The organism is Ornithinicoccus hortensis, assembly GCF_006716185.1.
In the GTDB taxonomy this organism is placed as follows: domain Bacteria; phylum Actinomycetota; class Actinomycetes; order Actinomycetales; family Dermatophilaceae; genus Ornithinicoccus; species Ornithinicoccus hortensis.
On sequence record NZ_VFOP01000001.1, the window covers coordinates 2,619,616 to 2,675,903 of the forward strand.

At 70.9% G+C, this 56,288-nt stretch carries 50 protein-coding genes and 4 tRNA genes (1 of these 54 running past the window's edge); 32 read left to right on the plus strand and 22 right to left on the minus strand.

All coding sequences use genetic code 11. The features are described 5' to 3' along the window. Positions 1–110 precede the first annotated feature (110 nt). Complete coding sequence (locus FB467_RS12270; protein WP_141785350.1) at positions 111–1,472, plus strand: GntP family permease; 1,362 nt, start codon at positions 111–113, stop codon at positions 1,470–1,472. Between the two features lie 24 nt (positions 1,473–1,496). Here the strand turns inward: FB467_RS12270 and FB467_RS12275 are convergent, their stop codons facing one another. Continuing rightward, the gene (locus FB467_RS12275) at positions 1,497–2,270 is read right to left on the minus strand and encodes an IclR family transcriptional regulator (protein ID WP_211350599.1); all 774 of its coding nucleotides are present in this window, start codon (positions 2,268–2,270) and stop codon (positions 1,497–1,499) included. A 135-nt stretch (positions 2,271–2,405) separates the two neighbouring features. Here FB467_RS12275 and FB467_RS12280 point away from each other — a divergent pair, with 135 nt between their 5' ends. The 5 genes from FB467_RS12280 (at position 2,406) to FB467_RS12300 (ending at position 9,019) form a co-directional block, all read left to right on the plus strand. Then, positions 2,406–3,773, plus strand: coding sequence for an MFS transporter (locus FB467_RS12280; RefSeq protein ID WP_141785351.1), 1,368 nt, complete (start codon positions 2,406–2,408; stop codon positions 3,771–3,773). A 195-nt stretch (positions 3,774–3,968) separates the two neighbouring features. Beyond that, positions 3,969–4,385, plus strand: coding sequence for a PEP-utilizing enzyme (locus FB467_RS12285; protein WP_141785352.1), 417 nt, complete (start codon positions 3,969–3,971; stop codon positions 4,383–4,385). Between the two features lie 15 nt (positions 4,386–4,400). Beyond that, positions 4,401–5,834: a hypothetical protein gene (locus tag FB467_RS12290; RefSeq protein ID WP_141785353.1), complete on the plus strand. Its 1,434-nt coding sequence runs from the start codon at positions 4,401–4,403 to the stop codon at positions 5,832–5,834. A 72-nt stretch (positions 5,835–5,906) separates the two neighbouring features. Beyond that, a complete protein-coding gene (locus FB467_RS12295) occupies positions 5,907–6,524 on the plus strand; it encodes a helix-turn-helix domain-containing protein (protein ID WP_141785354.1) in 618 nt (205 codons plus the stop codon). Positions 6,525–6,526: 2 nt separating this feature from the next. Further along, positions 6,527–9,019, plus strand: coding sequence for a pyruvate, phosphate dikinase (locus tag FB467_RS12300; RefSeq protein ID WP_211350600.1), 2,493 nt, complete (start codon positions 6,527–6,529; stop codon positions 9,017–9,019). A gap of 24 nt (positions 9,020–9,043) precedes the next feature. On the opposite strand, the gene FB467_RS12305 is transcribed toward FB467_RS12300, so the two are convergent. The 3 genes from FB467_RS12305 to FB467_RS12315 are packed head-to-tail and all read right to left on the minus strand — an operon-like array spanning position 9,044 to position 11,772. After that, positions 9,044–9,757 carry a tyrosine-protein phosphatase gene (locus tag FB467_RS12305; RefSeq protein ID WP_141785356.1) on the minus strand — a complete coding sequence of 238 codons (714 nt, stop codon included), beginning with the start codon at positions 9,755–9,757 and terminating at the stop codon, positions 9,044–9,046. 12 nt (positions 9,758–9,769) lie between these two features. Further along, positions 9,770–10,780 (minus strand): HAD family hydrolase, encoded by a 1,011-nt coding sequence (locus FB467_RS12310; protein ID WP_211350601.1) that lies wholly within the window; start codon positions 10,778–10,780, stop codon positions 9,770–9,772. After that, entirely contained in the window at positions 10,780–11,772 is a 993-nt protein-coding gene (locus tag FB467_RS12315; protein WP_141785357.1) for a DUF7064 domain-containing protein, read from the minus strand. The genes FB467_RS12310 and FB467_RS12315 overlap by 1 nt, the downstream gene beginning before the upstream one ends. Positions 11,773–11,999: 227 nt before the next feature. On the opposite strand from FB467_RS12315, the gene FB467_RS12320 reads away from it, so the two are divergent. The 8 genes from FB467_RS12320 (at position 12,000) to FB467_RS12355 (ending at position 20,066) form a co-directional block, all read left to right on the plus strand. Further along, positions 12,000–12,296: a EutN/CcmL family microcompartment protein gene (locus FB467_RS12320; RefSeq protein WP_141785358.1), complete on the plus strand. Its 297-nt coding sequence runs from the start codon at positions 12,000–12,002 to the stop codon at positions 12,294–12,296. Between the two features lie 20 nt (positions 12,297–12,316). After that, a complete protein-coding gene (locus FB467_RS12325; protein ID WP_141785359.1) occupies positions 12,317–12,631 on the plus strand; it encodes a BMC domain-containing protein in 315 nt (104 codons plus the stop codon). Positions 12,632–12,663: 32 nt separating this feature from the next. After that, positions 12,664–14,067 (plus strand): aldehyde dehydrogenase family protein, encoded by a 1,404-nt coding sequence (locus tag FB467_RS12330; RefSeq protein ID WP_141785360.1) that lies wholly within the window; start codon positions 12,664–12,666, stop codon positions 14,065–14,067. Then, complete coding sequence (gene eutJ, locus FB467_RS12335; protein ID WP_211350602.1) at positions 14,060–14,872, plus strand: ethanolamine utilization protein EutJ; 813 nt, start codon at positions 14,060–14,062, stop codon at positions 14,870–14,872. The genes FB467_RS12330 and eutJ overlap by 8 nt, the downstream gene beginning before the upstream one ends. Beyond that, complete coding sequence (locus FB467_RS12340) at positions 14,869–15,495, plus strand: BMC domain-containing protein (protein WP_141785362.1); 627 nt, start codon at positions 14,869–14,871, stop codon at positions 15,493–15,495. The genes eutJ and FB467_RS12340 overlap by 4 nt, the downstream gene beginning before the upstream one ends. Then, the gene (locus FB467_RS12345; protein WP_141785363.1) at positions 15,495–16,736 is read left to right on the plus strand and encodes a malate dehydrogenase; all 1,242 of its coding nucleotides are present in this window, start codon (positions 15,495–15,497) and stop codon (positions 16,734–16,736) included. Before FB467_RS12340 ends, FB467_RS12345 begins: the two co-directional genes overlap by 1 nt. A gap of 23 nt (positions 16,737–16,759) precedes the next feature. Continuing rightward, positions 16,760–17,794, plus strand: coding sequence for an alcohol dehydrogenase catalytic domain-containing protein (locus FB467_RS12350; protein WP_141785364.1), 1,035 nt, complete (start codon positions 16,760–16,762; stop codon positions 17,792–17,794). Between the two features lie 61 nt (positions 17,795–17,855). Then, positions 17,856–20,066, plus strand: coding sequence for a helix-turn-helix domain-containing protein (locus tag FB467_RS12355; protein WP_170230703.1), 2,211 nt, complete (start codon positions 17,856–17,858; stop codon positions 20,064–20,066). Here FB467_RS12355 and FB467_RS12360 read toward each other — a convergent pair. The 3 genes from FB467_RS12360 to FB467_RS12370 form a co-directional block, all read right to left on the minus strand. Beyond that, positions 19,990–20,319: a BMC domain-containing protein gene (locus FB467_RS12360; protein WP_141785366.1), complete on the minus strand. Its 330-nt coding sequence runs from the start codon at positions 20,317–20,319 to the stop codon at positions 19,990–19,992. The two genes, FB467_RS12355 and FB467_RS12360, sit on opposite strands and share 77 nt — an antisense overlap. A 539-nt stretch (positions 20,320–20,858) precedes the next feature. Next, positions 20,859–20,932, minus strand: a tRNA-Val gene (locus tag FB467_RS12365). Between the two features lie 74 nt (positions 20,933–21,006). Further along, positions 21,007–21,909, minus strand: a complete 903-nt coding sequence (locus FB467_RS12370) for an aminotransferase class IV (RefSeq protein WP_141785367.1) — start codon at positions 21,907–21,909, stop codon at positions 21,007–21,009. A 90-nt stretch (positions 21,910–21,999) separates the two neighbouring features. Here FB467_RS12370 and pta point away from each other — a divergent pair, with 90 nt between their 5' ends. After that, positions 22,000–24,066 (plus strand): phosphate acetyltransferase, encoded by a 2,067-nt coding sequence (gene pta, locus FB467_RS12375; protein ID WP_211350603.1) that lies wholly within the window; start codon positions 22,000–22,002, stop codon positions 24,064–24,066. Beyond that, positions 24,063–25,259, plus strand: a complete 1,197-nt coding sequence (locus tag FB467_RS12380; protein WP_141785369.1) for an acetate/propionate family kinase — start codon at positions 24,063–24,065, stop codon at positions 25,257–25,259. The genes pta and FB467_RS12380 overlap by 4 nt, the downstream gene beginning before the upstream one ends. On the opposite strand, the gene FB467_RS12385 is transcribed toward FB467_RS12380, so the two are convergent. Next, positions 25,256–25,459, minus strand: a complete 204-nt coding sequence (locus FB467_RS12385) for a hypothetical protein (protein WP_141785370.1) — start codon at positions 25,457–25,459, stop codon at positions 25,256–25,258. The genes FB467_RS12380 and FB467_RS12385 overlap by 4 nt on opposite strands. A gap of 32 nt (positions 25,460–25,491) precedes the next feature. Here FB467_RS12385 and FB467_RS12390 point away from each other — a divergent pair, with 32 nt between their 5' ends. The 4 genes from FB467_RS12390 (at position 25,492) to aztD (ending at position 29,118) form a co-directional block, all read left to right on the plus strand. Then, the gene (locus FB467_RS12390; RefSeq protein ID WP_141785371.1) at positions 25,492–25,986 is read left to right on the plus strand and encodes a nucleoside deaminase; all 495 of its coding nucleotides are present in this window, start codon (positions 25,492–25,494) and stop codon (positions 25,984–25,986) included. Positions 25,987–26,129: 143 nt separating this feature from the next. After that, positions 26,130–27,077: an RDD family protein gene (locus FB467_RS12395; RefSeq protein ID WP_170230705.1), complete on the plus strand. Its 948-nt coding sequence runs from the start codon at positions 26,130–26,132 to the stop codon at positions 27,075–27,077. Positions 27,078–27,175: 98 nt separating this feature from the next. Continuing rightward, positions 27,176–27,658: an SRPBCC family protein gene (locus tag FB467_RS12400; protein WP_141785373.1), complete on the plus strand. Its 483-nt coding sequence runs from the start codon at positions 27,176–27,178 to the stop codon at positions 27,656–27,658. A 110-nt stretch (positions 27,659–27,768) separates the two neighbouring features. Beyond that, positions 27,769–29,118 (plus strand): zinc metallochaperone AztD, encoded by a 1,350-nt coding sequence (aztD, locus tag FB467_RS12405; protein ID WP_141785374.1) that lies wholly within the window; start codon positions 27,769–27,771, stop codon positions 29,116–29,118. An 83-nt stretch (positions 29,119–29,201) separates the two neighbouring features. Here aztD and FB467_RS12410 read toward each other — a convergent pair whose 3' ends face one another. The 5 genes from FB467_RS12410 to FB467_RS12430 form a co-directional block, all read right to left on the minus strand. Next, the gene (locus FB467_RS12410) at positions 29,202–30,173 is read right to left on the minus strand and encodes a bile acid:sodium symporter family protein (RefSeq protein ID WP_141785375.1); all 972 of its coding nucleotides are present in this window, start codon (positions 30,171–30,173) and stop codon (positions 29,202–29,204) included. A gap of 111 nt (positions 30,174–30,284) precedes the next feature. After that, positions 30,285–31,262 carry a glycine betaine ABC transporter substrate-binding protein gene (locus FB467_RS12415; protein ID WP_141785376.1) on the minus strand — a complete coding sequence of 326 codons (978 nt, stop codon included), beginning with the start codon at positions 31,260–31,262 and terminating at the stop codon, positions 30,285–30,287. A gap of 85 nt (positions 31,263–31,347) precedes the next feature. Next, a complete protein-coding gene (locus FB467_RS12420) occupies positions 31,348–32,316 on the minus strand; it encodes an ABC transporter permease (RefSeq protein WP_141785377.1) in 969 nt (322 codons plus the stop codon). Then, positions 32,313–33,554 carry a quaternary amine ABC transporter ATP-binding protein gene (locus tag FB467_RS12425; protein WP_141785378.1) on the minus strand — a complete coding sequence of 414 codons (1,242 nt, stop codon included), beginning with the start codon at positions 33,552–33,554 and terminating at the stop codon, positions 32,313–32,315. The genes FB467_RS12420 and FB467_RS12425 overlap by 4 nt, the downstream gene beginning before the upstream one ends. A 206-nt stretch (positions 33,555–33,760) precedes the next feature. After that, complete coding sequence (locus tag FB467_RS12430) at positions 33,761–34,711, minus strand: LysR family transcriptional regulator (RefSeq protein ID WP_141785379.1); 951 nt, start codon at positions 34,709–34,711, stop codon at positions 33,761–33,763. A gap of 73 nt (positions 34,712–34,784) precedes the next feature. On the opposite strand from FB467_RS12430, the gene FB467_RS12435 reads away from it, so the two are divergent. The 4 genes from FB467_RS12435 to FB467_RS12450 all read left to right on the plus strand — a co-directional run bounded on the left by FB467_RS12435 (position 34,785) and on the right by FB467_RS12450 (position 40,440). Further along, a complete protein-coding gene (locus tag FB467_RS12435) occupies positions 34,785–36,824 on the plus strand; it encodes an NADH:flavin oxidoreductase (RefSeq protein WP_141785380.1) in 2,040 nt (679 codons plus the stop codon). Positions 36,825–36,844: 20 nt separating this feature from the next. Further along, positions 36,845–38,149: an aromatic ring-hydroxylating oxygenase subunit alpha gene (locus FB467_RS12440; protein WP_194288316.1), complete on the plus strand. Its 1,305-nt coding sequence runs from the start codon at positions 36,845–36,847 to the stop codon at positions 38,147–38,149. Positions 38,150–38,154: 5 nt separating this feature from the next. Next, entirely contained in the window at positions 38,155–39,258 is a 1,104-nt protein-coding gene (locus FB467_RS12445) for an FAD-binding oxidoreductase (protein ID WP_228393210.1), read from the plus strand. 72 nt (positions 39,259–39,330) lie between these two features. After that, positions 39,331–40,440 carry an alcohol dehydrogenase catalytic domain-containing protein gene (locus FB467_RS12450; RefSeq protein ID WP_141785382.1) on the plus strand — a complete coding sequence of 370 codons (1,110 nt, stop codon included), beginning with the start codon at positions 39,331–39,333 and terminating at the stop codon, positions 40,438–40,440. On the opposite strand, the gene FB467_RS12455 is transcribed toward FB467_RS12450, so the two are convergent. After that, the gene (locus FB467_RS12455) at positions 40,421–43,531 is read right to left on the minus strand and encodes an ATP-binding protein (protein ID WP_141785383.1); all 3,111 of its coding nucleotides are present in this window, start codon (positions 43,529–43,531) and stop codon (positions 40,421–40,423) included. The two genes, FB467_RS12450 and FB467_RS12455, sit on opposite strands and share 20 nt — an antisense overlap. Positions 43,532–43,599: 68 nt before the next feature. On the opposite strand from FB467_RS12455, the gene FB467_RS12460 reads away from it, so the two are divergent. Then, entirely contained in the window at positions 43,600–43,959 is a 360-nt protein-coding gene (locus FB467_RS12460) for an ArsC/Spx/MgsR family protein (protein ID WP_141785384.1), read from the plus strand. A 21-nt stretch (positions 43,960–43,980) separates the two neighbouring features. Here FB467_RS12460 and FB467_RS12465 read toward each other — a convergent pair whose 3' ends face one another. Next, positions 43,981–44,346, minus strand: coding sequence for a helix-turn-helix domain-containing protein (locus tag FB467_RS12465; protein WP_211350604.1), 366 nt, complete (start codon positions 44,344–44,346; stop codon positions 43,981–43,983). A gap of 125 nt (positions 44,347–44,471) precedes the next feature. Here FB467_RS12465 and FB467_RS12470 point away from each other — a divergent pair, with 125 nt between their 5' ends. The 5 genes from FB467_RS12470 to FB467_RS12490 all read left to right on the plus strand — a co-directional run bounded on the left by FB467_RS12470 (position 44,472) and on the right by FB467_RS12490 (position 50,437). Then, positions 44,472–46,148, plus strand: a complete 1,677-nt coding sequence (locus tag FB467_RS12470) for a PHA/PHB synthase family protein (protein ID WP_141785385.1) — start codon at positions 44,472–44,474, stop codon at positions 46,146–46,148. A gap of 83 nt (positions 46,149–46,231) precedes the next feature. Then, positions 46,232–46,513 carry a hypothetical protein gene (locus FB467_RS12475; RefSeq protein WP_141785386.1) on the plus strand — a complete coding sequence of 94 codons (282 nt, stop codon included), beginning with the start codon at positions 46,232–46,234 and terminating at the stop codon, positions 46,511–46,513. A 125-nt stretch (positions 46,514–46,638) separates the two neighbouring features. Next, complete coding sequence (locus tag FB467_RS12480) at positions 46,639–48,318, plus strand: DUF3141 domain-containing protein (protein WP_141785387.1); 1,680 nt, start codon at positions 46,639–46,641, stop codon at positions 48,316–48,318. 111 nt (positions 48,319–48,429) lie between these two features. After that, complete coding sequence (gene phbB / locus FB467_RS12485) at positions 48,430–49,173, plus strand: acetoacetyl-CoA reductase (protein ID WP_141785388.1); 744 nt, start codon at positions 48,430–48,432, stop codon at positions 49,171–49,173. Positions 49,174–49,378: 205 nt separating this feature from the next. Further along, complete coding sequence (locus tag FB467_RS12490) at positions 49,379–50,437, plus strand: ankyrin repeat domain-containing protein (protein ID WP_141785389.1); 1,059 nt, start codon at positions 49,379–49,381, stop codon at positions 50,435–50,437. Positions 50,438–50,494: 57 nt separating this feature from the next. Here the strand turns inward: FB467_RS12490 and FB467_RS12495 are convergent, their stop codons facing one another. The 6 genes from FB467_RS12495 to FB467_RS12520 form a co-directional block, all read right to left on the minus strand. After that, complete coding sequence (locus FB467_RS12495) at positions 50,495–50,752, minus strand: type II toxin-antitoxin system RelE family toxin (protein WP_141785390.1); 258 nt, start codon at positions 50,750–50,752, stop codon at positions 50,495–50,497. Then, positions 50,752–51,033 carry a type II toxin-antitoxin system Phd/YefM family antitoxin gene (locus FB467_RS12500; RefSeq protein WP_141785391.1) on the minus strand — a complete coding sequence of 94 codons (282 nt, stop codon included), beginning with the start codon at positions 51,031–51,033 and terminating at the stop codon, positions 50,752–50,754. Before FB467_RS12500 ends, FB467_RS12495 begins: the two co-directional genes overlap by 1 nt. Positions 51,034–51,239: 206 nt before the next feature. After that, positions 51,240–51,314 (minus strand) — tRNA-Val (locus FB467_RS12505). 28 nt (positions 51,315–51,342) lie between these two features. Further along, positions 51,343–51,413 (minus strand) — tRNA-Cys (locus FB467_RS12510). Between the two features lie 27 nt (positions 51,414–51,440). Then, a tRNA-Gly gene (locus tag FB467_RS12515) sits at positions 51,441–51,513 on the minus strand. Positions 51,514–51,619: 106 nt separating this feature from the next. Continuing rightward, positions 51,620–52,609, minus strand: a complete 990-nt coding sequence (locus FB467_RS12520; protein WP_170230707.1) for a YihY/virulence factor BrkB family protein — start codon at positions 52,607–52,609, stop codon at positions 51,620–51,622. A gap of 183 nt (positions 52,610–52,792) precedes the next feature. On the opposite strand from FB467_RS12520, the gene glgX reads away from it, so the two are divergent. Further along, positions 52,793–54,925 (plus strand): glycogen debranching protein GlgX, encoded by a 2,133-nt coding sequence (gene glgX / locus FB467_RS12525; RefSeq protein ID WP_141785393.1) that lies wholly within the window; start codon positions 52,793–52,795, stop codon positions 54,923–54,925. A gap of 4 nt (positions 54,926–54,929) precedes the next feature. Here the strand turns inward: glgX and FB467_RS12530 are convergent, their stop codons facing one another. Continuing rightward, complete coding sequence (locus tag FB467_RS12530) at positions 54,930–55,817, minus strand: PPK2 family polyphosphate kinase (protein ID WP_141785394.1); 888 nt, start codon at positions 55,815–55,817, stop codon at positions 54,930–54,932. 69 nt (positions 55,818–55,886) lie between these two features. Here FB467_RS12530 and FB467_RS12535 point away from each other — a divergent pair, with 69 nt between their 5' ends. Continuing rightward, positions 55,887–56,288 carry the 5' portion of a pyridoxamine 5'-phosphate oxidase family protein gene (locus tag FB467_RS12535; protein WP_141785395.1) on the plus strand. It continues 48 nt past the right edge of the window, so the window shows 402 of its 450 coding nt (coding positions 1–402); the start codon lies at positions 55,887–55,889; its stop codon lies beyond the right edge, outside the window.

Genomic DNA, 56,288 nt, shown 5'->3' on the forward strand with positions numbered 1-56,288 from the left:
GAATCTGCATACTCGGTGGCAACGTCGCCACCCGAGGGCTCGCGCCGGCAGTCCAGCACGGGGTGGTGGAGTCGTCTGCTCGGCTGGAAGTCCTATTCAAAGGAGAAGTCGTGGACACAGTGGTCACCGAGAGCGTGCCCCTCACATTGATCGGATTTGCCGCGGTCATCGTGGTGCTGTTCTTCCTGATTGCCAAGTACCGATGGCACGTCTTCATCGCCCTGTTGCTACCCATCGTCCTCTTCGCCTTCCTTCCCGGGGTGGATCGGGGCGCGTTCGTCGAAGCCTTCACCACCGGATTCGGCGGGACGATTGAGGAGATCGCCGTCGTCATCGTGCTGGGCTCGCTGATCGCCGAGCTGTTGAAGCGGTCGGGTGGCGTGGAACGAATCACAGACTCGATGATCAGGTTTGTGGGTCGACGCCGGATGCCGCTCGCCCTGACCTTGGCGGGGTTCGTCATCGGGATTGCCATCTTCTCCGACGTCGGCTATGTCATCCTCAACCCACTCGTCCACGGGGCTGCCATCGCCAGCGGTAGCACCATGGGCACCATGGCCACCGGACTGGTTGGCGCCATGCAGACAACCCATGCGATGGTGCCTCCCACGCCGGGGCCCTTGGCAGCAGCCGCTCTGGTCGACGCCGACCTGGGCACGGTGATCGTTCTTGGCTCGGCTGTCACGCTGGTGGCCTCGCTTGCCGGTTGGGGTTACGCGATGCTCATCGGTAGCCGGGTGACCTCCCCCCCGTCGAAAGAGTTTCTTGGGGAGTCCTTCGTCGAGAAGGGCCAGCAGCTCCCGCCGCTGGGGATGTCGTATGCCCCCATCGTGGTGCCGCTCATCCTGATCGCCGGCGGCAGCATCGCAAACCTGACCATGGAGGAGGGCACCACGGCTCACCAGCTCCTGACATTCATCAGTTGGCCGGTGTTTGCCCTCGGCGTGGGCGTCGTCATCGCCTACATCCTGTCCATCAGGATGACAGGCAAGAAGGACTCGGCCGACCGACGGGACGCCTGGGTCGAAGAGGCCCTACGCGGCTCCGCCATGATCATCATGGTGACCGGGCTGGGTGGCTCCCTGAGCGAAATCCTGAAGGGCACCCCGGCCGTTGACGTCATCGCCGATGGAGTGGCGAGCACCGGTCTACCCATCATTTTCCTGCCCTTTGTCCTGGGGATCGTCGGCAACATCATCACCGGCTCCACCACTGTTGGCGTCATCACAGCGGCGTCCATCACGGCGCCGCTGCTGGGACAGGTCGACCTCTCCCCCGAGGCAGCGATGCTCGCAGCGGCCGCGGGTTCGATCATCATCAAGTATGTGAACTCCAGCTACTTCTGGGTCTGCACCTCACTGTCCCGGATGCCCCTGCGATCGGCAATGATCTGCTATGGCGGGGTGACCCTCGTCAACGGGGTTGTTGCGATGCTGGGGGTGCTCGCCCTGTGGGGCACCGGCGTCATTTGACCCGCTGAGCCACTCCTCCGGGGCTCAGCGCGCGTGGATGGCAGTGCGTTGCAGGAAACGCGTGGCGTTCAGCGCCGCCATCCGCACGGCCGGACCGTATCGCCCGAGGGCGGCCGGTCCGGCCAGGCCGGTCACCGAGATGGCCGCCAGGACCCGCCCGTGCCGGTCGAAGATCGGGCTCCCGACGCAGGTGACGCCCAGGCGGGTCTCCTCGTGGTCGATCGCCAAACCGTTGGACCGGACCTTGGCGAGCTCCCGGGTGAGCGTCGCCCGGTCGGTTGTCGTCCGCGGGGTCACCGCCCCCAGGGTCTCGGGGAGGATGGCCGCCAGTTCGTCGGCTTCCAGGTGCGCCATGATGGCCTTGCCCATCGCGGTCGCGTGCGCCACGTGCCGGCCCCCGAGCCGGAACGGCAATGGCGGGGCGTTCGGCCCGGGGACGCGGTCGACATACACGATGTCCGCGCCGTCCAGAACCGCGAGGTTGGCCGTATGCCGTGTCGCGTCCCGCAGGTCGTGCAGGTAGGGACTCACCGCTGTGCGCAGCGTCCGCTGCTGCGGCACCTGCAGACCCAGCTCGTAGAGGCGCAGCCCGAGCTGGATGCGGGTCCCGTGCCGCTCCATTAGCCCGACCTCGACCACCTGCTCCACGAGCCGGTAGGCCGTCGACCGGGCGAGCCCGGCGCGACGGGCCAGTTCGGCCACTGTCAGGGACCGGTCCTCCGCGGAGAAGGCCGCCAGGAGGTCGGTCGCCCGTCGCACGATGCCTGGGTTCCCCTGGTCCGTCTTGTCCTGCTCCACCCGGCCACGCTAGCCCCCACGCCAAGGTGTCCGCTCAGCGGGACATTCCACTTGAGAACCGGCCGTGTCCGATGAAAGATCCCTGACGGTCCGTCGGGCGCCGGGCGCCCACCCCCACTCACGAGAGAAGCAGCAATGACAGCCACCGCCATGAGTCCTGAGTCCGCCGGAGTGGAGCGCAGCGCGATGCGCAAGATCACCCGGCGACTCGTGGTGCTGCTCTTCTTCGTCTACATCTTCAACTACCTGGACCGGACCAACATCGGGATCGCCAAGCTCGAGCTGCAGCCGGACATCGGGCTCAGCGAGGCGGCATACGGACTCGGGGCGGGGCTGTTCTTCGTCGGCTATGTGATCTTCGAGGTGCCGAGCAACGTCATCCTGTACAAGGTCGGGGCCCGCCTCTGGATCGCCCGGATCATGGTGTCCTGGGGGCTGGTCGCCATGGCGATGGCCTTCGTCCAGGGGGAGACGAGCTTCTACATCCTGCGTTTCCTGCTGGGGGTCGCCGAGGCCGGCCTCGTGCCCGGGGTGATCCTCTACCTGACCGGCTGGATCCCGTCCGTGCGCCGGGCCCGGGTGATCGCGATGTTCTACCTGGCGGTGCCGCTGTCCACCGTGATCGGTGCCCCGCTGTCCAGCTGGTTGATGGGGTTCGAGCCGTTTGGGCTCACCGGCTGGCGGTTCATGTTCCTGGTCGAGGGCTTCCCCTGCCTGATCCTGGCCGTCCTGGTGCTGCGCTACCTGACCGACCGGCCCGAGCAGGCCGACTGGCTCTCCCCCGCCGAGCGCGACTGGATCGCCACCGCGATGCGGGAGGAGGAGGAGCAGGCCGCCGGGCACAGCCACCGGGTGGGGTCCCTACTCGGGGCGATGAAGGACGTGCGCATCCTCGGGATGTCCGTCGTCTACTTCTCGATGATCATCCCGCTGTATGCGCTGGCCTTCTTCCTGCCCACGATCATCAACCAGATGGGCACCTTCAGCACCCTGCAGGTGGGGCTGCTGACCGCGCTGCCGTATGTCGGCGCCTCGGTCGGCCTGGTCGCGCTGGCGATCCACTCCGACCGGGCCAACGAGCGGGTCTACCACTATGCGGTGCCCGCCGCCGTCGGGACGGCCGGCCTCGTGGTCGCCGCCTTTACCGTGGTGTCCTCCCCCGCCGTGGCGCTGATTGGTTTCACCTTCGGGGCCGTCGGGTGCATCTCGACGCTGCCCTGCTTCTGGTCCGAGGCACCCAAGCTGCTCACCGGGATCGCCGCGGCGGCCGGGATCGCGCTGATCTCCAGCATCGGCAACATCGCGGGCTTCGTGGCGCCCTACATGGTCGCCCTGATCAAGGGCGAGGACGGCGCGGCGTCGGGCACCACGAACGCCATCCTGGTCTGTGCCGCCTTCCTCTGCATCGCGGCGGTCACCATGCTCGCCGTCGGACGCTCGGTCCGGCTCTCCAAGGACCGGGACGCGGCCGCGAGGGTCGCCGACGTGGCGGCCCGGCCGTGACCTCGGTCCCCTGACCCCACGCCCCGCCCGCGGGCGTGGGGTCTCCTCGTGCTATCCACTCCGGACAACCGACCGCGCCCATTTTGTCTAGGCAAGCACTCGGCGACCGCGCGGGGCGCTGGCAGTGTGACGTACACGACACCGGGACCAACGGCGGTAGGTGTGGCCCACCGCCACTCAACAATGGAGGACGGGATGGACGTACTTGCCGAGGGATACAACGCCTTCGAGACGGATAAGTCGCCGGAGGGCACCATCAAGTATCTGGATTCTCCCCAGGACGTGATCGCCCTGCTCCAGTCCGGCAAGCTGAAGGACCACATCCTCCTCGTCCGGGGCGGCACCACCACCTTCCTGGCGCCGGCCCTGAGCATGGGCGCGATCGGCGTCGTCACCATGTCCGGTGCCCCCGAGTCCCACCTCGGGATCTTGTCGCGGGAGTTCCAGACCCCCTGCGTGATGACCGCCCACCTGACCGCCAGCGACTCCCGCTACGTCGTCGGCAACACCCCCGACTCCCACTTCCAAGAGATCATCAACGGTCTCGACGGTGCTGCGGTCCGGCTGGACTGCTCCGATCATGACCTCGGCCGTGTGGTCCGGGTCGGCTGACTGAGGAGGACAACGATGACCATTCAGAAGCAGGGACGCGACAGCCACCGCGACCGGTACGCCCCCGACGACGACGGCCTACGGTTCCAGGACCTCACCTACACCGGCAACTTCGTCGGGATGGAGCCCGTCGTCGACGGGATCAAGGGCGACAAGCAGATGAAGGCCCGCGCCAAGACCAAGATCCTGGAGAAGGTCGGCAAGGAGGAGGTCCTCAAGGACCAGTTCAGCATCGACGAGCTGAACGACCTCAACAACTACCTGGCGTGGAACATCTGGGACGTTCTCGTCATGCGGGCCACGGAGGGCGTCTCCGGCATGATCCCCCGCCAGGAGTACGAGATCCTGGCCTTCATGCACGAGTTCTACCGGTGGCCCGAGATCCTGGCGATGACCACCGACGAGGTCGGCGGCGCGCAGGGCGTGATGGACATCGGGGCCACCGCACGACGGGAGATCGGCACCAAGGTCAACTCGGTCCACGACTGGGCCATCGGAGCGGTCGGGTTCGGTATGGGCCGGTGCGGTCTCCTCGCGCTGGAGGCCATCGAGCCCGATGACTACATCGCCGAGAGCAACACCATCCTGAAGTTCATGCAGCGGATCCTCTGGGGCAAGCGCCAGGACGGCTACCTGTTGAACTCCCAGGACCGGTACCGCTGTCAGATCCACGAGGACGACTTCCTCGCCGACCTGCTCGGGCAGGTGGAGAACTTCGAGCCGGGCGACGAGCGCCACGCCAAGTTCACCCAGTTCAACGCGGCGGCGGAGCTGTTGTCCTTCCTGGACCACTACGACTGCCGGCTGGGCCTGGGCGACACCGGACCGTACGAGTTGCCGGACGGCAAGATCCTGATCCTGCGCGACCTGTTCGTGAACGAGGAGGTCTTCCACTGGAGCGACGTCTGCGACGACGAGAAGCTCCCGCATGCCTACACCCTCGCCCTGGTCATCGACCCCGAGATGCTGGGTCTGCAGGAAATCCGCGTCAACGACATCTCGACGACGTTCACCCGCCCCAAGAACTACATCGGGGCCATCGTGGGTGGTGCCGTCTTCGCCCGGGAGAAGTGGAACACCCCGATGGGGCAGGTCCAGTCCATCCCCATCTCCGAGCTGGACGACCACCTCCCCCGGGTGCAGAACGCCACCTTGAAGCTGTACGCCAAGACGGCCAGGATGCCGCGGCGGGACCTGATCTGGAACGGCCAGTACGTCTACTACGTGGACATGATCCTGCCCTACCTGCGGCTCGGAGGCACCTACGAGAAGGCGTGCACGGACTACCAGCTCTGGGAGATCGACCAGCGCGTGTCGAACTACTACTACGACATCACCAAGCGCGGCTTCGCCAGCGAGACGGTGCCCAACAAGATCTTCTCCGGCGCGGGCTACCTGCCCTTCTCCGACGGGGCCGATCTGCGCCGCTCCAAGTACCGCATCCTCTGAAGTCGCCGCCCAGTTGACACCGTCGGGGGCCCGCCGTGGTGGGCCCCCGACGCCGAGCCCGGGAGACCCTGCATGCCGTCCCTGAAGGAAAAGACCGACTACGACGTCCTCAACGTCGTGGCCCTGAAGAAGATGGCCACCGCCGAGCAGGTCGCGGACGCGACCGGCCTGGAGGAGGCGCGCGTGACGGAGGTGCTGAGCGGCCTCGCCGAGACCGGCCTGGTCACCCTCCTGGGCGAGCAGGCACTCCCGGGCGAGACCGCGGTCCCCACCCTGGAGGACTACGCGGCGACGGCATACGACGCGGCCCGCCAGGACCCGGACATCCTGCTGGCCGCCGACCGGTTCGAGAAGGTCAACAGTGCCTTCCTCGGCGCGATGTCGGACTGGCAGCTCGTCTCCCTGGGTGGGCGGTCGGTGCCCAACGACCACTCCGACGCCGAGTACGACGACAAGGTGATCACCCGGATCAACCGCCTGGTCGAGCGGCTCAACCCGATCCTGCTCGTGCTGGCCGGCCACGACCGCCGGTTCATGTCCTACGAAACCCGGTTCCGCGCGGCCCTGGACGCCGTCGACCGCGGGGACACCGAGCGAGTGTCCTCCCCGACGATCGACTCGGTGCACAACGTCTGGTTCGAGTTCCACGAGGATCTCCTGCGGACGCTGGGTCGAGCGCGACAGGAGTGATGGTGACCGCATACATCCGGACCTTCGCCGACGGTGACCCTGACGACGTCGCCCTGCTGGGAGGCAAGGGCGCGGGCCTGGTCTCGATGATCCAGAACGGTCTGCCGGTCCCGCCCGGTTTCGTCATCACCACCGAGGCCAGTCGGGAGTTCCTCCGGACCGGCACGGTCCCGCCCGAGTGCCTGGAGCAGGCCCGGACAGCCCTGGCCGAGCTCGAGGAGACCACCGGCAAGGTCTTCGGCGCCGGCCCCACGCCGTTGCTGCTCTCGGTGCGTTCGGGTGCGCCGATCTCGATGCCGGGGATGATGGACACCATCCTGAACCTGGGACTGACGCGGACCGCGGCGCAGGCACTGGGCGAGGTCACCGGGAGCACGCGCTTCGTCGCCGACGTCACTCGACGGTTCCACGAGATGTATGCCGACACAGTGCTGGGTGCGCTGGAACCCTCCGAGGAGGTCGCCGAGGCCCTGGACGCCCTCGACCCGTCGGTCGACCCGGGCGAGGCATACGACCGCATCTGGGGCCTGTGTGCCACCGCGCTGGAGGACGAGCTCGCCGAGGAGGTGCCCACCGACGCGGTCGCGCAACTCGAGGGGGCGATCGGCGCGGTGATCCGGTCCTGGAACACCCGGCGGGCACGCACCTATCGCGAGTTCCACCACATCAGCCACGACCTGGGGACCGCGGTCGTGGTCCAGGCGATGGTCTTCGGCAACCTCGGACAGGACTCCGGCTCGGGGGTCGCCTTCACCCGCAACCCCGTGTCCGGGGAGCCCGAGCTCTACGGGGAGTTCCTGACCGCCAGCCAGGGGGAGGACGTGGTCTCCGGGGCCTACACCCCCTCCCGGATCCAGGACATCGAGCACCAACTCCCGGCGCCGTTCGCGGACCTGCGCCGCTACTGTGCCGAGTTGGAGCGGCAGCGGACCGACGTCCTGGACATCGAGTTCACCATCGAGCGCAGCACCCTCTATTTCCTCCAGGTCCGATCCGCCAAGCGGACCCCGGAGGCCGCGGTGCGGATCGCCCTGGACTTCCTGGCCGAGGGACAGCCACCGACCCGTGCGCTGCAGGGACTCACCGCCGCCCAGGTCCGGCAGGTCGCGCGGCCACGCTTCGCCGAGGACGACGTCCGCGCCGCCCGCGACGAGGGACGGCTGGTGACCACGGGCGTGGGGGCGAGCCCCGGCCAGGTCTCCGGTTCGTTGGTGTTCGAGGCGGCCGACGCCCAGCGACTGGCCGAGGACGAGCAACCGGTGATCCTGGCGCGGCCGATCACCAGCCCGGCGGACCTGCACGGCATGATCGCCGCGCGCGGCATCGTCACGGGCAAGGGCGGCGCGACGAGCCACGCGGCCGTCGTGGCCCGGGCTCTGGGCACGGCCTGTGTGGTCGGGTGTGCCGATGCCCGGATCGACCCGGGGGCCGGCACGCTCACCGTGGGTGAGACGGTGCTGCGCTCCGGGGACGAGGTCTCGTTGGACGGCAGCAGCGGGGAACTGTTCGCGGGTCGGTTGGGTGCGGGGACGGAGGGTTCCCACCTCGAGCAGGTCGATGATCTCCTCGCGCGGTGCCGGGAGATGGCGGGCTGTGAGGTGTATGCCCGGGTGACCCTGCCCTCCCACGTCGAGCAGGCCCGGCGCACGGGAGCCACGGGTCTGGTGACCGCGATCGACGATGTGCTCGCGGCCACTGGTCACCTGGACGACCTGGTGAGCGCCCTGATGTCCCGGCGCACCATCGGCGCCGACACGGCCCGACAGTTGGAGGACGCGGTCGCCACGGCGTTGGCGCCGGTCCTGGCCGAGGCGGGCGAGCAGGACGTCAACGTGCGTGCCCTCGACTTCATCGCCGACGAGTCCCGGGAGTTCCTGCAGCAGACTCCCCTGTTGACGGTGCACCCGGCCCTGAGCCTGCCGCTCGGCGTCCCCGAACTGATCCGGGCCCAGCTCGCCGGGCTGGCCAGGGCGGCGGCCGAGGCCGGGCGCACCCTGCCTCCGGTCCTGGCGGTGCGGCACGTCAGCGACGAACGGGAGGCCCGTGCCCTGACCGAGCTGGCGGCCGGGATCAAGGACGGTCGCTCCGTCCGGGTCGGGTCGTATGCGACCAGCGGGCGGGGCCTCGCACACGTGGGCAAGCTCACCGCGAGCACCGACGTCTACTGGGTGGAGCTCAAGCTGCTGTTGGCTGCCTACGTCGGGCTGCCGGCCAGGCTCTTCAACGCGGCCAAGCCGTTGGACGAGTACGTCCAGGCCGGACACCTCGGGCTGGACCCGCGGGTGGAGATCGAGGGACCGATGCGTCAGGCCCTCGAGACCGTGGTGGGCGCCTGCGCTGCCGGCACCCGCCCCGGGGTCCGACTCAGCATGCCCGTCACCGACGACCTGGTGGACAGCCTCTATCGCCTGGGGTTCCGCAGGTTCGCCGTGGACATCGACGAACTGCGCCCCCTGACCTTCGCGCTGGGTAAGGCGGCGGCCCAGCCCGCCTGACCGACCCCGCCACCGGTGGGCGTCCTAGCCGCGCAGGGCGTTCCGGATCATGTCAAGCACCACGTCCGGCACGTTCCGGCTGGCGGCCCACCGGCGGACACCGCCGTACCGGCCGTCGAGGTGCTCGAGCAGTCCGGTGATCGTGGTCGCCCTGGCCTCGTAGAGCTCCGGGTACTGCTCCATGACGGTCCGGTAGCGCGGGAAGGCAGCCAGACGCGCCTTCACGAGGGGCATCGCCGAACCGGACCGCAGGTAGTCCGCGACGATGTCGTCAGCACGGACCTCCGCGCACGCGAGCAGCAGGGCGACCACCAGGCCGGTGCGGTCCTTGCCGGCCGTGCAGTGGACGACCAGGGGGCCCCGGGCCAGCAGGATGCCGGCGGTCTCCAGGGCGAGGGGCACCATCGGGTCCCGTTCAATCAGGTCCAGGTAGGCGTCCAGGAGGAGCCGGCCGGGACGACCGGTCGGGGCGAGTTCGAGCATGGGGATGTTCACGTAGGCCACCGGGTGCGCGGCCAACGGCCCCCGCCCGAACTCGACCGCCTCCGCCCCACCGCGGAGGTCGAGCACCGACCGCACTCCCCAGCCCAGCATCCGCTGGGCATCGTCGGCGCTCAGCTCGCTCAGGCTGTCCGACCGGGCCAACCGGCCCGGCGGGACGGCCCCTCCCCCGGCGCCGACGAGCCCGCCCACGTCGCGGGTGTTGAGGGTGCCCTCCAGCGCCTCCAGGTCGCTCATCGGCCCGGCCCGTCAGCCGAGGACGACGTGGAGGGCCGAGCGGATCTGTGCGGCCACCGCGCCGTGCCGCGGGTCGACGGGTTCCGGGGCCGGCACCGCGCGCTGCCGCGGGGTTTCCACCGCCTCGAGCCGGACCCGTCTGGCCCGGCGCACCGCGCTGGCCGCCTTCGCGGCGGCGACGGCGTCCACCGGCGACGTCGCGTCCGGTGTGGACGTCTTGCCCGAGCAGGCTCCACCACACCGGCAACCGGTGTGATCGCTGCCCGGTGCCGGCTGCTGGGGGCGGAATCCGCTGCAGGTCGCGGTCAGGGCGCAGGCACCCCTCGGGGCGGCCGACGTGTCGCACAGGTGGGCGGTGATCTCCTGCGGCCAGTAGGCCACGAACTCCGCACCGGCCTCCTGCAGTTCCTCGGCCCGGTGCATGCCCCAGGTCACCCCGACCGCCCGGATCCCCGCGGCGCGTGCCTCCCGGACGTCTCCGACGGTGTCCGTCACCAGGACCATCCCCTCCGGGGTGAGGTGCTCCTGGGGACCGCCCTCGTCGTAGGGCCCTTCACACCGCCGCCCGACCGTGACGTCCTCCGCCAACAGCTGCCGGATCGCCTCCTGCTTGCTCTCTACGACGTCCCCACCGAAGACGTGCGAGAAGCAGAAGTTCAGGCCGTGGTCCGCCAGGACCCGTCGGACGACGGCGGTGGCGTTGCTCGAGACCACGGCGAGCGTCGCCGAGGCCGCCAGCCGCCTGGCCACGGCCGCCATCCCCGGGACCACCCGCGGATAGTAGTGCTCCCTCATCCGCTCCAGGAGCAGCCGCTTGACCTCGGCCGCCTGGGCATCGTCCCGGCATACGGCACGGAGCGAGGAGTAGACATTGCCGTCGAACAGGGCGAAGTACTCCTCGGGTGCCGAGATGCCCAGGCCCAGGTCGTCGCTGATCGTCCGGAAGACCTCCCACGAGGCCACCCGGGTCTGCACCAGGGTGCCGTCCAGGTCGAACAGGACAGCCCGAGCAGGGGCGGCCATCAGGAACGTTCCCGCGCGTACAGCCCGGTCAGTTCCTCGAGACCGATGAAGTCCATCGATTCGCCCCACCCCGTCTGGCCCGGCAGCTGCGGGGAGCTCCAGCGGGCCAGCACGTTGTGGCCGACCGTCCCGGGCCATGCCTGCCAGGGGAAGGTGGTCTGCGCCTGCCCGACGAGGTCCAGGGTCCGGCCCGTCTCGTCGGTCACCTGGATCGTGATCTCCTCGGGATAGAACTTGGCCCGACGGGACGTCCCGGAGCCGGCGGTCAGGCCGAGCACCTTGCCGTGGTCCATGACGTACCCGTGGCTCAGCGACAGCGGGGTCTCGGCGTTGCTGCCCAGCTGCGGGTCGAACGAGAAGATGCCGTGCACCGCCAGGTCCTCGGAGAAGTGGGCGTGCATCCAGGACATGACCGAGGACTGTCGTTCCTGCCGGACGCCCCAGGAGTGGTCCATCGTGGACACGCAGTCGATCTGGTGCGTGGTCCCACGGAGCGTCAGCTCCCCGGTGAAGCGGGCCGTCATGTCGAAGTGGCCGGCGTAGGCGTGCCCCCAGGTGAAGCCCTCCCCCTGCTGCGCCGCCGCGGTTAACGGATCCTGCTCCGGGTCGTTGATGTCGAACGGCTCCATGAGGGCGGTGCACCGCACATCCAGCCGGGCCGGACCGGCCTCGTAGCGGATGTCCCACACGGCATTCGGCTCGTGGCACACGACGTGCAGACCGTTCGGCAGGGAGTAGTCCAGCAGGCTGCGCTCCTGCGGGATCGCCACCTGTGCCCAGGCGTCCCAGTAGTCCGCCTCCCAGGGAGCCTGTACCCGCTGGCTGTTAACGGACACGTTGGTGTTGATGACGCCCGTGTTCGTCCGCCACAGGGTGTAGACCCCGATGTTCATGGCTGGCTCCGGGAGGTAGAACCCGAAGTAGTTCGTCTCCCCCCAGAGCGGGTCGTCCGTGGTGGGCTCGTGCAGTTGCGCGTCTTCGGGACGGATCATGGTGGCGGCCTCCGCTCGGTCGCTGGACGTACCCCGGGCGGCCCGACCGATCAGCCCCACGGGTACCGCCTACTCTGCCCAACGCCGGGAAGGGCCCCTAGCCCACCACGGGACAACCGACCCGTCAGCTGTTGTCCGCGCCGGATAGAGCCTGCCGGACCGCAGCGTTTCTACGCTCGGTCGTGATCGGCGGTGGCGACGGGCCCTGCCGGACGGAAGGGGCAACGATGAAGCTGGCGCTGGTCATCGGTCAAGTCGTCTCCACCGTCAAGGAGAGCGGTCTTGCCACGCACCGACTGTTGCTCCTGAGCGACTGGCCCGAGATCCCCGACGGCACCTCACCGAGGCAGTCCTACGTGGCTGTCGACCACGTGGGAGCCGGCGACGGAGAGGTGGTCCTGGTGACCACCGGCAGCGCGGCCCGGATCGGGGGCGACGCCGAGCTCGTCCCCACTGATTGCGCGGTCGTCGGGATCGTCGACAGCGTCAGCCACAGCGGAACCGTCACGTACACCACGTCGTGACCCCACCACAGGAGGAATCAATGGCGACCACAACCCCCAGCTCCGGAGCACGCGGCGCCCTCGGGCTGATCGAGACCAAGGGCCTTGTCGGGGCCGTCGAGGCGGCCGATGCGATGGTGAAGGCCGCGAACGTACACCTGCTCGGGCACAAGGAGATCGGCGGCGGCCTGGTGACCGTCATGGTCCGCGGCGATGTCGGCGCGGTGAAGGCGGCGACCGACGCCGGTGCCGTGGCGGCGGAGAAGGCCGGTCAGGTGGTGTCCGTCCACGTGATCGCCCGTCCGCACGACGAGACCGAGGACATCCTGTCGGCCCTCGTCCGTCCCAAGTCCTGACCTACCTGCCGGCAGACACACCGGGGTGACCGATGACTGAACTGACCGCCGAACTGGACGCGGACCTTCGCGCCCTGGCCGACGTCCGGGCCAAGGCGAAGGCCGCGCGCCAGGCCTTCGCCGCGATCGACGGGGCCGACCAGGAGTTCCTCGACGCCCTCGTCCGCGAGATGGCCCGGGCGGGGACGGCTGCGGCGGAGTCCCTGGCGAGGACCGCGGTCGACGAGACCGGGTATGGCGTGTACGAGGACAAGGTCGTCAAGAACCGCTTCAACAGCGGCTTCGTCGCCGACTGGATGCTGGAGCGACGGGCCGTCGGCGTGCTCTGGTCGGACCCGGAACGCAAGGTCACCGCCATCGGCACCCCGATCGGGGTCCTCGCGGGGATCATCCCGGTCACCAACCCGACGTCCACGGTGCTGTTCAAGAGCCTGGCCGCCGTCAAGGCGGGCAATGCGATCGTGCATGCCCCGCACCCCCGGGCCGCCCGGTGCTCGGCGCAGGCGGCCGAGGTGATGGCGGAGGCGGCCGTGCGTGCCGGGGCCCCGGACGGCCTGATCAGTTGCCTCGAGGCGCCGACCCTGGCCGCGACCCGGGAGTTGATGCAACGCCCCGAGGTCAACCTCGTGCTGGCCACCGGCGGGCCGGGCATGGTCCGCGCCGCCTACTCCTCCGGCAAGCCGACGATCGCGGTGGGAGCGGGGAACGTGCCGGCATACGTCGGGGTGAGCTGTGAGGACCCGGCCGAGGCGGCCGAGATGATCCTCTCCTCCAAGTCCTTCGACAACGGGACGGCGTGCGTGGCCGAACAGTCCGTCGTCGTGGTCGCCAGCGTCGTCGACGCCTTCATCGCGGCCTTCGGGGACAAGGGCGGCTACTGGATGACGCAGGACGAGCAGGACGCCCTGGTGCGGACGCTGTTCGACGAGCGGGGTGCGTTGCGCCCCGAGTCCGTGGGGCAGAGCGCCGCGCGTCTGGCCGAGCTCTCCGGCTTTTCCGTGCCGCAAGGGACTCGGGTCCTGGCCGCCGAGCTGGACCGGGTGGGTGAGGACACCCCGTTGTCCCGGGAGATCCTGGGCCCCGTCCTGTCCATCTACCGCGCGGCCGACCCCGAGGCGGGCTGGCGCCGGTGCCGGGAGATCCTGGCCCTGGGAGGTGAAGGGCACACGGTCGCCGTGCACGCTGCCGAGGCGGCCGAGATCGCGCCCTTCGGCACCCTCCCCGCGGGGCGCATCGTGGTCAACTCACCGGCCCTGTTCGGTGGGATGGGCTACTCCTGCGAGATGGACCCCTCGTTCCAGCTGGGGACCGGCACCTGGAGCGGGTCCATCTGCTCCGACAACGTGACTCCCCTGCACCTGATCAACATCAAGCGGCTCGCGCACGAGGTGCGTCCGTGGCGCTCGGTCTATGACGGGGCACCCGGCCGTGGGTGACCGGTCGGAGGTCGGGCGACTCCTCGCGTCGGCCCGCGCGCACCTCGGGCGGGCGGCCGAGGAGGTGGTGGCTCCGCTGCGCGTCGGGGTGGACCTCGGCACCGCCACCTGCGTGATCGTGGTGCTGGACGCCTCGGGTGACCCCGTCTGGGTGCAGAGCACACCGTGTGCCGCCCTCCAGGACGGCGTGGTGGTCGACTTCGCCGGGGCCGTCGCCGCCGTCACCAGGCTGCGCGAGGAGGCGGAGCGGGCGCTCGGGGTGTCCTTCACCCGGGTCGCCACCGCCTATCCGCCGTGCGTGGGCATCGGGGAGAGCCGCGCCTGTCGCTACGTCTGCGAGCAGGCCGGGTTCACCGACGTCCTCCTGGTGGACGAGGTGACGGCGGCCGGCGACACCCTTGCCCTCCGTGACGCGGTGGTCGTCGATGTCGGCGGTGGGTCGACCGGGGTCGGTGTGTTCCGGGACGGCCGGCTCGTCTCGGTCGATGACCGTCCCGGCGGCGGGCACCACCTGGACCTGATCCTGGCCGGGGCCCTCGGTATGGGGGTCCACGAGGCGGAGAAGCACAAGGTCACCCACGCCCGCGAGTCTCTGCCGCTCCTCGTCCCGGGTATCGAGCGGATCGGGAACTCGATCCGGGCCCTGAGTGCGGACGCCACGGACCTGCCGGTCCACCTGTCGGGCGGCGCACTCATGCTGCCCGGCGCGGACCGCGTCCTGGCCGGCTACCTCGACCGATCCGTCATCAGCTATCCGCACGCACACCTGATCACACCCCTCGGAATCGCCAGGAGCGCCGCATGACCAGCACGGCCACACTGCGTACGTACGCCTACGTCGACCGCATGCAACCCCAGTGCGCCGCCCACATCGCGGCGACCAGCCCGGGAGATGTCCCCCTCGCGGGCATGGCGGAACTGTTCATCGAGATGGCCCCCGGCAACGAGGTCTTCCGCGCCGCGGACATCGCGCTCAAGGCCGCCGGGGTGCGGCCCGCCCTCCAAATCATCGAGCGGGAGTTCGGCCTGTTGGAGATCCACTCGGAGCAACAGGCCGAGGTGTTGGCATCGGGGCAGGCCGTGCTCGACGAGCTGGGGATGTCGGAGGCCGACCGGGTCCGCCCGGTCGTCGCGTCCAGCCAGTTCATCACCAACGTGCACCCCTACCAGGCACAACTCCTGAACAAGTGGCGCAAGGGCAGCCTGTTGATGCCCGGCAGCAGCCTCTTCGTCCTGGAGTGCGCCCCGGCCGCCTACATCGCGCTGGCGGCCAACGAGGCCGAGAAGGCCGCGGACATCACCGTGATCGAGCTCCGGGCGGTCGGACGATTCGGCCGGATGTTCCTGTCGGGCACCGAGAGCGACGTGCAGACGGCGCGGGACGCCGCCGTCGCGGCGCTGGAGGACCTGAGCGGAAGGGATCTGTGATGGCGCTCCGCAGCGTGCGCGACGTCGAGGCAGCCTCCGATGGTGTGCTGCACCTGGCTCCGGGTGACGTCGTCACGCCGTTGGCGCGAGAACGGGCGGCAGACCTCGGGGTGCGGCTGGTCCACGGTGGTGCTGTCTCCGCCCCACCGCCAGCTGCACCCCGGGCAGACCACCCCGGCGGCCCGGCGAAGGGCAGTGGCGGGCTGCAGACCCCGCCGGCACCGGTGGGCACGCCGTCCAACGCGCTCCTCCGCCGCGGCGCGCCCGTGCCCGTCGGTCTCCGCGGATCCGGCTCCCTGCGCGGCGGGCGGGCCCTGGTCGTGGGAGCCGGGCACGTCGGCCAGATCACAGCCCTCCGGCTCGCCGAGGCCGATTCGTTCGACGAGATCGTCCTCGCGGACGTGGCCCCCGGCCTGGCCGCCGGGATCGCGCTGGACCTGACGCATACCTCCGCGCTCGGACACTTCGCCACCACCGTGCGCGGCGTCGAGGCCGTGGCCGACGCCGGCACCTGCGACTACGTCGTCATCACGGCCGGTAAGCCACGCCAGCCGGGGATGAGCCGGAGTGACCTGATCAGCACGAACGCGGAGATCGTCGGAGCAGTTGCCCGCGACGTGGCGCGCACCAGCCCACAGGCGGTCATCGTCGTGGTCACCAACCCCCTGGACGAGATGACGCACCACGCCTGGGTCACCTCCGGGTTCCCGGCCGAGCGGGTGATGGGTATGGCCGGGGTGCTGGACACCGCCCGGTTCCAGGCCCTCGCGGCGCTGGAGGGCGCGGGCCGAGCGGACCGGATCAAGGGCTTTGCCCTCGGCAGCCACGGAGACGAGATGTCGATCCCGCTCTCCCAGTCCACGGTCGGCAACCAGGCGCTGTCCGACCTGGTCCCGGCGGAGCGGGTAGCGGCCGTGGTCGACCGCACCAGGAGTTCCGGCGCGGAGGTCGTGGGCTTGCTCAAGAGCGGCAGCGCCTTCCTGGCGCCCGGGACCAGCGCGGCCCACATGGTGCTGGCGATGAAGCACGAGACCGGGCAGGTGTTGTCGGCCTCGGTCCGGCCCAACGGTGAGTACGGGCTGGAGGGCGTCCACGTCGGTCTGCCCGTGCGTCTCGGACCCGGCGGGGTGGACCAGATCATCGAGCTCCCGCTCAGCACGACGGAAGTCACCGAGCTCCAGGCGGCGGCCGCCCGCATCCGAGATCGACTCGGCGACCTGGAGTCGTCGTCGGCCCGGTAACCAGAGGACGGGAGGGAGTCCCAGTGCAGGCGGTGACCTACGACGGCGCCGGTGGTGTCGTGGTGCGAGACGTGCCGGAGCCCACCATCGATGAACCCACGGACGCGATCGTCGCGGTGCGGTGGGCCTCGGTGTGCGGCACCGACCTGCACCTCCTGGACGACCCGGCCGGGCTGCCCGAGGGTTTTGTCATGGGGCACGAGTTCGTCGGTGAGGTCGTGGAGGTGGGGCGGGGGGTGCACTCCGTCGGCGTCGGTGACCTGGTGGTCGCCGGGGACTACACCGCCTGTGGCTCCTGCTGGTTCTGCCGGCGCGGCGAGCACTGGCACTGCGCGAGCCGGGCGTTCTTCGGCACCGGCACGACCTTCGGGCCGGCGTTGCCCGGCGGGCAGGCCGAGCTGGTGCGCGTCCCCATGGCGGATACCACCCTGCGCCGCATCCCCGCCGGTCTCGATCCCTCACATGCCGTGCTCGTGGGAGATGCGTTGGCCACGGGGTATGCCGCCGCGCGGGTCTGTGCCCCCCTCCCCGGCGACTGCGTGGCCGTGGTCGGTGGGGGCCCCGTGGGGCAACTCACGGCCCTGGTCGCGCAGGCGCTGGGTGCGGGCACCGTGGTGCTGACCGACATGGATGCCACGCGCCGGGGCGTGGCAAGCTCCCTGGGGTCGGTCTCCTGCAGCCCTGCCGAGGCACCGGACGTCATCATCGAACTCACGGATGGGCGTGGGGCGGACTCCGTGGTGGACGCCGTGGGCGGAGCCGCGATCCTCGACGCGGCACTCCCCCTGCTCAGGAAGGGCGGACGCCTGGTGTCCGTGGGAGTCCCCCGCGAGGCCGCGTGGGACCTCCCACTCACGGCCGCGTTCACGGCCGGCATCTCGATCGACTTCGTCGTCGGCAACATGCTGCGGGACGCCGATCCGCTCCTGGCGATGCTCGGCACCGGGCTGCTCGACCCCTCACCCCTGGTGACCACCCGTCTGCCCCTCACCCGTGCCGCCGAGGCCTACTCGGCGGTGCGGAACCGAACTACCCTGAAGCCACTCATCTACCCATGAGTCGTCAGTCCTAGCCCAGGAGCGAGCAACGATGCCGCAGCCCACACCCTCAGTGCACCGCTTGGCCACCGCGAGGTTGTCCGTCCAGGGAGCCGATCCGTACCTGTCCCGGCTGCTGGCGACCATCACGACGGACGGAAGGGCCGCGGCCGGGGCCGTCGCCGAGCATCTGGAGTTCGTCCTCGGCACCGACGTTGCGGTGGTGGAGAAGGACGACGGCGCGTGGCGCCACCTCGGCGGGTCCCTGCCGCTGCCCGAGACTTCAGCCTCGCCCCTGCTTGACGATTCCGTCGTCACCCAGGTGGGAGGCGGCCCCGTGGCGGTGCTGGGTGCCGAGGCCTTTGACCAACCGATGGTGGACACCATCCGACAGGCCTGCGCCTGGGTGGCGCTCCACCTGGCCGCGGATGTTGCGGGGAGCGCGGCGGATGATGCAGCACGGGAAGCGCGGGTGGTGCGGGCGGTCTCCGAGCAGATGCGCTCCGTGGACGACCTGGACCAGGTGCTGCACTCCATCGCGACCCGGACGCTGGACCTGCTCGGCGCTGACATCTGCGGGGTCCTGCTCCGCCACGAGGAGGAGTTGGTGATGACCGCCTGCGTCGGCCACACGATGGCCGACACGGCCTGCCTGCGGATGGCCCGTGGGCAGGGAGTGGCGGGCAAGGTGTTCGAGACGGGGCGTCCGAGCAAGATCGACGACTACCTGGCCGACCACACGATCAGCTCGGACTTCATGTCGTTGGCGGCGCAGGAGGCCACCCGGTCGGCGTTGGCCGTTCCGTTGACCTTGCGGGGTGACCTGATCGGTGTGTTGGAGGTATGGCGACGGCGGGCCTCGGTGTTCACGAGCCAGGAGGTCCAGCGGCTCGTCACCCTGGCCGACTTCGCGTCCATCGCGATCGACAAGGCCCGTCTCTACGACCAGCAGCAGGTGATGCTGCGGGACCTGGCCGAGGCCCGGGTCGAGCTCGAGCACAAGGTCGAGGTCTTCAGCAGGACCGCCAGCGTCCAGGAGGCCGTGGATCGCCTCGTCCTTGGCGGGGCCACCTACGCGGCCATCGCCGCGGCCGTGCACGATGAACTCGGTGGCGTGGTCGCCGTCTACGGTCCGGAGGGTGCCAACGTCGCCCTGCGGCCCCACGGCGCACGGGTGCCGGCCACCTACTCCTGCCGGTCGGGAGCCGGTGCCCACCGGCCCGAGGGCAACGGCTGGGCACACCCGATCGTGGCGGACCAGGAGTATGTCGGCTCGGTCCTGCTCCTGGACAGCCAGGTGCACGACGACGTCGTGGCAGTGGCCGTGAGCCAGGTGGCGATGGCCTGCGCCCTGACCCACCTCCAGCAGCAGGCATCGAGCAGGGCCCGCGACGAGGCCCTGGAGCAGTCCCTCTGGGACCTGCTGCAGGGGCCGATCGAGCACCGGATGGCGGCGCGGAGCCGGGTTCGGCGGCTCGGCATCGACCTCGAGGGTCCGCTCCAGGTGGTGCGGGCACAGATCATCGGGCTTGCCTCCCACGCCTCGAACACCGCGGCCGTGGATCGGATGACCCACGAGATCGTCCGCGCGATCCGTACCTCTCCGGCGACCCCACGGCATACCCTCGTCGGGTTGCGCGGCGACCAGTTGGTAGCGGTAGTCCCCGCTCATGACGCCGCCGGCATCCGGGATCTCATCGGACAGTGGGGTCGCGCGGCGCTCGCCGTGGGTGAGGGCGTCGGTCTCTCCTGGGGCGTGAGCCGGGCCAAGACGGATCCGTTCGCCCTTGCGGCGGCGTCCGACGAGGCGGTGACGGCGCTCACGGCGGCGCTACGTCTGGAGTCGGAGACGGTCGCCCTCTTCGACGAACTCGGGATCGTCCGCCTGCTGCTCGGACGCGACTCCGACCCGGACATGCGTCGCTTCCTCGATGAGGTGACGGGTCCGCTGCTGAGCTACGACCGGGAGCAGGGAGGGGCGCTCGTGGCGACCTTGCGCGCCTACTTCGATGCCAACTGTTCCCCAGAAGGTCGCGGCGGAGCGGCTGTTCATCCACCACAAGACGATGCGCTACCGACTGGAGCGCGTGCGACAACTGACCGGCCTCGACCTGAGCCGCCACGACGACCGGCTCCGGGCGGACATCGCGCTGCGGATTCTGCAGACCAACGAGGTTCCCCCCACGCAGGGATAGGGGCGTCTCCCTGGGGGTTCGTCAGGAGGCTGGGGCGGGACGGGTCGCGAACATGGTCGCGAGCTCGGCTTCGACCGTGGCGTCGGGGCGGGCGATGACCTCGGTCCACACGAGGTCGCCGATAGCCCTCGCCACGGCACCACCGGCGTCGACGGCCGCCTGGACCGCCCCCACATCACCGCGGACCGCCACGGTCACCTGCCCGCTGCGCAGCACCCGGTGCCCCATCAGGACGACGTTGGCCGCCTTGACCATCGCGTCCGCCGCCTCGACAGCGCCCACCAGTCCCCTGGTCTCGACCAGGCCCAGCGCCGCACCCGACCACACCGATCCGTCTGCACCTTCGCCCATGGCTGCACCTTCCTCGTGGTTCGACGTCCACGGTAGGACCGTGCGGGCGTTCAGGCCTCGTCCCTCCGGGAGCATGCCGAGGGTGCAGGTTGTCCCCCGGGATCCGAGTGCCCCTCGACGGCGGTCGTACCCCGGACGGTGCCGGCCCTGCCTCCTGCTTGGAGCTCTACGATCCACTCCTCCAGTGCGAGCCCGGCTTCGGGGTTCACCAGCGCGACGGACTGGATCTGAACGGGACGGTCGGAAGTGTTCTGAAACTCATCGACGCTCACCATCGGATGCTGATCGGCAGCCACGTCAAGACATACGGCCACATTCACGTTCAGGCCCTCGAGCGCTTCCGACTGACCAAACGGGGTGCCCCGGCGCATCCGGCACCGAGTAACGCCACGGCCCCGAGGGATGATCCTCCTGACGCTGGTGCGGTTGCGCCGGGGGCGAGCCGCCGCGCGGGCCTCCGAAGTATGAACTCCTTGCGGCCGGACAGAGCCGCGCGGAAGTGGAGTCGTGTTCCCCTAGGTCAGATGCTTGAGAGTGGGTGGACGTGAAGGGACTCGAACCCCTGACCTCTCGCGTGTGAAGCGAACGCTCTAACCAACTGAGCTACACGTCCATGTTGCGGCAGGTAATGTAACCCGCCGCGGCGCGCCCATCCTAATCGACGGGCTCAGCCGTCGAGCAGCCCGTTCACGGGTCGAGCCGCTCCGCACCCAACCGGGCGAAGATCTCCGCCGCCCGGGCGGTCACCGGGCCGGGCGCCGGGTCGAAGTCCCGGTCGGCCAGGCCCGGTGCCGGCAGGCGCCCGGCCAGGGTCTCGACGTCGGCGGCCACCCGGACGGCGGCGACCGCCTGGACGTCCCGCGTGCTGGAGGTGAGGAACGCCTCGTCGCAGTCGGCCAGGACCGACAGCGGCAGCCGCTCCTCGCGGACCTCGACGCCCTCCTCGCGCAGCCACTCGATGGTCAGCGCCCGGGTGATCCCGGCCAGCGGCCCGGCCTCGAGCGGCGGGGTCGAGACGACGTCGCCGCGGACCACGAAGATGTTGGAGCCGGTCCCCTCGCAGAGTTCACCGGCGGTGTTGGCGAAGATCGCCTCGGTGCCACCCAGCGCCTTGGCCGTCGCGAGGGCGACGACGTTCTCGGCATACGAGGTCGTCTTCAGCCCGACCGTGGCGGCACGTTCGTTGCGCACCCACGGGACCACCGCGATCGTGGTGCTGGCGGCGGCCCGGGGCTGCTCCCCGGCGGTCACGATGTAGGTCATCGGCCCCCCGAGGCGGTCCGATCCGAGCGGCCCCGCTCCCCCGGTGATCGTGTAGCGCAGCCGACCGAAGGCGATCGGGCCGTCGGCCAGCACGGCCTCGATCCCCTCCGCCACTCGGGCGCGGTCCAGCGCTGGCAGGCCCAGGCCCGCCAGGGAGCGGTCCATCCGGTCGTGGTGCCGGGTCAGCGCGAAGACCTCCCCGTCCACGATCTTGGCGGTCTCGAAGACGCCGTCACCTACGGTGACGCCATGGTCGAGGGCGGCGATCGCCGGCCCCTCGTCCACGCGCCGGCCGTCCACCCACACCCTGATCTGGTCTGTGCTCATGGGGCCAGCCTGTCACGACCCGCTGAGCGGCCGGGTGGGCGTCCGTCGCTCGGGTGTCGGCAGGGTGGGCTTGCCGCTAGATTCGGACCCGTGACCACGAGCCTCTACCTGGCCTCCGCGGAGTCCCGCTCCGGCAAATCCGCCGTTGCCCTGGGGATCCTGGCGCAGCTGACCCGCCTCGGTGGCCGGGTCGGGGTGTTCCGGCCGATCGTCCGCGCCGATGTCACCGACCCCCTGCTGGACCTGCTGCTGCCCCACGCCAGCTCCCCGTTGGGTGTCTCCGAGGCGGTGGGCACCACCTATGAGCGGGTGCACGCGGGTGCGGACGCCGCGGTGGGGCTGGTGGTCGACCGGTTCCACGCGTATGCCGAGGCGCACGACACCGTGCTCGTCGTCGGCTCGGACTTCACCGACATCCCGGGGCCGACCGAGTTCTCCGTGAACGCGAGCATCGCGGCCAACATCGGTGCCCCGATGCTGCTGGTCATCCCCGGCATCGAGCGGTCGCCGTCCGAGGTCGTGACGGCCGCGGGCCTGACCGCGCACGAGGCGCGGCTCCGGCACGCCCGGGTGCTGGCGGTCATCGCCAACCGGGTCGCCGCGGAGGACGTGGACGAGGTGCGGGCGGGACTGGCCGAGCAGTTCGGCGACGAGGAGACCTTCGTCCTGCCGACTGACCCGGTCCTGGCCGCGCCGACCGTGCGGGACCTGATGGGCGCCACCGACGGCACCCTGTTGCTGGGCGAGGACCACCTGCTGGACCGGGAGGCGAGGAGCCTGATCGTGGCCGGCATGACGATGCCCAACGTGCTGGAGCGCCTGACCGAGGGCGCCGTCGTGATCTGCCCCAGCGACCGCGAGGAGGTCCTGATCGCCGCGCTCCAGGCGCACGCGGCCAGCACCTTCCCCACCCTCGCGGGTGTCATCCTGAACGGCGGGTTCGAGCTGAGCCCGCAGGTGAAGCGGCTGGTCGACGGTCTCGGGGTGCACCTGCCGGTGGTGACCACCGCCGGGGGCACCTTCGTCACCGCTGCCGCCTGCCACAACGCCCGGCCCCGGATCGGGTCCGGCTCGCTGCGCAAGAAGGAGGCGGCCGTCGGCGCCGTCGAGGCGCACCTCGACGTCGCCTCGCTGCTCCCCCAGGCGGCCGAGCACGCCTCGGGCGTGGTCACGCCGCTGATGTTCGAGCACCAGCTCACCGAGTGGGCCCGGGATGCCGACGCCCACATCGTGCTCCCCGAGGGCGGCGAGGAACGCATCATGCGCGCCGCGGAGATCCTGCTCGGCCGGGGCGTGGCCCGTCTGACGCTGCTGGGCAAGGAGGAGGAGATCCGGTCCCGCGCGGCGAGCCTCGGCATCCGGATCGAGGACGTGCAGGTGCTCGACCCGACGACCGACGAGCGGCGGGAGCGCTTCGCCCGGCGGTATGCCGAGCTGCGGGCCCACAAGGGGATGACCGTCGAGCTCGCCCGGGACACGATGACGGACCCGGCATACTTCGGCACGCTCATGGTGCTGGACGACGAGGCCGACGGCATGGTGTCCGGCTCCATCACCACCACCGCCCACACGATCCGGCCGGCGCTGGAGGTGATCCGCACGGTGGAGGGGGTCTCCGTGGTCTCCTCGGTCTTCTTCATGTGCCTGGCCGACCAGGTCCTGGTCTACGGCGACTGTGCGGTCAACCCCGACCCCACGGCCGAGCAACTGGCCGACATCGCGGTCTCCTCGGCGGCGACCGCCGCGCAGTTCGGGGTGGAGCCGCGCGTGGCGATGCTCTCCTATTCCACCGGAGGCTCCGGCAGCGGGGCCGACGTGGAGAAGGTGCGGGCGGCCACCGATCTGGTCCGGCAGCGGGCGCCCGAGCTGTCGGTCGAGGGTCCGATCCAGTACGACGCGGCCGTCGACGCGGCCGTGGCCGCCACCAAGCTCAAGGGCTCCCTGGTGGCCGGGCGGGCGACCGTCCTGGTCTTCCCGGACCTGAACACCGGCAACAACACCTACAAGGCGGTGCAGCGCAGCGCCCAGGCGGTCGCCGTCGGGCCGGTGCTGCAGGGCCTGAACAAGCCGGTCAACGACCTCTCCCGCGGCGCCACCGTCCGCGACATCGTCAACACCGTGGCCATCACCGCCATCCAGGCCAAGGGGGCCCGATGAGCACCGACCGTCCCGTCCTCGTCATCAACGCCGGCTCCTCCTCGCTGAAGTACCAACTCGTCCGCCCCGGGTCCGGCGCCTCCCTTGCGACCGGGCTGGTCGAGCGGATCGGCCTGGACGGCGGCCGGGTCACGCATGCCGCCCACGGGCAGGAGCATGCGACGCCGGTCGACGTGCCGGACCACCACCGTGCCTTCGAGGTGCTGCGGGCCCAGTTCGCCGAGTACGGCCCGGACCTGGCGCAGGAGCCCCCGGTCGCGGTCGGGCACCGGGTGGTGCACGGCGGATCCCGGTTCGCCTCGACCGTGCTCATCGACGACGAGGTCCTCGAGGCGCTGCGCCGCCTGGTGCCGCTCGCGCCGCTGCACAACCCGGGCAACATCGCCGGGATCGAGGTCGCGCGGGAGGCCTTCCCGGACCTGCCGCAGGTGGCGATCTTCGACACCGCCTTCCACCAGACGATGCCCCCGGCCGCCTACACGTATGCCGTGCCGCGCGCCTGGCGGGAGGAGCACGGGGTCCGGCGGTACGGCTTCCACGGGACCTCCCACGACTACGTGGCCCGGCGCACCGCCGCCCTGCTGGGTCGCCCCGCGGAGGAGGTCGCGGTCGTCGTGCTGCACCTGGGCAACGGGGCCAGCGCCACGGCGGTCCTGGACGGCCGCAGCGTCGACACCACCATGGGGCTCACCCCCCTGGAAGGTCTGGTCATGGGCACCCGGGGCGGTGACCTGGACCCTGGCGTTGGCGGACACCTGGCCCGGGTGGCCGGCGTCGGCATCGAGGACTTCGATCGGGCCCTCAGCAAGGAGTCCGGGCTGCTCGGGCTCACGGGCAGCAGCGACTTCCGGGAGGTCATGGCGAGGCGTGCCGCCGGCGACCCGGACGCCACCCTGGCCTTCGACGTCGTGGTGCACCGGCTGGTGCGCTACCTCGGGGCCCTCGCGCTCGTCATGGGGCGCTTGGACGCCGTGACCTTCACGGCCGGCATCGGGGAGAACAACGCCGAACTGCGGTCGGCCGTGCTGTCCCGGGCGGGCCTGCTCGGCATACGGCTCGACGAGTCCGCCAACGGCGCCGCAGACGGCGAGGCGAGGATCAGCACCGTGGACAGCCCGGTCGCGGCCTTCGTGGTGCCCACCAACGAGGAGTGGGAGATCGCCCGTCAGGCGGCGGCGCTGCTGGAGGGCTAGCGGGTCCCCCGGCGGCGGAAGCCGCCGACCCACAGGGTCAGGGCGATCCCGCAGATCAGCCCGAGGCCGAAGGCGGGCACCAGGTAGTTCATCCGCCACCACAGCATCCGCAGCCCCCACCAGGCGAAGAACAGCACCACCGCCGTGATCAGCACCGTCCACCCCGCGCGACTCACCAGCACCGCTCCGTCCCCGTCCACATGCCGCCAGCCTACGGTGCGATGATGCGGCAATGCCGCACCGTCCGCCCGAGCCCACCGACCTGACCCACCTGCGCCGCTGCGTCGAGCTGGCGCGCGAGGCGCTCGCCGCCGGTGACGAGCCGTTCGGCTCGGTCCTAGTCACCGGGGACGGCGAGGTGGTCTTCGAGGACCACAACCGGGTCGCCGACGGCAACCACACCCGCCACCCGGAGCTGGCCGCCGCACTCTGGGCGGTCGAGCACCTCACCGAGGCGGAACGCTCGGCCGCGACGGTGTACACCTCCGGGGAGCACTGCCCCATGTGTGCCGCCGCGCACGCCTGGGTCGGCCTCGGCACGATCGTGTATGCCGTGTCCTCGGCCCAGCTGACCGCGTGGCAGGAGTCGTGGGGGGCCGCTCCGGGGCCGGTCGCCCCGCTGCCGGTCGAGCAGGTGGCGCCGGGCGTCGAGGTCGTGGGCCCCGCGCCCGAGCTGGAGGAGCAGATGCGCGAGCTGCACCGGTCCCGGTTCGACCGGGACCGGTGAGGCCCGCCGCCCGTCGTCACCTGTCGGGGACGCGGGCCGTCGGCTGAGCGCGATCCCGCGGTCCAGGGCGTTCCGGGTCCTCGCCGCGGCGGGGCCGCCCGCCTATGCTGAGGGACACGCCACGACCCCACAGGCAGGCAGCGATGATCCAGCCGATCGACCGCACCACGGCGCCGGAGCAGCCGCCGCCGATGCTCCTGCCCCGGCTCCTGGCGCGCTTGCTGGACCTGGCCCTGGGCGGCATCCTGTCCACGCTCATCGTCTGGCCGCTGACCTGGGGTGCGGTGACCGACGCCCTCTCCGCGGGGGGCTTCACCTCGCTGCTGGACTTCCTGCGGGCCGGCCCGGGCGACGCGCCGGCGGGTTCGGCGCTGGCCACCGCGCTCGGTGAGCTGCAGCCCGTCGTGCTGGGGGCGCTGCTCCTGCAACTCCTGGTGCTCTGGTGCTACGAGGTCCTCTTCCTCTCGACGACCGGCAGCACCCCCGGCAAGGGGCTGCTCAGGCTGCGGGTCGTCCCGCAGCACCCGATGGACCCAATCCGGGCCTCCGCCAGCGCCGAGCACAGGTCGGCCCACCCCTGGTCCACCCGGGTGCTCCGGACCGGGCTGCGCACCGCCGTCCTGATCGGCCCGCCAGTCCTGGCCGGGATCATGACGGGCGCGGGCTTGCTCGGCGTCCCCGGCGCGACCGAGCTCGCGGAGGTCACGATCGCGCTCACCCTCGTCCTCGGTGTCCTCTGGTTGGCGGGTGGCCGCGGCGCGCACGGGGTGCTCAGCGGGACCGACGTGGTGCCGTTCAGGTGGCAACAGGTCCGGTCGGCGGCCGAGCGGTACGTCCGCTCCGAGGCGGCCGATCCCCGCAACCGTGCGCGGGCGGCCCAGGTCGCGGCCAGGGCGGAGTCGGCCAGCGGCGCGTATGCCGACCGCGCCCGGTCGACGATCGGTCAGTTCCTGGAGCGACACGGCGGGACCGAGGGCCTGCGCGACACCCTCGCCCGACAGCTCGGATCCGGCGAAGCCCGCTCCTGGCTCTCCCGGATCGGTGGGACGGCATCGGAGGACCGCGAGGGACGCCACGACCGCTCCGCCTGAGCGCCGGCGGCGAGCGGTGCCCCATCGCCGCGCGGACTCGATTGGGCCGCAAGCGGAAATCATGGACCGGCGGTCGCCACGGGCATAGCCTGGCAGACATGGCCGAACGGCAGCCCCGAGCCGCCTTCAGGTTCACCACGACCTGGGAGGTGCCCGCTGCACCGGGTCGCGTCTTCCAGACGCTCGCCGACCTGTCCGCCTATCCCGCCTGGTGGCCACAGGTCGAGATCCAGGAGATCCGCCCCGACCAGACCTGCCTCGTCCACGTCCGGGGCCTCCTCCCCCGCCGGATCCAGGTCACGCTGAGCCCGCGCACCGCGGACGAGGTCGTGCACCGGCTGGGGATCTGGGTCTCGGGCGACCTGCAGGGGTGGGCCCAGTGGCTGCTGGGCCCGGGACGGGAACCCGGGACGACCCTGGCCCGCTACCACCACGAGGTGACCCTCAACGCCTCGCGGCTGCGCAGCGTCGCACTCAGCGGCCCCGTGCGCCTCAACCACGCCTGGCTGTTCCGCCAGGGCCACCGCGGCCTGGTCCGGCACCTCGACTCCTCGGTAGCAGGCACCCGCCCCACGCACTGAGCGACGACCGCGCGGACTGGAGGACGACCGCCCAGGCCCCGGCGCCCCCCTACCGCACCCCGAGAGTGCCCGAGTTGACGCGCGCTTCTCGAATGAGAATGATTCTCGCTATGACTAAGAGATCCGTACTCCTGCCCCTGCCCGTCGCCGCCCTCGCGCTCCTGCTCGCCTCCTGCGGAGGTCAGGTGGAAGGGGACGCCGCCGTCGAGGCCACGGCGGGGAGCGGCACGACGGCGGAGGACAACGACGAGGACCACGCCCACGACGATGATCACGACCACGAGGAGAGCCACGACCACGAGGAGGGCCACGACCACGGCGCCGGCCACTCCGACGATGCCCGCAGCACCGCGGAGTCGGCCGGGGCCAGCCCGCGGCTGGGCGTGACCTTCGACGGGGGCGTGCTCGTGCTGGACGCGATGACGCTGGAGGTGCTGGGCGACTTCCCCGCCGACGGATTCCTCCGGCTCAACCCGGCCGGTGACGGGCGGCACTTCCTGGTCACCGAGGGCGACGCCTTCCGGGTGCTGGACGCCGGGGCCTGGAGCGAGCCGCACGGCGACCACGACCACTCCTACACCACCGAGCCGCTCCTGACCGACCAGTCCTTCGCGGGCGACCACCCGGGCCACGTCGTCCACCACGGCGGACGGACGGTGCTGTTCCACGACGGCACCGGGCAGATCGACGTCTTCGATCCCGCCGACCTGAGCAGCACGGCCCTACCGCACCTGGCCGAGTTCGCGACCCCCGAGGCGCACCACGGGGTCGCGGTGGTGCTCTCCGACGACAGCCTGCTGCACACCGTGGGCAACGAGGACTCCCGCAGCGGAGCGGTCGTGCTCGACGCCTCGGGGGACGAGGTGGCTGCCAGCCACGAATGCCCGGGCGTGCACGGTGAGACGGTCGCCGCCGACGAGGTCGTCGTGCTGGGCTGTGAGGACGGCGTCCTGCTGTACGGCGACGGCGAGTTCCACAAGGTGAGCGCCCCCGATGCCTACGGGCGCAGCGGCAACCTGGCCGGCTCCGAGGAGTCGCCGGTCGTGCTGGGCGACTACAAGACCGACCCCGACGCCGACCTGGAACGCCCCACGAGCGTGGCGCTGATCGACACCCGGAGCCAGGAACTGACCGTGGTCGACCTGCCGGCCAGCTACTCCTTCCGCTCACTGGGCCGCGGACCGGGCGGTGCGGCCCTCGTGCTCGGCACGGACGGCACGCTGCGGTCGCTGGACCCCGAGACGGGAGAGGTCACCGCCGAGACCGCGGTGGTGTCGGAGTGGGAGGAGCCGGAGGACTGGCAGGCACCCCGGCCGACGCTACGCGTGCAGGGCAACTTCGGCTACGTCACCGAGCCGGCGACCAGCACGCTGCACGTGGTCGACCTCACCACGGCGGAGGTGATCGACAGCACCACCCTGCCGGTGGTGCCCAACGAGCTGAGCTCGGTCACCGGCTGATGCGTCCCGGGGCCCCGGTCGACCCGGTGGGCGCCGTGATCACGGGACCGCTCACCGGGTGACCGGGCGCGCCGGCGCCGGTATCACCGGCCGGTCGGGTGCCGCCGGAACCAGCCGGCGATGAGGGCACCGGAGAGGTTGTGCCAGACGGAGAACACCGCGCCGGGCAGCGCCGCGACGGGTGTGAAGAAGGTGGCCGCCAGGCCCGAGGCCAGGCCGGAGTTCTGCATCCCCACCTCGATCGCCATGGTGCGTGCGCTGAGCTCGGTCTGCCCGGTGATCCGGCCGAAGCCGTAGCCGAGCAGGATGCCCAGCGCGTTGTGCAGGACGACCGCCAGGGTCACGATCAGCCCGGCCTCGACCAGCCGGTCGGCGGACAGGGAGACCACGATCGCCACCACGATGCAGATGACCAGCACCGAGAACCACGGCATGGCCGGCAGCACGCGGCGCACCAGCGCGGGCTGGAACATCCGCACGGCCAGCCCCAGGATCACCGGGATCAGCACGATCTGCACGATCGTCTCGGCCATCCCCCGCCCGTCGACGGGCAGGCGCTCCCCCACCAACCACAGCGTCAGCAGCGGGGTCATCACCGGCGCCAGCAGGGTGGAGACCGAGGTCATCGCCACCGACAGCGCCGTGTCGGCCCGGGCCAGGTAGGCGACCACGTTGCTGGCCGTGCCGCCGGGGACGCAGCCCACGAGGATGACCCCCACGGCGAGCTCGTCCGACAGGCCGAGCGCCTTGGCCACGCCCCACCCGACCAGCGGCATCACGGCATACTGCGCGAAGACGCCGAGGAGCACCGGCAGCGGCCGGGTGAGGACCAGCCGGAAGTCCGGCAGGGTCAGGGTCAGCCCCATCCCGAACATGATCACCCCGAGCAACGGGGTGATCAGGTCGGCCTGGGTCGAGATCGGGTCGGCCGCGACGTATCCCAGCACCCCCGCCAGCAGCACCAGCAGGGGAAAGATCGTGACGGCGCGGTAGGCGCTGCGGTCCTCCGCCGCCGTGGGGCCGGGACGTCCGGAGGTCTCCTCACGCGTGCTCATGACGAGCCACTGTGCCAGAGCCGCGCCGGGATCCGGTGGTGGCGCGCCCCGACGACGATGGCCCGCGCCGGACGCTGTGTCCGGCGCGGGCCATCCCGACCAGTGGTCCGATCAGCCCTTCAGGCTGTCGATGAAGTCGGGGTTCTCCTCCAGCCAGGCCTCGATGGCCTCTTCCTCCTGGCCCGACTCGAACTGGTTGACCACGGTGTCCTCCAGGGACCCGTAGGCCTCGTCGTCGAGCTTGAAGTTGGCGAACATCTCCGCCACCTCGGGGAACTCCTCGCTGAAGCCCTTGGTCGCGATCGCGTTGAGCGTCTCCGGCTCACCGAGGGCACCCTCGGGGTCCTCCAGGTCCCTCACCGGGAACGCGCTGTTGGCCCAGAACGGACGCCACAGCGTGACGACGATGTCCTCCTCGTTGTCGATCGCGTCCCCGAGCTGGGTCAGCATGGAGGTCGTCGAGGACTCGACCAGGGTGTAGTCGTCCAACCCGTAGGTCGGGATGACGCTCTCCTTGGTCACCCGGGTCAGCCCGGCGCCCGGCTCGATCCCGATGATCTTGCCGTCGAACATGTCCACGTTGTCGGGCAGCTCGGCGATCGAGGTGATGTCGGTGTACTCCGGCACCGCGAAGGTGAGCACCGCGCCCTCGTAGTAGGCGCCGAGGTCCTCCAGCTGGTCGCCGTACTCGTCCATGTATGCCGAGTGCGTCACCTGGGGCCAGGCGGAGGGGTAGATGTCGATGTCGCCCTCGGCGACACCGGTGAACAGCGGGGCTGCCTCCGGGATGTCGGTGACGGTGACGGTGTAGCCCTCGGACTCGAGGACGTTCTTCCACAGGTAGGCCGTGCTCAGACCGTCGGTCCAGGACGGGATGATCCCCAGGGTGATCTCGCCGCCCTCGCCACCGCCGCCACCGGCGGCCTCGCCGGACTCACCGGCGTCGTCGCCTGCGTCGCTGTTGCCGGCGTCGCCGCCATCGCCGTCGCCGTCACCGGCGTCGTCGGATCCGCAGGCTGCTGTCGTCAGGACGAGGGCCAGCGCCCCCGCAATGGCGCCGCTGCGCCGCACGATCGAATTGCGTTTCATTGTGCTCTTCCTCTCCTTGGTGCGCTCCCGGCGGTCTGGCCGGGAATGGATTGGTCGGTGCGGGCCGTTCGGCGCGCGTCGGGTCTCAGGTGTGTACCCCTGCCGAGGGGCGGCCCGCCGGGTCCTCCTCCAGGTCGGCCTCGGTCTGCTGGGCCGCGTCCGCGCGGATGGGTCGGCGCCGGCGCAGGCGGGCCAGGCTGCCACCGCCCACCGAGGCGGTGAGCCGGTCCAGGTAGATGGCCAGCGCGACCACGGACAGGCCGGCCTCGAAGCCGAGCCCGATATTGAGGGTCGAGATGGCCGAGATGACCTCGGCGCCCAGCCCGGGGGCACCGACCAGGCCGGCGATGACCGCCATGGACAGGGCCAGCATGATGACCTGGTTGACGCCGGCCATCACGGTGGGCATGGCCAGCGGCAGCTGGATGCCGCGCAGGATCTGCCGTGGGGTGCCGCCGAAGGCGTGGCCCGCCTCGACGACCTCGGCGTCGACCTGCCGGATCCCCAGCTCGGTGAGCCGGACGGCGGGCGGCAGCGCGAAGATGATGGTGGCGACCATGCCGGCGGGCACCGCGATGCCGAACAGGGTGACCACGGGGACCAGCCAGACGAAGCCCGGCATCGTCTGCATCAGGTCCATGACCGGCCGGACCAGCGCGCTCACCCGGCGCCACCGTGCCGCGGCGATCCCGAGCGGGATGCCGATCACGAGCGCGATCAGGGTGGCGATGAGCACCAGCGACAGCGTAAGCATCGCGTTGTCCCACTGGTCCATGCCCACGACGGCCGCCAGCCCGATGAGCGACCCGATCCCGAGCTTCCAGTCCTTGACCAGCCAGGCGAGCAGGGCCAGGATCACGACGACCACTAGCGCGGGGGGCGCCGTCAGGGCGTCGGCCAGCGTCTCGACCGAGGTCTCGATCACGTCGGCGATGGCGCGGAAGAAGTCCCGGAAGTTGGCCTTGACCCAGTCGAAGCCGGTGTCGATCCAGGCGCCGAGCGGGATGCGTGGGATCCCCGCGTCGACGAACTCCACGGTGGGCAGTCTGGTCATGGGGCAACCCCTTGGCTCGCGTGCTGGTCGATCCCGTCGCCCGGGCGGTGTGCTGCGTCGTCCGAGTGCCCCGCACCGCCCAGCGCGCTGAGCAGGGTGACCTTCGGGATGACTCCCAGGAGGCGACCGCCCTCGACGACGGCGAGGGCCGTCCTGCTGTCGGCGGAGGAGGCGAAGAGGTCGGCGACCGCCACGTCCGGGGCGACCGTGACGGCCGGTTGGAGCACGCCGGCCAGGTCGTCGCCCTGGGTCTGCACTGCGGCGGCAACATCGGCCTCGGTCACCACCCCGCGCAGCGTGTAGTCGCGGTCGACGACCATCAGGGAGGACAGCTGGTTCTCCCGCATCAGGCGGTGCGCCACACGGGGCCCCTGCTCGGAGCCGAGGACGGCGACGGGCGCCTCCATCACCGAGGAGGCGGTCAGCACCCTGGTCCGGTCCACGTCCTGCACGAACTGGGCCACGTAGTCATTGGCCGGGTCGTTCAGGATCTGCTCGGCGGTGCCCACCTGGACGATCCGCCCGTCGCGCATCATCGCGATCCGGTCGCCGAGGCGCATCGCCTCGTTGAGGTCGTGGGTGATGAACAGGATGGTCTTGCCCAGTTTGTGCTGGAGCTCGACGAGCTGGTCCTGCATCTCCCGCCGGATGAGGGGGTCCAGGGCGCTGAACGCCTCGTCCATCAGCATCACGTCGGTGCCCGCCGCCAGCGCGCGGGCCAGGCCGACGCGCTGGCGCATGCCGCCGGACAGCTCCCCGGGCAGCGAGCCGCCCCATCCGCCGAGTCCGACCATGGACAGGGCCTGCTCGGCCTTGGCCTCCCGGTCGGAGCGGTTCATGCCGCGCAGCGCCAGCCCGTAGGCCGCGTTCTCCCCCACCGAGCGGTGCGGCAGCAGGGCGAAGTGCTGGAAGACCATGCTGACCCGCTCCCGGCGCAGCGCCCGGAGCCCCTTGGCGTCCAGGGCCCCGACGTCCTCGCCGGCGACCGTGATGCTGCCGGAGGTCGGCGGCTGCAGGCCGTTGACCATCCGGATCAGGGTCGACTTGCCCGACCCCGACAGCCCCATCACCACGAAGATCTCGCGCTCGGAGACGTCGAAGGAGGCGTCGATGACGGCGGCGGTGATCCCTTCCTTGCGCAACTCCTCCCGGCTGGCACCCTCGGCGAGCCGCTGCACGGCACGCTCGGGGCGCTTGCCGAAGACCTTGTAGACATGGTCGGCCTGGATGACTGGCACCGTAGTGCGCTCCCATCGTCCTCGGCGTCGGCCGTCTGCCGTCACCTCGGTGCGGCGGCGTGGCGCGTGAAGGGCGTCTGCTGGTTGTCGCAGAGCGGGACACGGGACCCGGACCTACAGCGCGTCAGTGACCTGCCGCCCGCCCAAACTACCAACCAGCAGGCGCCGGTGGGGCTCTGGAAGCCCGCTCGCCGGTAACGTTCTCGTTACCTTTTCGCCGTGTCGACGGGGGCGGGACCGCTCGCCGGAGCCCGTGCCGCACCGGCGGCGACCTCCCTCAGGGCCTCGAGCGCGGCCGCGATGACGGGCTGCCGGCTGCTGCCGCGACGGACCCCGGTGCGGATGTAGCGGGCGGGGGTCGGGTCACCCCGGAGGGGCACCCGGGTGATGTCGTAACCACCTGGCAGCCGGGCCAGGCGGGGCACCAGCGAGACCCCCAGGCCGGCATCCACGAGGGCGGCACCGGTGTCCCACTCCGCGGCCTCGTGGGCCACGGACGGGGAGAACCCGGCCGCGGCACACGCGGCTTGGGCCAGGCCGTGCAGCGGCCGGCCGGGCCGGTCCAGGATCCACGACTCCTGCGCCGCCTCGCTCAGGGACACCGAGCTGCGCCGCGCGAGGGGGTGGTTGGCAGGCACCAGGAGGTCCAGGGGATCCTCCAGGAGCGCCTCCTGGTCGAAGCGCGGGTCCGACGGCGGCGGCAGCGCCGGGATCGCGACGACGACCGCGACGTCCGCGCGTCCGGCCAGGAGCAGGTCGAAACAGTCCGCGGGGTCGGCCTCGATGATCCGCACGGTGCAGTAGGGGTGCGCGGCGCGGACCCGGGCAGCCACCTGGGGCAGCAGGGCCGCGGCGGCGGTGGAGAACCCGCAGAGCCGCAGCGACCCGACCCGCTCCGGCTCGGACTCGGCGAGCTCGGCCCGGATCTCCTCCCACCGCGCGAGCAGCTCCTCGCCGCGCTCGACCAGCAGCCGGGCGGAGGCGGTCAGCCGGACACCCCGACCATCGGGCTCCAGCAGGACCAGGTCGAGGTCACGGGCCAGGCTGCGCAGCTGGTGGGACACCGCGGAGGGGGTGTAGTTGAGGGCCGCCGCGGCGGCCGTGACCGTGCCGTGCGCGGCGACCAGGCGCAGCACCTGGAGACGGGGGTCGATCATGGACCATTATTGCACGGTTCCGTGCACAAACTGTTGATTCTCCTCAGGAGTCATCGGGTCCACACTGGGCCGTATGGCACTGCTCGACCCCCTGCTGGAACCGTTCCGGATCAAGGGAGTGACGTTGCGCAACCGCATCGTCAGCACCTCGCACGAGCCTGCCTACTCCGAGGACGGCCTGCCCACGGACCGCTACCGCGCCTACCACGTCGAGAAGGCCCGCGGCGGGATCGGGCTGACCATGATCGGTGGCTCCGCGGTGGTCGCGCCGGACAGCCCGCCGGCCTTCGGCAACCTGCAGCTGCACCGCGACGAGATCGTGCCCTGGCTCGCGCGGCTGGTCGAGGAGGTGCACGAGCACGGGGCCGCCGTGATGACCCAGGTCACCCACCTGGGCCGGCGCAGCAGCAACTTCTCCGGGGAGTGGCTTCCCCTGGTCTTTCCCTCACCGCTGCGCGAGCCCGCGCACCGCTCCTTCCCGAAGGTGGCCGAGGAGTGGGACCTGGACCGGATCGTGCGGGACTACGCCAGCGCCGCCGAGCGCTGCGTCGCGGCGGGCCTGGACGGCATCGAGCTGCAGCACTGGGGCCACCTGATGGACGCCTTCCTCTCCCCCGCCACCAACCACCGGACCGACGACTACGGCGGCTCGCTGGAACACCGGATGGCCTTTCCCCGGCGGGTGATCCAGGCGGTCCGGGCGGCGGTGGGGCAGGACTTCGTGGTCGGCATCCGGATGTCTATGGACGAGGACCGCCCCGACGGGCTGGGCAGGGAGGAGGCCCTCGCGGCGGTGCGGCACTACGTGGGCGACGGCATCGATTACCTCAACGTGGTGCACGGGACAATCGAGAGCGACGCGACCCTGGCGCGCGGGATCCCCTCGATGGGCACGCCCTCGGCGCCCTTCCTGGAGTTCGCCGGAGAGGTCCGGCGGGCGGTCGACGTCCCGGTCATGCACGCCACCCGGATCGCGGACGTGGCCACGGCCCGGCACGCGGTCCGCGCCGGGCTGGTCGACCTGGTCGGGATGACCCGGGCCCACCTGGCCGACCCGCACCTGGTGGCCAAGCTCACGGCGCACCAGGAGGACCGGATCCGTCCGTGCGTCGGGGCCAACTACTGCCTCGATGCCATCTACGAGTCGGGCGACGCGAAGTGCATCCACAACCCGGCGACCGGCCGGGAACTGTCCGTGCCGCACCGCATCCGCCCCGGCCGGGGCCCGTCGCGCCGCGCCGTCGTCGTGGGCGCCGGCCCGGCCGGGCTCGAGGCCGCCCGGGTGCTCGGCGAACGCGGCCACCGGGTGGTGGTGCTGGAGGCTGCCGATGCCCCGGGTGGCCAGGTCCGGCTCGCCTCGTCGGCCCCGCGCCGCCGCGACCTGATCGGCATCGTCGACTGGCGGGTGGCCGAGGCCAAGCACGCGGGGGTCGACTTCCGGTTCGGCATGTATGCCGAGCGGGACCAGGTGCTCGCCGAGGAGCCCGACCTGGTGGTCGTCGCCACCGGCGGTATGCCGAACCGCACCTTCCTCGCCGAGGGCCAGGGGTTGGTCAGCGACAGCTGGGACGTGATGGAGGGCAACGTCCGGGCCGGCGGCGACGTGCTGCTCTACGACGACAACGGCGCCGAGCCCGGCATGGACGCCGCGGAGAAGCTCGCCCTCGCCGGTGCGCGGGTCCACTACGTGACCCCGGAGCGGGCGCTGGCCCCGCTGGTCGGGAGCATGAACTCCCCCGCCTACCTGCGCGCCTTCGCCCTGCACGACGTGCAGGTCCGGCTCGCCCACCGGCTGACCGGGGTCCGGCAGGTCGACGGTCGGCTGGTGGCCTCGCTGCACAGCGAGTACGGCGGCCAGACCCTGGAGCAGCCGGTGGACCGCGTCGTCGTGGAGCACGGCACGCTGCCCAACGACGAGCTCTACCGGGACCTCGTCCCCGGCTCGAGCAACCTGGGCGAGGTGGACCACCGGGCGCTGCTCGCGGGCACCCCGCAACAGGTCACCACCAATCCGGACGGTCGCTACCAGCTGTTCCGGATCGGCGACGCCGTCGCCAGCCGCAACATCCACGCCGCCATCTACGACGCCCTCCGGCTCTGCCACACCGCCTGATCGACCCCGAGGAGCCCTCCGTGACCACCGTCCTTCCCCCCGCGTCCCAGCCCGTCACCACCGACCACCCCGTCACCACAGACCAGCCGGTCGACCCGGCGGCACTGGTCGCCCGGCGCCGCCCGGGATACGCGTTGGAGGGCCCGTTCTACACCAGTCGGGAGTTCTTCGACCTGGACATCGACGCGATCTTCGCCAAGCACTGGATCTTCGTGGCCACCGAGCCCGAGATCCCCGAGCCGGGCGACTTCATCACCGTCGAGCTCGGTCGCTACTCGGTGATCCTGATCCGGGACGACGACGGCGGGGTGCAGGCCCTGCACAACGTGTGCCGGCACCGCGGGTCCCGGGTGCTGCTGGACGCCAAGGGCTCGGTGGGCAACCTGGTCTGCAGCTACCACCAGTGGACCTACGCGGCGGACGGTCGGCTGCTCCACGCCGGCGACCAGCCGCCCACCTTCGACAAGGGATGCTTCGGCCTCAAGAAGGTCGCCGCCCGCACCCTCGGGGGCCTCATCTTCATCTGCCTCTCGCCCGCGCCGCCGCCGGACTTCGACGACGTCGCCGAACGGGTCGCGCCCTACCTGGCCCCGCACCGTCTCGCCGAGACCAAGGTCGCCGCCCAGGTCGACCTGGTGGAGGAGGGCAACTGGAAGCTGGTCATGGAGAACAACCGTGAGTGCTACCACTGCGAGGCCGGGCACCCGGAGCTGACCTGCACCTTCTTCCCGACCTACGGCTATGCGCTGGAGGAGATCCCGCCGCGGCTGATGCCCGCGCACGCGCGGTACCTCGCCGCCGAAGCCCACCTGGAACGGGCCTGCACCGAGCGCGGCATGCCGTTCGCGCCGATCGAGGAGCTGCAGGGACGGTCCACCGCGTTCCGGGTCCAGCGGGAGGCGCTGGACGGCGCCGGGGAGTCCTACACCAGGGACGGGCGCGCTGCCTCCCGCAAGCTGCTCGCCGACTTCGACACCCCACGGCTGGGACGGCTCAGCCTGCACTTCCAGCCCAACTCCTGGTTCCACTTCCTGGCCGACCACGTGGTCACCTTCACCGCGCTGCCGCTGGCACCGGACCGGACCCTGGTCCGCACCACCTGGCACGTGCACCGCGACGCGGTCGAGGGCGTCGACTACGACCCGGACATCCTCACGGACGTCTGGCGGATGACCAACGAGCAGGACGGCGCCTTCGTCGGACGCACCCAGGCAGGGGTGAGCAGCCCTGCCTTCGAGCCCGGTCCCTACTCGACCAACGAGTACCAGGTGGACGCCCTCGTCAGCTGGTACATCGAGCGACTCGAGGAGCACCTCGCACCATGACGGACATGCTGACCAGGACCCCCGGCACCACCTCCCCCGAGTGGGTCGAGGAGTTTGCCGGCGTGCTGACCTGCACCGCGGTCACCGACATCACGCACGACGTCCGCAGCTTCAGTTTCGCCCTCCCCGGTGGGGCCGGGCTGCTGTTCCACCCGGGGCAGTACCTGACCCTCCAGCTGGACCTCGACGGTGGGACCGTCGAACGCTGTTACACGATCTCCTCCTCCCCCGCGCTGTCGGCGGGCCCGACGATCACGGTCAAGCGCGTGCCGGGCGGCCCGGTGTCGAACTGGCTGCACGACCACCTGCGGCCCGGCGACGTGCTCCGCGCGTCGGGCCCACTGGGCGTGTTCAGCACGGCCCACCACCCCAGTCGGCGCTACCTGTTGCTGTCCGCCGGCAGCGGGATCACCCCGCTGATGTCCATGGTCCGGGACCTGCGGGACCGGGCGGACGGTGCGGACGTGGTCTTCGTGCACTGCGCACGGACTCCCGCGGACATCATCTTCCGCACGGAGCTGGCCGAGCTGGCCGCCTCGGGCGTCGCGGCCGTCCACATCCTGTGCGAGGAGGACTCGCCCACCGAGACCTGGGAGGGGCCGCGGGGTCGGCTGACCCTCCCGGCACTGTTCGGGGCGGCGCCGGATCTGTTGGAGCGGGAGGTCTTCAGCTGCGGCCCGCCGCCCTTCATGGCGGCGGTCCGCGAGCACCTCACCCTCGTCGCGGCCGACCCCGCCCGGTGCCACGAGGAGTCCTTTGTGCTGGGCACCGCCGGGGCCCCGCCGGCCCCCGGCGCGACACCCTCCGGGCCGGGCGATCCGTCCCTGGGCTCCGGGACGGCACCCACGACATACACCGTGGAGTTCCTGCGCAGCGGACGGGTCCTGGAGTGCGACGAGCACACCACCGTGCTGTCCGCCGCGGCCGCGGCCGGCATGTCCCTGCCCTCGTCCTGCACCGAGGGTCTGTGCGGCACCTGCAAGAGCACCCTGGTGTCCGGCGAGGTCGACATGCAGCACCAGGGCGGCATCCGGGCCCGGGAAGTCGCCCTGGGCAAGTTCCTGCCGTGCTGTTCCCGACCCCGCAGCGACCTGCAGGTCGACGCCTGAGGCTACGGTTGGGCCTGTCGCCCACCCCCCGCCGGCCCGGCCCCCCGGTCCGGCCGACCGAAGGAGACTCGCGTGCAGATCCACGGAGCCGTCCTGGAGGAGATCGGCCGCGCCCGGCCGTTCTCCGCCACCGCGCCCATCACGGTCTCCGAGCTCGAGCTCGCCCCGCCGGGCGCGGGTGAGCTCCTGGTGCGGATGGAGGCGGCCGGGGTGTGCCACTCCGACCTGTCCGTCGTCGACGGCAACCGACCGCGGCCGGTGCCGATGCTGCTCGGGCACGAGGCCGCGGGCGTCGTGCAGGAGGTCGGGCCCGGCGGCTCCGACCTGAGTCCGGGGCAGCGGGTCATCATGACCTTCCTGCCGCGGTGCGGCGAGTGCGCCGGCTGCGGGACCGGTGGCCAGCTCCCGTGCGTGCCCGGCTCGGCCTCGAACAACGCCGGCGAGCTCCTGGCCGGGGGCCGGCGGCTCACCCGGGACGGCGCGCCGGTGCACCACCACCTGGGTGTGTCCGGCTTCGCCACCCACGCCGTCGTGGACCGACGGTCCGTGGTGCCGGTCGACGACGACGTCCCGCCGACGGTCGCGGCGCTGATGGGGTGCGCGGTCCTCACCGGGGGCGGTGCCCTGATCAATGCCGCCCCTCCCCGACCCGGACAGACCGTGCTGGTCGTGGGGCTCGGCGGGGTCGGGATGGCCGCCGTCCTCACCGGGGTGGGCCTGGAGGGGGTCACCGTGATCGGGGTGGACGCCGTCCCCGACAAGCTGGACACGGCTCGCGCCCTCGGCGCCGCCGAGGCGCTGACGCCGCAGGAGGTGGTGGACCGCGGGATCAAGGGCGACGTGGTCGTGGAGGCCGTCGGCCACGCCCGCGCCTTTGAGTCGGCGGTGCGGGCGACCGCGCCGGGCGGGACCACCGTCACGGTGGGCCTCCCGGCTCCCGACGCGCTGGCGCAGATCTCCCCGCTCGGCCTGGTGGCCGAGGGGCGGACGGTGCGCGGCAGCTACCTCGGCTCGGCCGTGCCGGAGCGCGACCTCCCGGTCTTCGTCGACATGTGGCGCGCGGGTCGCCTGCCCGTCGAGAAGTTGGTGTCCGCCACCCTCGGCCTCGACCGGATCAACGAGGCGATGGACCAGCTCGCCGACGGCCTGGCCATCCGTCAGGTCATCGAGTTCCCGGGCTGACCTGCTCGCCCACGGGCGCCGGCGCTCCCTCGAGCAGTTCCCGGTGGGCCCGCACGTCCTCCAGGAAGGAGCGCCGGCGGTCGGCGTCCGTGAACCGGTCGGCCTGCTCCCGGAGCAACGTGCGACCCACGTCCAGGACGGCGGCCAGCCGCTCGTCCCCGATCATCCGTAGCACCCCGACGACCCGCGCGTAGACCTCCGGTAGGTCCAGGACACCCGGCAGGTCGCGCTCCAGGAGTTGCGGCACGACCTCGTCCAGCTGCAGCCGGGCCTCCGGAACGTCCCCCGCCCGGGCGGCGACCGCCGCCAGCCCGGCCCTGGCCACGGGGTGGGCGACGGGCACATCCAGGGTCAGGACGGCCGCATAGGACTCGCGGGCGGCCGACAGGTCCCGCTCCCCCTCGAGCTGGGCGTGTCCGAGCAACAGGAGTGCCTCCGCCTCGACGCGGGGGTCTCCCAGCTCGACGCCCAGGTCGCGTGCCTGACCTGCCAGGTCGTCACAGCCCTCGGCATCTCCGTCGGCCAACCGGAGGGCGGCGAACTGCATGGTGACCAACACCTCGACGTCCCGGTCACCGACCTCGGCGCCCAGCGCCAGCGCGCGGTCCAGGTAGTCCCGGGCGTGTGCGAACCGTCCGGTGGCACGGGCCACCTCGCCCAGGTTGGCCAGCCGGAAGGCCTGGTCCTGCCGGTCCCCCACGGCCTCGTCGATCTCCAGACCCTCCTTCTCCGCCACCTCGGCCGCCGGGTAGTCGCCGAGGGTGCGGTGCAGCCCACCGAGCAGACCCACGGTGCGGGACACGGCATACGGCCCACCGACCTCGCGGTTCAGCACCAGGGCCTGCTCCAGGTGGTGGCGCGCCTCCACCAGCCGGAGCCGGGTGGACAGCAGCAGCCCCAGGTTCGCCTGGGTCCGGCCGGCCGCCCGGCGGGCACCGATCTGCTGCGCCAGGGCCAGGGCCTCCTCGAGCCGGGCCGTCGCATCGGTCAGGTCGTTGCTGCGCCAGCTGTTCACCCCCAGGTGCATCAGGCCCCCCACGACCCCGAAGGTGCGCCCGTCCTGCTGGTTGATCGCCAGCTCCTGCTCGAAGTGCCGACGTCCCTCGTCCCGGTGCCCGGTCAGGTCGGCGACCAGCCCGAGCCCGGCGTGTGAACGCGCCTCGAGTTCCCGGTCACCCACCAGACGGGCCAGCGTCATGCCGCGGTCGAAGGCCTCCCCTGCGGCCTCGTACGACTGGGCCGAGACGAGCGCGTCCCCGAGCACGACCCGGGCTCGCGCCTCGCCCGGGGTGTCGCTGAGGACGAGGTAGGCGTCGGCGGCGGCCTCGGCGTGGCTCACCGCCCCCGGGTAGTCGCCGGTCCGTTCATCGTGCTCGGCACGGAGCAACCGGACCGCGGCCCGCGTCGTGGGATCGGTGGAACGGTCGACCAGCTCCTCCAGCGCCGTGATGTCCTGGTCCGCCGCCGCGTCGTCGGCAGCCACGGCGTTCACCCCGACCCGGGCCGTGAGCAGCCGGACCCGGTCGGCATCGTCCGGGGCCCACTCCAGCGCCTGGGCGTAGAGCCGGAGCGCGTCCTCCCGGGCGAAGGCGGCGGCCGCCCGGTCCCCCGCGAGCTCGGCATACCGCAGCGCCTTGTCCGGCACCCCGGCCAGGTGGAAGTGGCGGGCCAACGCGGCCAGAACCTCCGGGTTGTCGGCGCCGTACAGCTCCTCCAGCGCCGCCCCCACGTCCTCGTGCAGGAACCCCGCCTCGACCGGGTCCAGGTGCTGGAGCAGGTAGTGCTGCACCGTGACGTGGGAGAACCGGTAGCGGGAGAGCCGGCGGTTGCCCGAGCGCTCGATCCCGACGGCGGAGACCAGCCGGTGCCCCCTGTTCAGCGGCCCGCTAAGGTCGCGGACCAGGTCCCGGACCTCCACCCGGCAGGCCAGCGCCACCACCTCGGCGGTGAACTCCTCCCCCTCGACCGCGGCCACGGTCAGGGCCCGCTGCAGCTCCTCGGGCAGCCGGGCGAGCCGTTGGCCGATGACGCCCTCGACGCGGGCGGGCAGCTTCTCCCAGTCCAGTCCGGGTGCCGGGACCCACCCCTGGGCGTCCAGCCACCGGATGCCCCCGTGGTCCTGCAGGTGGTGCACCAGCTCCACGGTGAACAGCGGGTGGCCCCCGGTCCGGGAGTGCAGCGTGGCCCGGAAGTCCTCGTCGAGGTGGTTGGGCTCCTGGTCCAGGAAGGCGTCCACGAAGACCCTGCCGTCGTGTCCCTCGTCCAGGTCGACCGTGATGTCGCCGAACTGGCGCGCGAGCTCGGCGGCCACCTCGTCCAGCGGGTGTCGGTCCGGCCCCTGGCCGAGGGTCACCTCGCTGGTACGGTAGGTCCCCACCACGAGGAGTTTGCTGCCCTCCAGCCTCCGGCCGAGCCGGCCCAGCAGGGCGAGGGAGGCGGCGTCGGCCCACTGCAGGTCCTCCAGCACCACCAGCAGCGGCAGGTCCTGGCCGAGGCGGCAGAGCACCCGCACGTACTGCTCGAAGATCTGGTCCTGGTCGACCGCGCCGTTGACCTCGGGGTCGGCCATGTCCCGGGCGTGGGACGCGGTGTCGCGGAAGGCGGCCGGGTGGCCCGCCTGGAGCCCGGCCTGGTGCCGCGAGGCGGCCGACTTCTTGGCCATCAGGATGCCCACGTTGGCCAGCAACGCACCACCGGGGATGAACAGGCCCACCAACGAGGGGCCCAGCGCGGAGACCGTCTCCCGGCTGAGCGCGCGGACCCGGTGGGGTTGGGCGGTCCCCTCCGCCGGCGCCGGCTCCCCCGGGCCGCCCGGCACGTCGCCGGTCAGGCTCTGCAGCACCTCCCGGAACGGGAGGAAGGCGTCCCCGCGTCCGGACTGGGGGTCGCACCGCCCGACGGCCACGACCAGGTCCTCGTGGCCGGCCCGCGCCCTGGCGGCGAACTCGTTCACCAGCGAGGTCTTGCCCGCACCGCTCTCCCCGCGCACGAAGAGGACCCGCCCGTCGCCGCCCAGCACCTGCTGGAAGGTCTCGTCCAGGCGGGTCAGCTCCGGGCCACGCGCGACCAGGTTGACGCGGACGGTGCCCACGATCAGATGGTAGGGACGCCGGGGGGACGTGGGAAGAGGCCGATCCCCACGGCGCGTAGGGTGCCGCCATGGCCGACGACGTGACCCTGCTGCACAACCCCCGGTGCTCCACCTCCCGCTCCGCCCTGGAGACCCTGACCGACGCGGGTGTCCCGACCGAGGTGGTCCGCTACTTGAGTACCCCGCTGGACGAGGAGCAGCTGCGCGAGCTGGCCGCCAAGCTGGAGGACCCGGTCACCGACCTGGTCCGCAGGGACGCGGCGTTCGCCGCGCTCGGACTCACCGACGAGGACGTCGCCACGGTCGACCAGGTGGTCACCGTGCTGGCGGAGCACCCGAAGCTGATGCAGCGCCCGGTGCTGGTGCGTGGCGACCGGGCCATCATCGGTCGGCCCAAGGACCGGGTGGCCACGTTCCTTGCCGACTGACCGGCCCCGGAGCCGGACGGTTCAGCCGGTCGCGGCCCGTTGCACGCGGGTGGTGGTGACCATCGCGACATACACCTCGGTCAGCGCCCGACGCTGAGCCGCCGTCAGGTTGGGGTCGGCCTTGATCAGGTCCCGCATGGCCTCCTCGGAGTCCGTGTCGTCCTCGGTGCGCTCGTCGACCAGGTCGGAGACCGGAACCCCCAGGTGCTCGGCGATGTTGCGCAGCACCTGCTCGCTGGGGGCGCGGAGGCCGTTCTCGATCTGGGACAGGTAGGGACCGGAGATCCCGACCATCGAGGCGAACTGGCGCATCGGCACGGCCGCCAACTCGCGCTGGCGGCGGATCAGCTCCCCCATGCTCATCGGGAACGGGTCGGCGTCGCTCATCCTGCCATGCTACCCAGCGGGTCCTGGCGCTACGCTCGGGGCGAGCCGAGACGGAGGTTGTTCCTGTGACTACTGCCGAGACGACGGGGATCCCCCAGACATCGCTCGTGCCCACACTCGCCACGGTGACCGGGGCAGTCCGCACGACCCAGGCCAAGCTGGACCCGCTCGGGCTGGTCCCCGCCGCCGGCACCGTGCTCTCCCGGGCCGCCGGCAACCCCGTCGGCCTCGTCGGTGCCGCGACGCGCCTGGCGACCGGTCTGGCGCTGACCCCGGTCGCTGCCGCGGCCCGTTCACTGGGTCTGCCCGCCCACCCCGCGGTCGAGCCGGACCCCCGGGACCGGCGGTTCTCCGACCCCACCTGGGAGGGCAACCCCGCCTTCTTCGCCCTCCAACAGCTGTATGCCGTGGCCTGCCGCTACGCCGACGACGTGCTGGCCGCCGGGAACCGGGGGGACGACCTGGCCGACCAGAAGGCCCACTTCGCGGCGCGGCTGGTCACCGAGGCCCTGGCACCGACCAACTTCCCGCTGACCAATCCCGAGGTGCTGGTCCGGGGGCTGCAGACCGGTGGCCTGAGCTACCTGCAGGGGTTGCGGCTCGCCCTGGAGGACCTGCGGGAGCGCGGCGGGGTCCCCGAGCAGGTGGACGCCTCCGGGTTCGAGCTGGGCCGGGACCTGGCGGCGACCGAGGGCAAGGTGATCTTCCGCAACGACCTGATCGAGCTGATCCAGTACGCCCCGCAGACCGACCAGGTTCACGAGGTCCCGATCCTGTGCAGCCCGCCGTGGATCAACAAGTACTACGTGATGGACCTGGCGCCTACCCGGAGCTTCGTGGAGTGGGCGATCCAGCACCAGCGCACGGTCTTCATGATCAGCTACCGCAACCCGGACGAGTCGATGCGCGACCTGACCATGGACGACTACCTCAAGCAGGGCGTGCTGGCCCCGCTCGACGTGGTCACTGCCGTCACCGGGAGCGAGAAGGTCGACCTGGTCGGCGTCTGCCTCGGCGGGGCCCTGGCGACGATGGCCGCCGCCCACCTGGCGGCGCGGGGCGATGAGCGGATCGGGTCGATCACCACGATGAACACCCTGCTCGACTACTCCGACCCCGGGGAGCTGGGCTGCATGGTCGACGCCGACACCTTGGAGCGGCTGACCGTGCGGATGGCCGAGACGGGCTTCCTGGCCTCGGAGGACATGGCCATGGCGTTCAACCTGTTGCGCCCGCGCGACCTGATCTTCCGCTACGTCCCGAGCCGCTGGTTCAAGGGCGAGCAGGCGCCAGCCTTCGACATCCTGGCCTGGAACTCCGACGCCACCCGGATGCCGGCAGCGATGCACGGCACCTACCTGCGGGACCTGTACGGCGACAACCTGCTGGCCAAGGGCGAGTACGCGCTCGGCGGCATCACGCTGGACCTGTCCACGGTGACTGCGGACGCCTACGTCGTGGGCGCGGTCAACGACCACATCGTGCCGTGGCTCTCCTCCCACGCGGCCACCCGGCTGCTCGGGGGGCAGGTGCGCTACGTGCTCTCCTCCGGCGGTCACATCGCCGGCATCGTCAACCCGCCGAGCCCGAAGGCCTGGTACGAGGCGATCCCGCTCGGGACCGACACCCCTACCGACGGGGACCTGTGGCGCGAGGCCGCGACACGGCATACCGAGTCGTGGTGGGAGGACTGGGCGCGCTGGTCGACCGAGCGGGCCGGCGCCCTGACCAGGCCTCCCCGCATGGGCAGCCGGAAGTACCGCCCGCTGGGTGACGCCCCCGGCGACTACGTCCGGGGTTGACGATTTGCACCGTTAGCACGAGGCTGCTAACATTGCTAACACAGTCGCACACAGACTGCCCCCGAGACGAAAGGAGGCCTCCCATGGCCACCACCGGCAAGAACGAAACCCCCTTCCCCACCGCCGACGAGGCCGTCGAGCGCATCCGTGAGCTCAACGAGAAGCTGATCGCCGCCGCCAAGCAGAGCGGCAACGTGTCCCTCGACGCCTACGAGAAGACCCTGAAGGACATGCTCGCCTTCTCCCAGAAGGCCGCCGGCGCGACCCAGCTGGACTTCGTGCAGGCCGTCACCCAGGCGCACTCCACCTACATCAGCGACATCAGCAAGGCGTTCACCACCGCCGCCCGCGAGGCGCTGAAGTAAGTCGGCACCGCGTAGCCTACTCTGCAGTAGGCCCAGTAGTCCGGGTTCGGCCCGGGCCCGTCACCCCGGGTCCGGGCCGTCCTCATGCTGTGGCCCCGTTCGTCCCACGTGAATCTGGAGTGCATATGACCGCCACCACCAGCAGCAGCCGCAACAGCACCGGCCCCATCGAGCTGGCCTTCGAGCCGATTGTGGGTGCCTACCTGGAGCACGTGAGGGAGCCGCAGCTGAGTCGGTGGGCGTTCGCCCCGTTCGACGCGATGACCGCGATCACCACCGGCTGGGTGGACTACCTGACCCGTGCCGTGGAGCGGCGCGCCACGCCGCTGGACCTGGCCCACGACGCCCTGGAGTGGTGGCAGGCCGTGCACACCAAGGTGGAGCCGACCTGGTCCACCCCGTTCCGGGTGGAGCGCGAATGGGCCACCGCCCGGCTGCTGGACTTCTCCGACGCGGACACCGCGATGGTCCCGACCGTGATCCTGCCGCCGCAGGCCGGTCACGCCTCCACGATCGTGGACTACACGCAGACCCAGAGCCAGGTGCGCACCGCCCTGCAGAACGGCCTGGACCGACTCTACGTGCTGGAGTGGAAGGGCGCGACGGAGGAGACCAAGGACACCACGATCGAGGACTACATCACGATCCTCGACGACACCGCCGCCGCGCTGGGCGGCAAGATCAACCTGGTCGGCGACTGCCAGGGCGGCTGGCTCGCCGCGATCTACGCGGCGCTGCGTCCCGGCGTCGTGAACAGCCTGGCGATCGGGGCGGCCCCCATCGACTTCCACGCCGGCTACTCGGCGATCCGCGACTGGACCGAGGCCTTCCGCGCGACGGGCGAGCTCGCGGCATACCGGGGCATGGTCGCCCTTGGCGGCGGGGTCTACCGCGGCCAGAACCAGGTCACCGGCTTCAAGATGCTCGAGCCCGCCGGCCAGGTCCAGCGGCAGATGGATCTGTGGGCGCACATCGACGACCCGGACTTCGTGCAGCGCTACCGCGACTTCGTCACCTGGTTCGAGTGGGACCAGGACATGGCCGGCACCTTCTACCTGTGGGTGGTCGAGCACCTGTTCATGAACAACGAGCTCGTCAAGGGCACCCTCCGGGTGGCCGGCGAGACGGTCGACCTCGGCAAGATCACGGTGCCGCTCTACCTCCTCGCCGGGACCAACGACCACATCACCCCGCCCGAGCAGGTCTGGGCCCTGGTGGAGCACGCCAACACCCCGGCGCAGGACGTGCACAGCCGGCTCCTGGAGGCGGGCCACCTGGGCCTGTTCATGGGCCGTCAGGCGCTGCGCGAGCACTGGGGTCCGATCTTCGGGGACATCCGCACCATCTCCCGGGTGGAGCCCCGCAAGACCGCGGCTCCCAAGACCGAGGACGAGCCGGCTGCCACGCCGGCCAAGCGCACGACCACGGCCGCCAAGCCCAAGGCCACCCGTAAGGCCGCGCCCGCCAAGCGGAAGGCGACGCCGGCCAAGCGGACCGCGGCAGCGACGACGACTTCCCGGGCCACCAGCGAGCCGAAGGCGGCCACCTCAAAGGTTGCGACAGCGAAGGCTGAGGAGAAGGTCACCAAGCCGAGGGCCACCAAGCGGTCCACGGCTGCCGTCAAGCCGCCGGCGAAGGCCGCGACGCCGAAGCCCACCACGGCGCAGGCCGAGCCGAAGGACACCGCGCCAAAGACCACCACGGGCCAGGCCGCCAAGCGCTCCACGGTGGCCTCCACGCCGCCGGCGAAGGCTGCCGACACCCCGGTGGCGGACACCCCGAAGTCCACCGACACCCCGGACTGAGCCCGGACGGGCCAGCTCCTTCTGCGCTCCGGACACCCCGCGGAGCGGACCGGCCCGGTTCTCAGTACCATCGGCACCATCACAGGCAATGGCGCCTACTAGGAGGTTTCGATGGTCACGGCACGCACGGCTCTGGTTACCGGTGGGACGGGGGGCATTGGTTCGGCCATCGTCGAACGACTGCTCGCCGAAGGGCACCGGGTAGCGACGAACTACCGCAACGAGGCGAAGGCGCAGGCCTGGCAGGCCAAGATGAAAGAGGCGGGCCACGACGTGCTGGTCGTGCCGGGCGACGTCTCGGACCCGGAGGACTCCCAACGCATGGTGGAGCAGGTCTCCGCCGAGCTCGGCCCGGTAGAGATCCTGGTGAACAACGCCGGGATCACCCAGGACACCACCTTCCACAAGATGAGCCCCGAGCAGTGGCAGTCGGTCATCAACACCAACCTCGGATCCGTCTACAACGTCACCCGGCCGGTCATCGGCCCGATGCGTGAGGCCGGGTGGGGTCGGGTCGTGCAGATCAGCTCGGTCAACGGCCAGAAGGGCCAGTACGGCCAGGCGAACTATGCCGCCGCCAAGGCCGGCATGCACGGGTTCACCATCTCCCTGGCCCAGGAGAGCGCGAAGTTCGGCATCACCGTTAACACGGTCTCCCCCGGGTACGTCGGCACCGAGATGGTGATGGCCGTCCCCGAGGAGGTGCGCGCCAAGATCACCGCGCAGATCCCCGTGGGCCGCCTCGGCTATCCCGCGGAGATCGCGTATGCCGTGTCCTTCTTCCTGCCCGACGAGGCGGGCTGGGTCACCGGCGCCAACCTGGCCATCAACGGTGGCCACTACATGGGCTGGTAGGAAGCCGGACTCCCGCGTCGTGCATGCGGGAGCTCGTCCGGCATGACCTCCGCTCGCGTTCGCTGTTCGGTATTGACCTGGTGGACACCCTCACCTGGACGGCAGCCAGCTCGGGCTCTCGGACCGGCGCGAGGAGCACGTCTCCCGGCTCACCGCGGATGACAGACTGGCCCCCGTTGAGAGATGACCACGGTGGGGAGGCTCCATGCCCAAGCGCACGACATTACCCAAGGACTTTGCCGAACAGTTGCCCGCGGCGTCGCTCGATGACCTGGTGGCGGTCTTCGACCGGTGCGAGCTCGACGCCCGCGTCAGACCCGGCGGGATGACCGCGATCGGCCTCATCGACTGCCCTGACGGGCTTATCGAGTGGCTTGTGGGCCAGGGTCTAGACGTGGACGCCGGCGATAGCTACGACACCTCGCCACTGTGGCTCCGGGCCTCGCGCGGGCGGCCTGAACAGATCCCGCTCCTGCTCTCTCTCGGCGCCGACATCGAGCACCAGCGTGCCTCCAGCGGCACCCCGCTCCACGGCGCCGCGGGCTACCAGAGGGTTGACTCCGTGCGGGTCCTGCTGGCGCACGGCGCCGACGTCAACGCCGTCAATGCCTCCGGGCATACGCCACTGGCCTTCGGCCTCCGCCGCACCCGGAACATCACCATCCCCGCGATGGCGCAGATCGCGACGCTGCTCATCGATGCCGGGGCGACCGTCAGTGACGACCTATCTGTCCAGGTGGAGCGCATCGGCAAGGACTTCGAGTTCCACCGCGCCAACCTCTCCACCGAGTTCCTCACGAAGACCGAGGAAGGACTGACAGCGCTGTATGAGCTCTTCGGGGCGACGCCGGCGGCTCGTCGGCAGCTGCATGACGGGTCCTCCCCCATCACTGTGCCCGCGGGCTCGTGGCAGGACCAGCACCAAGCACTCTGGGACTTTCTGGTGCCCTCCGGCGGTGCCGCCGCCACGGTCCAGGGTGAGGTGATCCGGGTCACCGGGCGCCTCGCCCACGAGATCCTCGACAACGGAGGAGCCAACTGGGACAAGGACTTCCGCACCATGCTCAAGGCCGTTCCGAAGTACTTCGCGCAGGGCGAGTCCCTGCCGTCAGAAGCGATCCGTGAGGCCAGGTCATCAGCTCGTCGGCTGCGCTCCGGACAGGGCGACCAGGACACGGTCTACACACTGAGTAGGCTCGCGGTCTCCTGGGTGTCTGCCAACCCCACACCAATCCGGCTGTCACCACCGTCCTACTACCGCTGAGGACCTCGTGGGTCCCCTGGGGCCAGCCATCCGGCAGTACCGGAACGACATGGAGCGTCAGCGGTAGACGTCCGCGCGGTGCTCGATCGCGATGATGGTCACGCGATGGTCGATCCGGTAGATGATCCGGTAGTCGCCGCGGCGTGCGCTGTGCAGCCCTTCAAGGTCGAAGCGCAGGGCCTTGCCGACACGCTGCGGATTGTTCGCGAGCGGGCCATAGATGAACTCGATGGCCGCCGTAGCCACTTTCTCGGGCAGTCTGTGCAGCGCCCGTTTGGCCGTTGGCGTCCATGCGATCTCGTACTGCTCCGCCATCAGGTGTGCAGCGTGGCAAGGATCTCTTCCTTGCTGAGGACGTCGGCCTCGCCGGCGACGAGCTCATCAAGGCTGTTTTGAACCTGGACGAGGAGCTTGGGTCGGCTCACGACCTCCAGCGTCTCCTCCAGCGACTCCAGGTCATCGATGCTGACAACCACCGCAGCCGCCTTGCCGTGACGAGTGATGACGACCCGGTCATGCTCCCGCTGGACCTGATCCACCACCTCGGACAGGCGATTCTTCACGTCCCTCAAGGCCATCGCAGCATCCACACTCATAGCCACAAGTGTAGCCACATCGAGCCGCGGGTCAAGATCTCTTCTCCTGCGCTCAAGGACTCCATCGACGGCACCGCTGAGCAGACGGCATACGCGGATGGCCCACCATGCGTCGGCGCGCCTTGAACTTGCGCCACGACCGTAGCCATCCTGGACACAGCAAAAGTCAGAACCCCTTCCGAAGGGGTTCTGACCTGGGGTGATACTGGTGGGCGATACTGGGTTTGAACCAGTGACCTCTTCCGTGTCAAGGAAGCGCGCTACCACTGCGCCAATCGCCCGGGCGTGCTGCTGAAGCGTCCAGCTGCGAGGTGGAGACGGGATTTGAACCCGTGTAGACGGCTTTGCAGGCCGTTGCCTCGCCTCTCGGCCACTCCACCGCGAGGCATCCGATGATGCTGCCTCCGAGCGGACGACCGGGTTCGAACCGGCGACCTCAACCTTGGCAAGGTTGCGCTCTACCAACTGAGCTACGTCCGCGAATGACCCCTTCAGGTTTCCCTTGGGGCGTCACGGAACTTTAGCCGACGGACCGCCTCTGTCCAAAATCGGGGTGTCGGCGCGTGCGAACCGTCCCGGGACCGGCTCATTCGATCCCCTCGCGGTCGACCGGCGTGAGCGTATGCCGGGGCTCGGGCGGGTCGTCGCCGGACCGGCGGTCCTCCCACCAGTCGCTGGCCCGGGTGATCGGCCCGCGGTACTCCGGCGGGGGCCAGAGCCGGCGGATGGCCGCATTGAAGGCGGCGCCGATCAGGATGGCCAGGGCGATCAGGTAGAACCAGATGAGCACGATGATCGGTGCGGTCAGCGGGCCGAAGATCGTGGCACCACCGATCGCCACGACCGCCCAGGCGCGCAGCAGGCCCGAGGCGACCACGATGATGACGCCGGCCAGCACGGCGCCCGGGATGTCCCGGACGAAGGGCGACTTCTGCGGGGTGGCGAAGTGGTACAGCCCGGTGAGCCCGACCAGGGCGGAGACCCCGACGACGGGCCAGTAGGCGATCAGCACCGGCTCCACCTGGGTGGGCAGCCAGCGGGCCAAGAGGTCCGGCCCGATCAGCACAAGCGGGAAGATGATGGAGCCGAACAGGATCGAGCCGGCATACAGCGACAGGCTCAGCAACCGGGAGCCGATGATCCCCCGGATACCGGTCTGGCCGTACATGATCGAGACGGTGTCCATGAAGACGTGCAGGGCCCGCGAGCCGGACCACAGGGAGAGCACGAACCCGATGGACAACAGATCGGCGCGCCCGCCCTGCAGGGTGTCGCTGACCGTCGGCATGATCAGCTCGTCGACCACCTCGGGGGTGAGGAACCGCCCGGACCACTCCTGGATCGCCTGCGTCACGTTGGTGAGGGCGTTGGCCCCGATCCACTCGGACATGAAACCGACGCCGGCGATCAGTCCCAGCAGCAGGGGCGGCATCGACAACAGCATGAAGAAGGCGCCCTCGGCCGACAGGCCGGTGACCCGGTAGCGCATCGCGATCTTGACCGTCTCGATGACCAACCGGATCACCGGGATCGCGCCGGGGATGGGGCGCAGCACCGTGTAGGCGGCCCGTCGCACGCTCACCATCCGCGAGAGCTCCCGCGACTGGGCTGGTCAGCGAGGTGCGGCACTCCCCCACGGTACTCAGCCCACGCCGTGGGTGCCGGGAAAGACGCACCCACGTGTCGACATACGGGATGATGGGTCGTCGACAACGTGGTCGCAGCAACCCCCCGTGACCCCCGTAGAGAAAGACCCTGGATGGACATCTGGCCCGGCAAGCCCTACCCGCTCGGCGCGACCTATGACGGCTCCGGCGTGAACTTCGCGATCTTCTCCGAGGTCGCGACGGGCGTCGACCTCTGCCTCATCGACGACGACGGTGTCGAGACCCGGCACCCGTTGACCGAGATCGACGCGCACGTGTGGCACGGTTACCTGCCCAACGGCCAGCCCGGGCAGCGCTACGGCTTCCGGGTCCACGGGCCCTACGACCCTGAGCGCGGCCACCGGTGCAACCCGGCCAAGCTGCTGCTGGACCCCTACGCCAAGGCGGTCGACGGGCAGGTGGACGGCGACCCGTCCCTGTTCTCCTACGACTTCGAGGACCCCTCGGTGGTCAACGAGGACGACTCGGCCGGACACACCATGCTCTCGGTCGTGGTGAACCCCTACTTCGACTGGGGCCACGACCGCCCGCCGCGGCACGAGTACCACGACAGCGTCATCTACGAGGCCCACGTCAAGGGCCTGACGATGACCCACCCGGACATCCCCGAGGCGGTGCGCGGCACGTATGCCGGGCTCGGCCACCCGGCGATGGTCGAGCACCTCACCTCCCTGGGAGTGACGGCCGTCGAGCTGCTGCCTGTGCACCAGTTCGTCCAGGACCACCACCTGGTCGAGCAGGGACTGTCCAACTACTGGGGCTACAACACCATCGGCTTCCTCGCCCCGCACAACGCGTATGCCGCGAACGGCACCCGGGGCCAGCAGGTCACCGAGTTCAAGAGCATGGTCAAGGCGCTCCACGATGCCAACATCGAGGTGATCCTCGACGTGGTCTACAACCACACCGCCGAGGGCAACCACCTGGGGCCGACGCTGGCCTTCCGCGGGATCGACAACGCCTCCTACTACCGGCTGGTGCCGGATGACCCGTCGCACTACTACGACACGACCGGCACCGGGAACAGCCTGCTGATGCGCAACCCGCACGTCCTGCAGCTGATCATGGACTCGCTGCGCTACTGGGTGACCGAGATGCACGTCGACGGCTTCCGGTTCGACCTCGCGGCGACCCTGGCCCGGCAGTTCCACGAGGTGGACAAGCTGTCGGCCTTCTTCGACATCATCCAGCAGGACCCGGTCGTCTCCCAGGTCAAGCTGATCGCCGAGCCGTGGGACCTCGGCGACGGCGGCTACCAGGTCGGCAACTTCCCGCCGCTGTGGACCGAGTGGAACGGGCGCTACCGGGACACCGTGCGCGACTACTGGCGCGGCACCCCGGCCACGCTCGGGGAGTTCGCCTCCCGGCTCACCGGGTCCTCCGACCTGTACGAGCAGTCCGGGCGTCGCCCGATCGCCTCGATCAACTTCGTCGTCGCCCACGACGGGTTCACGCTGCGCGACCTGGTCTCCTACAACCACAAGCACAACGAGGCCAACGGTGAGGGCGGCACCGACGGGGAGAGCCACAACCGGTCCTGGAACTGTGGCGAGGAGGGCCCCACGGACGACCCGGCGGTGAACGCGCTGCGGCTGCGGCAGCAGAAGAACTTCCTGGCCACCCTCCTGCTCAGCCAGGGCGTGCCGATGCTCGCGCACGGCGACGAGCTGGGCCGCAGCCAGCTGGGCAACAACAACGTCTACTGCCAGGACAACGAGCTGGCCTGGGTCGACTGGGACCTCGACCCGTGGCAGAGCGACCTGCTGGACTTCACCGGCAAGCTCATCGAGCTGCGCCGCACCCACCCGGTGTTCCGCCGCCGGAGGTTCTTCGCCGGGGACGCCTTCCACGGCGGGCAGAGCGAGCTGGGCGACATCGTCTGGTATGCCCCCGTCGGCCTGGTGATGGACGAGGACGCCTGGCGCAACGGGTATGCCCGGTCGATCATGGTCTTCCTCAACGGGCGGGCGATCGCCGCGCCGGACAACACCGGGCGGCCGGTCACCGACGACCACTTCCTGCTGTTGTTCAACGCCCACCACGAGCCGGTCGAGTTCACCGTCCCGGACGGGATCGACGCCACGAGCTGGACGGTGGTCGCGGACACCACCGGGCAGTGGGACGAGGACGCCGACCCGTGGCCCACCGGCGCCACCTACGAGGTGCCCGCGCGCTCGGTCGTGGTGCTGACGGGGACGCCCCGGGAGGAGCTCGCCGGGGAGTGAGCCCTCAGCTGTTGGCCAGTCGCTCCTTCTCGACCTCGATGTCGAAGTCGGCCTCCGGCCAGGTGAGGTCCATCGCCCGCAGGTGCTCCAGCAGCAGCTGCTGGACGGCCAGCCGGGCATACCACTTGCGGTCGGCCGGGACCACGTAGAACGGCGCGGACGCCGGCGAGCACTTGTCGAGGACCTCCTGGTAGGCGACCTGGTAGTCCGCCCACTTCTCCCGCTCGGTCACGTCACCGGGGTTGTACTTCCAGTACTTGTCCGGGCGGTCCAGCCGCTCGGCCAGCCGCTCGCCCTGCTCCTCCTTGGAGATCTGCAGGACGACCTTGATCAGGGTGGTGCCGTCCTCGATGAGCTCCTGCTCGAAGTCGTTGATCGTGCTGAACCGGCGCTTCCACTGGGCCGGTGGCACGAGGTCGTTGACCGCCACGACGAGGACGTCCTCGTAGTGCGACCGGTCGAAGACGCCGATCTTGCCCGGGCCGGGCAGTGCCTTGCGGATCCGCCACAGGAAGGGGTGCGCGAGCTCCTCCTCGGTGGGTGCCTTGAACGCGGTGAGGTCCACCCCCTGCGGGTCCACCGACCCGACCACGTGGCGCATGATGCCGCCCTTGCCGGCGGTGTCCATCCCCTGGATCACCAGCAGCACACGCTTGCTACCGCCGGCGGTGCCCTCGGCATACAGCCGTTCCTGGAGCCCGTCGAGCTCCCCGTCGGCCGCCAGCAGGGCGTCCACCCCGTCGGACTTGTCGCCGTCGAACGCCGGTGTGCGCCGCGTGTCGAGGTCGGCCAGGACGTATCCCTCGCCGACCCGCAGGGCGTCGCTGAACGGGGTCCCGGACGCCGCTGACGTGGACTTCTTCTTCTTGCCCTTCTTGCCCTTCTTGCCCATGGCCAGCATCCTCGCACGTCCGGCGATGGGCGGCCGGGAGCCGCCCGGCAGGTCCAGTAGCCTGGCCCCATGCAACCCCGGACCTGCCTGGAGCGGCGCCAGCACGCCGAGAACGTCTTCGCCCGGCAGCACGGACAGGTGTGGGTCGCCACGGCCCGGGAGTCCACCCCGCACCTGATCCCGATGTCGTATGCCGCGCTCGGCACCCGGATCATCCTGTGCACCAGCCCCTCCTCCCCCACCGGGAAGAACCTCGCGGCGTCCCGGACGGTCAAGGCCGCCTTCGGCACCACCGATGACCTGGTCCTGGTGACCGCGGAGGTGGCGGAGACCTACCCCAGGGACGAGGCGCCCGCCGAGGTCCGGCAGCAGTTCTCCGGACAGGCCGACTGGGACCCGACGACGACGCAGGGCGAGTTCAGCTACTTCGTGCTGCACCCGTCGCGGATCGACGTCTGGGGGCCGCAGGTC

What these genes read in the sequence shown, in the direction of transcription:
- FB467_RS12280 (WP_141785351.1), top strand. Translation starts at nt 2,406, where the DNA reads ATGACAGCCACCGCCATGAGTCCTGAGTCCGCCGGAGTGGAGCGCAGC.
- FB467_RS12285 (WP_141785352.1), top strand. Translation starts at nt 3,969, where the DNA reads ATGGACGTACTTGCCGAGGGATACAACGCCTTCGAGACGGATAAGTCG.
- FB467_RS12290 (WP_141785353.1), top strand. Translation starts at nt 4,401, where the DNA reads ATGACCATTCAGAAGCAGGGACGCGACAGCCACCGCGACCGGTACGCC.
- FB467_RS12295 (WP_141785354.1), top strand. Translation starts at nt 5,907, where the DNA reads ATGCCGTCCCTGAAGGAAAAGACCGACTACGACGTCCTCAACGTCGTG.
- FB467_RS12305 (WP_141785356.1), bottom strand. Translation starts at nt 9,757, where the DNA reads ATGAGCGACCTGGAGGCGCTGGAGGGCACCCTCAACACCCGCGACGTG.
- FB467_RS12310 (WP_211350601.1), bottom strand. Translation starts at nt 10,780, where the DNA reads ATGGCCGCCCCTGCTCGGGCTGTCCTGTTCGACCTGGACGGCACCCTG.
- FB467_RS12315 (WP_141785357.1), bottom strand. Translation starts at nt 11,772, where the DNA reads ATGATCCGTCCCGAAGACGCGCAACTGCACGAGCCCACCACGGACGAC.
- FB467_RS12320 (WP_141785358.1), top strand. Translation starts at nt 12,000, where the DNA reads ATGAAGCTGGCGCTGGTCATCGGTCAAGTCGTCTCCACCGTCAAGGAG.
- FB467_RS12325 (WP_141785359.1), top strand. Translation starts at nt 12,317, where the DNA reads ATGGCGACCACAACCCCCAGCTCCGGAGCACGCGGCGCCCTCGGGCTG.
- FB467_RS12330 (WP_141785360.1), top strand. Translation starts at nt 12,664, where the DNA reads ATGACTGAACTGACCGCCGAACTGGACGCGGACCTTCGCGCCCTGGCC.
- FB467_RS12340 (WP_141785362.1), top strand. Translation starts at nt 14,869, where the DNA reads ATGACCAGCACGGCCACACTGCGTACGTACGCCTACGTCGACCGCATG.
- FB467_RS12345 (WP_141785363.1), top strand. Translation starts at nt 15,495, where the DNA reads ATGGCGCTCCGCAGCGTGCGCGACGTCGAGGCAGCCTCCGATGGTGTG.
- FB467_RS12360 (WP_141785366.1), bottom strand. Translation starts at nt 20,319, where the DNA reads ATGGGCGAAGGTGCAGACGGATCGGTGTGGTCGGGTGCGGCGCTGGGC.
- FB467_RS12370 (WP_141785367.1), bottom strand. Translation starts at nt 21,909, where the DNA reads ATGAGCACAGACCAGATCAGGGTGTGGGTGGACGGCCGGCGCGTGGAC.
- FB467_RS12380 (WP_141785369.1), top strand. Translation starts at nt 24,063, where the DNA reads ATGAGCACCGACCGTCCCGTCCTCGTCATCAACGCCGGCTCCTCCTCG.
- FB467_RS12390 (WP_141785371.1), top strand. Translation starts at nt 25,492, where the DNA reads ATGCCGCACCGTCCGCCCGAGCCCACCGACCTGACCCACCTGCGCCGC.
- FB467_RS12395 (WP_170230705.1), top strand. Translation starts at nt 26,130, where the DNA reads ATGATCCAGCCGATCGACCGCACCACGGCGCCGGAGCAGCCGCCGCCG.
- FB467_RS12400 (WP_141785373.1), top strand. Translation starts at nt 27,176, where the DNA reads ATGGCCGAACGGCAGCCCCGAGCCGCCTTCAGGTTCACCACGACCTGG.
- aztD (WP_141785374.1), top strand. Translation starts at nt 27,769, where the DNA reads ATGACTAAGAGATCCGTACTCCTGCCCCTGCCCGTCGCCGCCCTCGCG.
- FB467_RS12410 (WP_141785375.1), bottom strand. Translation starts at nt 30,173, where the DNA reads ATGAGCACGCGTGAGGAGACCTCCGGACGTCCCGGCCCCACGGCGGCG.
- FB467_RS12415 (WP_141785376.1), bottom strand. Translation starts at nt 31,262, where the DNA reads ATGAAACGCAATTCGATCGTGCGGCGCAGCGGCGCCATTGCGGGGGCG.
- FB467_RS12420 (WP_141785377.1), bottom strand. Translation starts at nt 32,316, where the DNA reads ATGACCAGACTGCCCACCGTGGAGTTCGTCGACGCGGGGATCCCACGC.
- FB467_RS12430 (WP_141785379.1), bottom strand. Translation starts at nt 34,711, where the DNA reads ATGATCGACCCCCGTCTCCAGGTGCTGCGCCTGGTCGCCGCGCACGGC.
- FB467_RS12435 (WP_141785380.1), top strand. Translation starts at nt 34,785, where the DNA reads ATGGCACTGCTCGACCCCCTGCTGGAACCGTTCCGGATCAAGGGAGTG.
- FB467_RS12445 (WP_228393210.1), top strand. Translation starts at nt 38,155, where the DNA reads ATGCTGACCAGGACCCCCGGCACCACCTCCCCCGAGTGGGTCGAGGAG.
- FB467_RS12460 (WP_141785384.1), top strand. Translation starts at nt 43,600, where the DNA reads ATGGCCGACGACGTGACCCTGCTGCACAACCCCCGGTGCTCCACCTCC.
- FB467_RS12465 (WP_211350604.1), bottom strand. Translation starts at nt 44,346, where the DNA reads ATGAGCGACGCCGACCCGTTCCCGATGAGCATGGGGGAGCTGATCCGC.
- FB467_RS12475 (WP_141785386.1), top strand. Translation starts at nt 46,232, where the DNA reads ATGGCCACCACCGGCAAGAACGAAACCCCCTTCCCCACCGCCGACGAG.
- FB467_RS12480 (WP_141785387.1), top strand. Translation starts at nt 46,639, where the DNA reads ATGACCGCCACCACCAGCAGCAGCCGCAACAGCACCGGCCCCATCGAG.
- phbB (WP_141785388.1), top strand. Translation starts at nt 48,430, where the DNA reads ATGGTCACGGCACGCACGGCTCTGGTTACCGGTGGGACGGGGGGCATT.
- FB467_RS12490 (WP_141785389.1), top strand. Translation starts at nt 49,379, where the DNA reads ATGCCCAAGCGCACGACATTACCCAAGGACTTTGCCGAACAGTTGCCC.
- FB467_RS12495 (WP_141785390.1), bottom strand. Translation starts at nt 50,752, where the DNA reads ATGGCGGAGCAGTACGAGATCGCATGGACGCCAACGGCCAAACGGGCG.
- FB467_RS12500 (WP_141785391.1), bottom strand. Translation starts at nt 51,033, where the DNA reads ATGAGTGTGGATGCTGCGATGGCCTTGAGGGACGTGAAGAATCGCCTG.
- glgX (WP_141785393.1), top strand. Translation starts at nt 52,793, where the DNA reads ATGGACATCTGGCCCGGCAAGCCCTACCCGCTCGGCGCGACCTATGAC.
- FB467_RS12530 (WP_141785394.1), bottom strand. Translation starts at nt 55,817, where the DNA reads ATGGGCAAGAAGGGCAAGAAGGGCAAGAAGAAGAAGTCCACGTCAGCG.